Genomic DNA, 46,432 nt, shown 5'->3' with positions numbered 1-46,432 from the left:
TTTGAATCGTTTAATAATAACCAATTCAACCGCTTAACACCCGCTTGGCGGCTGGCCCTTCCGGCCTTGTCCCCCAAGCGAGATGCGCATTCTACAGACACCCACCTCAGTGTCAACGGGGTTTTGAAGAAAACCCGAAAATTCCTCAAAAGCGTTTAATTAGTGATCACAACCCGTGCAATCTTCTTCTTCCCGGCCTGCAGAACACACTCCTCCCCTGATCTGAACATTCTGTCAGAGGGCGCCTGCGCACCATTAATGAAGACCGCACCACGACCCAGGACATCTTTTGCTGCAGCACCGTTCTTGACCAGCCCCGCCAGTCGTAGCACCGAGGCGATCGGCAAGCTGTCGCTCCCCTCCAGCGAAACCTGTATTTCCGGGACATTCTCAGGAATGGCCCCGAGGGCCACCCGGTTACCAGCTGAGTTGTGCGCTGACAGCGCTGCCTCTTCATTATGGAAGCGGGTGATAATTTCTTCTGCAAGCACCTTCTTATAGTCCTGGGGATTTGCCCCACCCTCGACGGCTCGCTTGAACTCGGCAACCTCAGCCATTAGCTTCAGGCTCAACAACTCAAAATACCGCCACAACAACTGATCCGGCACTGATAGAAGCTTGGTGTACATTTCCCCGGGCGAATCATTGACTCCTATATAGTTGCCCAACGACTTCGACATTTTCTGAACGCCGTCGAGCCCTTCGAGGATCGGCATGGTCAAAATGGCCTGCGGTGTCTGGCCGTATGCTTTCTGAAGAATGCGACCCATAAGAAGATTGAACTTCTGGTCAGTGCCGCCCAACTCCACATCCGCCTCCAGAGCTACGGAATCGTAGCCCTGAACCAATGGGTACAAAAATTCGTGAATAGCTATCGGCTGCTCTGCACGATAGCGCTTGTCGAAATCATCACGCTCGAGCATACGCGCAACGGTGAACTGCCCGGCCAGGCGGATCATGTCGGCAGCGGTCAGCTTGCTCATCCACTCCGAGTTGAATACAACCCGCGTCCTGGCGGGATCCAGGATCTTGAACACCTGCTCTTTATACGTCTGAGCATTGATGGCTATCTGCTCATCGGTCAGCGGCGGTCGCGTAGCGCTCTTACCCGTCGGATCGCCAATCTTTCCGGTGAAATCTCCAATAAGGAAGATAACGTCATGCCCAAGATCCTGGAACTGTCGAAGCTTGTTAATGAGAACCGTATGCCCCAGATGAAGATCTGGCGCGGTAGGGTCGAAGCCGGCCTTGATCCTCAGCGGTCGGCCTTGTTTCAGCTTTTCAACCAACCCATCCTCAGGCAACAACTCATCTGCACCGCGCTTGATAATGGCGAGCGCCTCTTCAACTGATGACATGAACAACTATCTCCTGATCGGGGTAAGGGAGCGGATCGTTACACAGCTCAACAAAACAAAGCTGTGCGTTACTCCAAAGACTGGTACATTTTACACTGTTTAATAAACAAACAGCCCGGAAGCCGAAAGGCGTGCATTATAGCAAGTGCTTGACGAAATTCCGCGGTCTGTCGCGAAGTCCATACAGCTAAGAGCACTTTTTATACCTTACCGGTTGCTCTATACTTGAAACTGACTTTAATTAGGCTGTTCAACCTACAGACGTAACGACTAAAACAGGTTAGTAACGTGCTAAAAACTTTCCCCAAGACCCACCTCGCGGCCGCCATTGTTATCAGTGCGGTTGTCGGCACGACGATGATCTTCAGTCCCAGTGCAGACGTTGAGGCCAAACGCATGTCCGTTTCTCTGGACCTTGAATCCGGAGAAGTGATCAAAACGAATGTGTCGAATGGTGATACGCCCACACCGCCGACGCCGACTGCGCCGGAAGATAAAGGCGCTTCGGTGGCAGCTGATGTGACGCCCGAACAGGTGTCCCCGGCGTCCGTTGCTGAAGTCCCGGCCCCAGCTGACGAACCCGAACAGCCAGAACCCAGCTGGACCGAATATAAAATCGAAAGCGGTGACACGTTATCGGGCCTGTTCAAAAAAGCCGGATTCAACGACGGGCTAATGCTATCTGTAATACATGGCGAAGGGGAGGCCACCAAGCTTCAACGGCTCTATGCCGGTGAAAGCATTGCCTTCGCGACTGATCAGAGTGACGAACTGGTTGGCATCAAACTTCAGCGCTCCCGTCTGGAGTCGCTACAGATCGATAAAACTGATGAAGGTTTCATCGGCAAGAAAGTCATGAAGGAGCCTGAAGTTCGCACCCGCTACGCAGAGGGCGAAATTGCCAGTTCCCTGTTTGGCGCCGGGCAACAGGCCGGGCTGACTGACAAGCTCACTATGGAATTAGCTGGCATTTTCGGCTGGGACATCGATTTCGTCATGGACATCCGCAAAGGCGATCGCTTCAGTGTGGTCTACGAAGAGCTTTATCTGGATGGTGAGAAGATTGACGATGGCAAAATCCTGGCTGCCAACTTTTACAACCGTAGCCGGGAATTGGCAGCTGTTTTTTATACTGACAAGAATGGCGTAAGCGACTATTTCACGCCGGAGGGCCGCAGTATGCGGAAAGCCTTCCTTCGCACACCCGTCGATTTTGCCCGTATATCATCAAGCTTCAATCTGAATCGCCGGCACCCGGTATTGAATACCATTCGAGCCCATAAAGGTACGGACTATGGGGCCAGAACAGGAACACCGATTAAAGCTTCCGGCCAGGGCAAGGTGATTCACGCCGGACGTAAGGGCGGCTATGGCAATGCTGTTGTTCTTCAGCATGGAACCAACATCACGACGCTCTATGCGCATATGAACAGATTCGCGAAAGGTGTTCGTTCAGGAACTTACGTCAAACAGGGCCAGGTCATCGGCTACGTCGGCTCAACGGGACTTGCCACCGGCCCTCACCTGCATTATGAGTTTCGGGTCAATGGTACGCACCGAAACCCTGCCACGGTAAAGCTTCCGGACGCCGCGCCGATTGCCAAGGCGGAGCTCGACCGGTTCAAGATGTCAACTAATACACTTCTGGCTCAGCTTGAAACCTATCAGGAATCCGGACGGCTCACGCTCGCAAGGGGTGAGTGATATGGAGCGAGACGCCTATATCGGACTTATGTCGGGCACCAGCATGGACGGTATTGATGCCGCGCTGGTGTCTCTTTCGGACCAATCTGTAAATCTTCACGCCACTTGCACGCTTCCCTACCCCAATGAACTCCGCCAGCGCCTGGATCGTGTCAGCAAGAATCACGGTACTCCGGATGAGATAGGAGAGCTGGACCACTTGCTTGGCCGTCTATTCGGTGAGGCTGCAAAATGCGTTCTGGAAAAAGGTAATTTCGCCGCAGAGGATGTGGCGGCGATTGGAAGTCACGGCCAGACTGTACGTCACCAGCCTAAGAGTCAGGCGCCTTTTTCAATGCAGCTGGGCGACCCCAACCTGATCGTGGAGCGCACAGGTATCGCCACGGTTGCCGATTTCCGCCGGCGAGACATGGCAGCGGGTGGTCAGGGTGCGCCCCTGGTACCCGCATTCCATCGTGCCTTTTTTGGCAAAGCCGGGCGCGACCGCTGCATCGTCAACGTTGGCGGCATTGCGAATTTCAGCTGGCTGCCGGGGGATGCTCCCGATGAGGCAAGCGGGTTCGACACCGGTCCGGGTAATGCGCTGATGGATGCCTGGTGCCTCCACCACACGGGTCGACATTTTGACGAGAATGGTCGCTGGGCGGCGGAAGGCACGATTAACCAGGCGTTGCTGAGCGATATGTTGAGCGACGGCTACTTCTCACAACCCTCACCGAAAAGCACCGGTAAGGAGAAATTCAATCTGAAATGGGTTGAAACGGTACTGGCGAGGCACAAGGAGGTCTTACCGGCGGATGTCCAGCGTACGCTGCTGGAGTTAACCGTAATGACGATTGCGCAACAACTACCGCAGTCACCGGACATGCATATTTATTTGTGCGGCGGGGGAGTAAACAACACACAGTTATTCAATGAACTTGTCCGCGCGTGTGCCCCGAGGCCAGTACATTCCACGGAGGAACTCGGACTGGATCCTCAATGGGTGGAAGCCACGGCCTTTGCCTGGCTCGCCCGCCAGACTATGCTCAGGCAACCCGGCAATTTACCGAAAGTCACCGGAGCTGTCGGGAACAGAGTACTGGGGGCGGTTTACTGGCCATAATGGCGGGTTACTGAGCTGAAGTCAGATAGAAAAGGATGACCCGCAACCACACGTCGAACTCGCATTGGGGTTCTGCACCACAAACTGGGAACCTTGCAAACCTTCCTGGTATTCAATGGTCGCCCCCACGAGATACTGATAACTCATAGGGTCGACCAGCAACGCCACTCCGTTACGCTCGATCACGGTATCTTCTTCATCCTGACTGTCATCGAACGAAAAACCGTACTGGAACCCTGAACAGCCGCCCCCCGTGACAAACACGCGCAGCTTGAGTTCAGGATTTTCCTCTTCCTCAACCAGCTCCCTTACTTTTGCCGCCGCGCTTTCACTAAAGAAAAGCGGGGTTGGCATTTGTTCCTGAACAACACTCAATCTTGCCTCCAGACGTCAATATGGGATAACGAATCGATTATCGTATTCCCGACCAAAACATTCAACTATTCTCAGCTTACTCCTTTACTGCCAATTCCGCGTCAATTGCATCACTTCGTTCAGGTGTGAAGCTTTCTGCAGATGCCATTACCTTCTCAGTCGAGGGACTGGCCTGGGCCAAAAGACCTACAGGTTCTTTCTGGTGCACCAGGTTGCCATTCACAGAAGCCCCCATCGCCATTTCGATCAGGTTGTAATAGACGTTGCCGTGTATCGCGGCTTTGGCCGCGAGCTCAAGGTGTGAGCTGGCGTATACGTCCCCCCGCACCGTACCATTAATAATAACGTGAGGAGCAACAATATCGCCCTCGATCTCACCGGCCTCAGACAACCTGAGTACGGCCTCGCTGCCGTCTTCCGTCAGCACCTTGCCGCATATTCGACCATCCACATGAAGCCCGCCGGAAAAATGGAGATCTCCACTTACCGATGTTTTACCGGAAATCAAGGTATCAAAGTGGCCGGTAGGACGGCGGGGCTTCTGTTTTTTCTTGCCGAGCATTATTAGTTCTCCGTCAGTTTACGCCAGTCAAATGTACGTTCAGCCTGAGTCGATTTCGGCCCCTGCGCCTGAGCCACCACCTGTATTTCTACCGGCTCGAAATCGGAAGGCAAAATCATGCGCCCTTCCACATCCTGAAAATACCGGAACCGGAATTTTACCCCGAGGTCGTCAATATCTTCCGAGAGATCGCGCAAAGCCACCAATTCTCTTTCACCATTCCGGGTACCAATAACGTTAATCGCCACCATGCCGGATATATAATTTTTGTTGCCCCCGATCTGAGTCAGTACCAGTTTAAAACCAAAGGTGCGTTCTTCCCTTGCAGCCTGAAGATTAAAGCGATCGACCTGCAACCCCTTGCTGGTTTCAGACGGTGCCATAATATTCTTGTAGAACGTAAGGTCCGATTCCAACTCCGCAATTTTGGTTTCCAGAGCAGCGATGGTGCGTCGCGTCTGGTTCAGGGCCTGCTGATCAATCGTACGCCCACGCTGGAGGTTGATCAGTTTCTGCTGCATACCCGTCTGTCGTTCCCGCACACCCTCCAGTTCGCCGCGGAGATAATCCCGCGCCTCGGAGACATTGCTGAGCCGAAAACCATCTTTTGTCGTGCCAATGAGATACCCCCCCACTGCCGAAGCAACAGAGAACACCAGCAATATCAGAGTACGACGCAGGCGGTAACCCGGCTTGTGGCGTATAACGACGTATTCGCCGGCTTTTCTGTCATCACTCACGCCGGCGGCCTATGGCAAAAAAGCTGGGGCGTTAAGGCCGCAGGTTTCGTTCAGCCCGAACATGATATTCATGTTCTGTACTGCCTGACCGGCCGCACCTTTTACCAGGTTATCGATAACCGAGGTGACGATAACCATGGAGCTGTCTTCCTGTCGGTGAAGCGCCATGCGACACATGTTGGCCCCCCGCACACTGCGAGTCTCCGGATGGCTCCCAAAGGGCATCACATCAACGAACGGCTCATCCTGATAGCGCTGCTCGTACAACCCTTGCAGCCGGTCAAAATCTGATGGGTTTTTCAACTCCGCATACAGGGTCGCTTCGATCCCGCGAATCATCGGTACCAGGTGCGGTACGAATGTCACGCCTGCCGTTTCACTGCCTACTGCGGCCTGCAGGCCCTGGCGAATTTCAGGCAGATGCCTGTGGCCAGACGCGCCGTAAGCTTTAAAGCTTTCGCCAATTTCTCCATGCAGCATGCCAACGTTGGCCTGGCGTCCCGCACCACTGGCACCGGATTTCGCGTCGGCGATCAACCGCCGGGCATCTACCAGACCGGCTTCCAGCAACGGCAGAAAGCCAAGCTGAACAGCTGTCGGATAACAGCCGGGATTGGCCACAAGCGCTGCTTTCCTGATTTCCTCTCTGGCCACCTCCGGCAATCCATAAACCGCCCTGGCAGCCCATTCCGGGCACTCGTGGGGCATGCCATACCATTTCGCCCAGACATTCAGATCCTTTATTCTGAAATCTGCGGACAGGTCCACTACCCGGGTGCCCCGGGCTATCAAGTCAGGCACCAGGCGCATGGCTACGCCATGAGGCGTTGCAAAGAACACCAGGTCGCACCCGGCAAGGACCTCCGGATCAGGCTCACTGAAAGCAAGGTCAAAGTGTCCGCGCAGATTCGGGTACATTTCGGCAACGGACAAACCGGCCTCCGAGCGCGACGTAATACACCGGACTTCAACGTCAGGGTGAGTTGCAAGGATCCTCAATAACTCCACACCGGTGTACCCGGTGCCACCGACAATGCCTACTTTAATCACCGACCGCTCCATATTTGCAATGCTTATCAAGGCCAGACAAACCTGAGGCTGCCAGCCCTTTGATTGATTTAACCGTGTTTAACACAGAAGGCTAGTCTACCATGATAAACCAAGGACTTATTGCGGCCAGCCCCCCAACAGTTACAATGCGGTACGCTCGTAACCATTTAGAACAAAACCTAACTCCTTATCGTCAGGCCCCATGCGAAAATTCAGGCTCAAGCTCATCGATAACCTGATTCCCATGTTCCGGCGCCGGCTCTCGGATGTTGATGCCTTACCCCAACTGGCACTGCTCGGACTACTGTCCGGGTTATTTACCGGGGGTGTCATTCTGCTGTTTCGATTTGCTATCGAGTGGCCGCTCCAATACTTCCTGCCGGGCCACGACTCCGAAGCGTTCGAGAATCTTGGCTGGGTAACCCGGGGATTACTGCCGCTGCTGGGCGCCATTGCTCTCGGGCTGTTTCTGCATCGTCTGGCCGTTCCGGATCGAAAAGTGGGGGTCGTCCATGTCATGGAGCGCCTGAATTATCACCAGGGCTACATTTCGATTCGCAGCGCTATTGTTCAGTTTATCGTGGGAGTGGGCACCGTTGTCACCGGCCAATCCGCCGGTCGGGAAGGCCCGGCCGTGCACCTTGGCGCTGCGTTTTCCAGCCTGATGGGCCAATGGATGCGACTGCCCAACAACAGCATCCGCACTCTGGTAGCCTGCGGCTGCGCGGCGGCCATTTCAGCCTCTTTCAATACTCCGATCGCTGGCGTCATTTTTGCCATGGAAGTGGTAATGATGGAATACACCATTGCCGGCTTCACCCCCATCATCTTGTCATCCGTCAGTGCTGCGGTCGTTACTCAGGCCGCTTACGGGTCGGAGCCCTCTTTCAGCGTACCTGCTCTGACCATGAATTCGCTGATGGAAATCCCCTGGATTCTTGCCATCGCGATTGTCATCGGGGTGGCGGCTGCCGCCTTTATTCAGTTACTGGCGTTCTGCGGGCGCTATCACCACAAGCCTGTCCTTCTGAGGCTGATTGTTGCAGGCCTGTTGATGGTGCCCTTCGCCATTCTTGTTCCGGAGGTCATGGGCATCGGCTACGACACCGTCAACGGCACCATCAATAATGAGTTGCCATTCTGGTTGTTGCTCGGGGTTGGCGTGGCCAAGCTCGTCATTACTGCGGTCACCATTGGCCTGGGAATGCCCAGCGGCGTCATTGGCCCCACCCTGTTTATTGGCGCTACGCTTGGCGGCGCCATGGGGTTGATCGGGGCAAACTTCGCACCGGATCTCGCCTCATCAGTCGGGTTCTATGCCATGCTCGGCATGGGCGCGATGATGGGCGCAGTGCTGCAAGCCCCGCTAGCCGCCTTGATGGCGCTATTGGAGCTGACCCGAAACTCCCACATCATCCTCCCGGCCATGCTGATTATCACGACGTCGAGCCTGATCGCCAGCGAGGTATTCGGGCAAAAATCGGTCTTTCTCACGGTGCTCAAAAGCCAGGGGTTGAGCTACCAGAACTCGCCGATCATTCAGGCTCTGAGGCGCGTATCCGTTGGCGCCATTATGGAGCGCAGTATTCTCAGGACAGACCGGCGGCTATCCTATAAACAGGCCCGGGACATTCTGAAATCCGAGCCCAAATGGCTGGTTGTCGAAGGTAACCACGGCCCCACCTCCATATTGCCTTCGGTTGACCTGGCCCGCTATCTCGATGACTTCCCCACCCCTCAGGCGCCGGAAAGTGAGGACGAGGGCTCCACGGACACCCTGATCGATCTGATGGAGATACCGGCAAATCGAAAAGACGTTGCACCCGTACAATATCAGGCGACTCTTGAGGAAGCCTTGAATGAGTTTGACAGCACGCTGGCTGAAGCTCTGTATGTGCAGCGGCATGTGGCACCAACCATTCAGCGAGTCTACGGTGTGGTGCTAAAATCGGACATCGAAAATTACTACCAGTACCGAAAGAAATAGACCACTCAACACAGCAACAAACCGGGAATCACTATGCTTTGGGTAAAAGCCTTTCACGTCATTGCCATGGTGTGCTGGTTTGCTGGCCTTTTTTATCTGCCGCGGTTGTTCGTTTATCACGCCGCCTGCGAGGACCAACCAGGCCGGGAACGTTTCAAGATTATGGAGCGCAAGCTTTACCGCGGCATAACAACGCCCTCCATGATCGCAACGGTTATCCTGGGGATCTGGCTGATAAGCTATAACGTCCAGGGTTACTTCAGCCAGAGCTGGTTGCACGTCAAGCTGCTGCTGGTGCTGCTGCTCGTCGGGTATCATTGCTACTGTGGTTATCTGGTCCGGGTGTTCAAGAATGACCAGAACCGGAGGTCACACGTTTTCTATCGCTGGTTCAACGAAATGCCAGTGCTGGTGCTGGTTGCTGTAGTAATTCTGGCGACCGTAAAACCCTTTTGATCAGATCTATCCAATACCTCATATTCACACGGGAGTGCGCGCCATCAAACTGCATCAACGCCCTCAGGTCCTGATACTTTCCGGCCTCGACCCGTCTGGGGGGGCAGGCATACAGGCTGACATTCAAACAGTGACGGCACTCGGCGGTCATCCGCTACCCATAGTGACCTGCCTGACGGTGCAGGACACCCGTAATGTCTACAACGCGGCTCCGGTGGATGCCGGGTTAGTAGCGGACCAGCTGGCCTGCCTGGCCGCCGATGCCCCAATTCACGCCATTAAAACCGGAGCGCTCGGAAATTCTGCCATTGTTGATGTACTGCTGGAGTTCCTTGCGATCCACCCGGACATTCCGCTAATCGTTGACCCCGTCATCAAAGCGGCCGGGGGCGGTGACCTGGCCGATCAAGCCCTGATTACGGCGATGCGGGAAAAGCTCTTTCCCCATGCGGACGTAATAACCCCCAATGGCATTGAACTGGCTGCTCTCGGACACTCGCCAGACGCCGGCGCTGCGGCGTCAGAACTGCTGAAAAATGGGTGTAATGCCGTTCTGGCAACGGGAGGCCACGGCACGGGTCCTGACATTATCAATACGCTTTTTCGAGCCGACCGTGGGCCCGTTGAATGGACCATCGACCGGGTCGGCGCTGACTACGACGGCGAGTTTCACGGCACCGGCTGTACCCTGGCGGCTGCGATTGCCGCGGGGCGGGCTGCCGGCCTTGAGCTCGACAAGGCTATCGAGCAGGCACAAAAGTTTGTATCCGGTGCCATTAAGGATGCACTGAAAGTTGGCGAGGGCCAGCCCGTGCCTGACCGCATCTCCCGTTGGCAGCCGAAATGACGGTTTTCGTCAAGGGCATGGTGCCAGGGCTTTACGCCATAACCGACAGCACCCTGCTGCCAGGTGACAGCGTCGTCAGTGCCGTGGCCGCAGCGATCCGCGGCGGTGCTACGCTGGTGCAGTACCGCGACAAGATCAACTCCGGCTCTGAACAACGACGACTGGCCATGGAACTACAGAAAATATGTCAGGCTGCCGGGGTACCGCTGATCATCAACGACAGTCCACAGCTTGCCCTGGAGTGTCAGGCATCCGGCGTCCATCTCGGGTTGACAGACGACAACCTGAATGAAGCGAGAACCCGACTCGGTCAGAGCGCCCTGATCGGCGCGACCTGCCATGGTAAGCTGGAGCTCGCCAGCACAGCAGTGGCAGCGGGCGCAGATTATGTTGCCTTCGGCCGATTTTTTCAGTCCGCTACCAAACCGGGGGCGCCACCAGCAGCCATATCCGTGCTCACCAACGCCAAATCCCTGAATGTACCTGTAGTTGCCATTGGTGGTGTCACCCTTGAAAATGGCGCACAACTCATCAAAGCGGGCGCCGATTTCCTGGCTGTCGTCGGTGGCCTGTTTGAGGCCGACGACATCGAGCACCAGGCGCGTTCTTTTACGGAGCTTTTTCACCGCTGCCATCCTTACTTCCAGACGCCGGCATCCTGAGCGCCTGAAACCAGCCTATGAACGGGAGTCCCAAGTTATGACCCAGTCTGAAACCCTGTTTGAACAAGCCCAGAAATACATTCCCGGGGGTGTAAACTCCCCTGTCCGCGCCTTTCGAGGCGTGGGCGGCACACCCATTTTCTTCAAACATGCCAAAGGCGCCTACCTGTTTGACGAAGACGACCGTCGTTACATCGATTTTATTGGCTCCTGGGGGCCGATGATCCTCGGCCACGGCGACGAGCGCATCACCAGTGCCCTGCACGCGCAGATTGATCGGGGTATCGGCTACGGCGCCCCGACCGCAATCGAGACCACCATGGCGCAGAAAGTCTGCGAGCTGGTGCCCTCAATCGAGCTGGTCCGCATGGTGAACTCCGGTACCGAAGCGACCATGAGCACCATTCGTCTGGCCCGTGGGTACACCGGCCGGGACAAGATCGTCAAGTTCGAAGGCTGCTACCACGGCCATGTGGACTCCCTGCTGGTTAAAGCCGGCTCCGGAGCCCTGACTCTGGGCGTGCCCAATTCCCCCGGTGTCCCTGCCAGCCTGGCGGAACACACCCTGACGCTGGATTTCAATGATATTGAAGGCGTACGCAACACCTTTGCGGAAATGGGCGACCAGATTGCCGCCATTATCGTCGAGCCGATTGCTGGCAACATGAACTGCATTCCCCCGGTCCCTGGTTTTCTCGAGGGACTGCGGGAGGTCTGTGACGAGCACGGCACCGTGCTGATTTTTGATGAAGTCATGACCGGTTTCCGGGTGGCCCTTGGCGGGGCCCAGGGCCACTATGGCGTAACCCCGGACCTGACCGCACTGGGCAAGGTCATCGGTGGTGGATTGCCAGTGGGCGCCTTCGGTGGCAAACGCAAGATCATGGAACACATCGCGCCGCTGGGCCCGGTTTACCAGGCCGGCACCCTGTCCGGAAACCCGCTGGCCATGTGCGCAGGGCTGGCAACGCTGGAAGCCCTGACCGAACCCGGCTTCCATGAGAAGCTGGGCCAAAAAACGGCGGCGGTGCGTGACGGCTTCAAGGCAGCGGCAGACAAAGCCGGCATTCCCCTTGCTGTTCAGGGCGTTGGCGGCATGTTCGGATTTTTCTTTAGCAGTGAAGCCAGTGTGACCCGCTTCTCTCAGGTCATGGCCTGTGATATCGAGCGTTTCAAGCGGTTCTTCCAGGGCATGCTCAAGGAAGGTGTGTATCTGGCACCCTCAGCGTTCGAGGCTGGCTTTGCGTGCTCGGTGCTCACCGAAGACGACATCGCCCAGACCATCGAAGCGGCCGAAAGAGTGATGAAAACACTCTGATGTCAGGTAGAGCGGCAGACTAGGCGACTCCCCGGGCGGACCACCTGTCGCCCGGACCTGAGAAAGCCACCTGCCTTGGCCGGGAATGGACGCCTCAGAAACCGGCTTCAATACCTATCATTACTTCGAGACGGCTGTAACTGTACCGTTCTATGGTGCTGCGGTTTTCTGACAGACTCCATTCCGCCACTACCATCCATTGGTCAATCAAGCGATACTCCGCCAACAGGGTACCCCGCAGCCGATTATCTGTCCGGCGTTCGGAGACCACCTCGGAACCTAATGCCAGTTGATGATTATCCTTGTAGCGGGAATGACGGATGTCGCCCCTTGCAGCGAGAGAAAGCCGACCAGACACTGCGCTACGAGCCTCAGCCCATACCAGATTGCGAACAGGGGACAGGCTGAAGAATTCCTGTAGGGTGGTCAGATCTTTGCGGTCATTGAGCTCAAGCTGGTACTGGCCAGTTAACGTTAAGTTACCCACAGCTTTCTGGGCGCTGGCGCCCAACCGCAGCAAGTCTCCGTCATAGGCACTGAAACCGCTTCCACCCTCAATGGTGGAAACCGACCCGCTCACGCTGCAGTCGGACAGCAAGCCCTCGTTACCGAAAACGCAACGATCAGGACGATAAAGTGCTGCCAGCCGGACCTCGCGTTCGAGAGTATCTCCGTCAAACCAGGAAGCGGCCAAAGTTACGGTAGAGGTCAGTTCACCGGCACCAGTGTCTTCCAGCCAGGATGCGCCAGTACTGAGATAACGGTTGTCAAAGTCGGTGTTGGGGTGATACTGGCGGCTAAAGGCAACACTTTGCAGGCTGAGACCGCCCGCACCGATAAAAACCTTTCCGGCTGCGAATAAATCCACGAGAGCGCCGGCCTGATTGCTCGAGGCGTCATCCGGCGTTCCGGCGATGTTATTGTCATAACCTAATGTGGCCGCGAGATACCCCTCACCAGCGAATGCCTGGAATCCGGTCGCTATGGGCTCGTCAAGCTGACGAAGGGCTAACGCCCGCAACTTCTCCGGCGATTCCGGCCCGGCGGCCTGCTCGAACCATTGCCTGGCTGCCCAGTCCTGCCCCGACGCCCGCTTGACCAGCCCGAGGTTATACCGGGCGAGAGAGGCATCGGGCGTATCCAGCAATTCCAGGAAAACGGCTTCAGCTGAATCATGCTGCCCGAGACGGAAGTATACAACGCCCATATTATAAAGCAGCGAGGGGGTATTCAGGCAACCTGCCCTGGCCCGCTCGAAATAAGCCCGGGCCCTCGTCAGATCGCCCTCAATGAATGCCTCCACGCCGGCTTCAAAATTCCGGTTTCCAGCTGGCTCCCTCGCCATTGAAGCGGGTGCCAAGACCATCAGGGCGATGAAAAACGTGGCTAATCTTGAAAGCCGCAAGCCTTACTCCGGAGATACGGTATGATCCACTCTTCCTGCGAAAACAATCAGGCGAGCGAGCAAGAGCGGGAGTATAGCAAGGGACAAAGGGATTCGTCGCGCAGGGGAGAAACATTACGATCGGGATAGAGACGCGCGGGTCAGGGTGACTCGGGCCGCTCAGGGCGTTTAGATACATCAGGCCTCTCGGGGCGCCCGGAAACATCTGGTCGTTCCGGCAGCTCGGGGCGCCCGCGCTGCTCATTCCGTCCGCGAACTTCCCGGGCCTGCTCTGCTGCAACCCGGGCTGCTTCGCGAGCAGCATCTGCGCCTCGCGCCTCGCGGGGTGTATTAGCGGATTTGCTCGTCCGGCTCTGCCGGCGCTCAGAGGCAACCGGTTCGCGCAACTTAATCTCGCGGACAACGGATTCGGTCAGTTCGTCATCATCTCTGACCATTCGCATGGTCACATCCAGATCATCATTGGCGAAGACCATTGCGGGTGTTGACAGCAGCAACCCAAGACAGACCCTGACAGCAATGCGGTGCCAAACCCCGGCTGTCATGATGACGGCTCCTCATCGCCTTTCCCCACAGCGCCGTCAAGGCTGGTTCGGAAGGTCTTTGTTCTGCGACCGTCGTCCAGATGGGCAACGAGTTCGCCCTCGCCCGAGAACAAAATGTTAAGCGGCAGATTCACCACATTTTCGCCTTTATCCAGGTCCACTTCCCAGCTCAGTTTCTGATGCCCGGGGTAACTTGCCACCTCAACATGGGGAGGCAATTCCACCGTCAGGGTAACTCCTTCGAGCGCTTCCCCGGAGCTGAATGCAAGCCGGACATTACGGGCAACGGGCACGGCGACCAGACTCTTGTCACTGCCGATCTGCTGCGCGCCGGATACCAGGTCGGACCCCGAGTTCCAGCCAAAACCCAATGCGACACCCACAACCAGGGCAGCCGCGATGGCACCACCGGTCACCGGCGTACTCCAGCCATGGCTCGAAGAACCATTCCGGGACCGCCCGCCTTTGCCCGAGGCCGCACCCAGAACCCGCTCCTCGAATCCGAACGATGGCGCCGGCACCGTCTGGCTGTCGTGTAACGAGTCGAAGATTGCCTGTTCATTGTGGGCGGCGATGGCGCAATCCTCACAGAGGGCAATATGCTGCTCTATACGGCTTGCCTGCGCCGCAGAAAGTTTATTCCCGACCCAGGAACGCAAATTGTCTTTGCATTGATTACACAACATTTCCATCACCTCTTTGTTTCACACGCCGGGTCTGCTGGAAAAGTTCCGGTCTCTCAAGCAGTTTTTTCTTCAGCGATGCCCGGCAGCGATGAACCCTCGACTTCACCGTACCCACCGGTATTTCGAGCACTCGCGCGATATCCTCCTGGCTCCAGCCATCCACGTCATGCAGCAGCATCAGTGTGCGCTGGTCCGGCGAGAGCTCCTGAATAACAGAATCCATGATGGGTTTAAGGCGCTGGGCACTGATCTGTTCGGTCAGCTCCGGCACATCGGCGGCGTAGGAATCGAGAAAGCTGGCCTGCTGGTCGGGCCCGGCCACGTCGCTTACGGGCCGGTCCGCCTGACGGCTCCGACGCCGTAACTGGTCGACAAAATGCCGGTACAGCACCCGGTTAAGCCAGGGCCGGAGCTGTTCAATCCCCTCCAGTTCTTCAAGACGGGGGTAGAGCTTCACCACCACATCCTGCACCAGGTCCTCTGCATCGTGCTGCTGACCCGACAATCGGAAGGCAAAGCGGTACATGGCCTCCAGATGGGGCTGGACCAGCTTTTCAAATCTCGTGGGCCTTGCAGGCCGTCTGAAGGGTATCAATGCCAAAATGCTAACCCGCCGAGACTCGTTAAAACCAGCTCATACCAGAAAAAACACCGGCGCGCATAAGCCGCCTGCTGATACCAAATTTTCATCTGTACACTTTGTAACACGATAAACCGGAACCTCTTGCTGAACCCTGGCGTTTTATCCTCAGGCATCGGACTCCGCAAGAGAGTAAAGGAAGCTCGCCATGATACCAACAACGTTGAACAACAAGTCCATCGACCAGACAGTACCCGGAGATCAGTTATGAAAAATGCATTAATCAAAAGTTTTGGCATCACCGCACTCGCAGCCGCTGTTGCAGCCTGTGGTGGAAGTGGGGGCGGCGACGCTGGCTCTACCGGTACTGCTTCATTTGATCTTACAGATGCAGCCGTAGATGGCGTTCAGGCAGTAAATATCACGGTAGTCGCCGTTGAACTGAAGCCAGCCGACGGCCAGAGCATCAGCTTTGACGTAGAAAACCCCGAAAATCTTGATAACATCAACCTACTCGACCTCCAGAACGGCTCCGTTGAAGCTCTCTTGAGCAACCAAGAGCTTCCTGCGGGCGAATACGAGTGGATTCGCCTGAAACTGGGCGATGAGAGCACCTTTTCAGTCATCGATGATAACGGCGGCATCAATGATCTTTTTGTCCCATCAGGGGATACGCGCGGGCTCCAGACTTCTGGCTTCGTCGTGCCGGCTGGCGAGTCCGCGAGCTTCACTATCGACTTTGACGTTCGCAAGTCTCTGGTAAATCCCCCGGGGCAAGACAGTTACCTGCTCAAGCCGGTGCTGAGACTTGTAGACAACAGCGAAGTTGGAATCATTTCCGGATCAATTGACCCGACACTTTTGGCTAATGCCTGCTCCGAAGCTGGGTTCAATACCAGTGTATATGCGGGCGCAGTCTATGTTCATGCCGGCCACGAGGTAACTCCGGATGACCTCGGCAGCAGCAATGAGCCAGTGGTAGCTGCACCAGTGAATACCGAGACCTATGAATATCAGGCATCATTCATTTCAGCCGGAAATTATACTGTCAGCTATACCTGCGATATGGATGAGCGTCAGGATGCGGAGGGAAAATTCATTAATGAAGACCTGACCTTTATACCTGCTCAGGGCATAGAGAGTAAAGTAGTGGCGGGCGAAGTCACTGACGTGGCTATCAACTAGTAGTCGATAGCATCTACCCCTGACGACCATGCTCAAGCCCTCGCACGCGGGGGCTTTTTCGTCGTCAAACCAATCGGTTATAGAGCCGAAGCCCTAGACTCCGCCTGATCCGCCCCTGCCACGTTTCCCCTGGCACGCCGGATATCCGCCAGCAGCAACCAACCTGAGCGCTGCAAAGAAGAATCGCTGCCTGCCAGCGACAAGCCCTTCAGGGTAAACTGCTCCGCGGAACCCAACTGATCCAACGCTACGTAAGCTTCTGATAACTTGTAGTAAATCTCGGCGGAACGGGGAGAGATTCTCTGCGCCCTTTCGAGCTTGCTGACAGCCCCCCGAGGGTTTTCCAGGGCCAGCAAGGTGCTGGCTTCGCGCATTAACCCGGCGGCAGCCGGTGACAAGCTTTCGCCCTGTTGCTGATGTCGCGGTGACACCTGACGCTCAGGCTCGCTGGTCTCCGGTTGCTCGGACTTCCGTACAGTACGATCCGGGTTGCTGGTCCGGGGCGGCTCCGGTGCTTCCTCAATATCCGGGGATTGGCCAGAGGGCACGTAAATGGAGCCGCCCGGACTGGCGCAACCCGCAAGTGCAACGGTTGCAGCCAGGCCACTACTCAATATGATCCGCCTTAATATCATTGAAACAATCCTTCAAACCAGCCTTTAAGTCGCCGCGTGAGATCACCGGAACAGCTCACCGAGTCCTGGGGTTCGCTGCCTGTCACAAACGGCATGAAACGTGCGTTTTCACAGTGCTCATCAGTTAAGGTACCGGTCTCGGCATTGACCCAATGATACTGAACACCATCCGGGACGACCGGCGAGAAACCATGCTGCGGCACTTGGGCCATGAACCTGGCCCATACGGGCAACGCACCTGTGGCGCCGGTATAAGCGGTCGGGCCGTTATCATCCCGTCCCACCCAGGTTACCGCCAGCAAGTCACCGCTGAATCCGGCAAACCAGCTATCGCGCCCATCATCGGTGGTCCCGGTTTTACCCGCAAGCCCAAGCTCGTCCGGCACGAACCGATAGGCAGATCGTCCAGTCCCCTCTTGCAGGGTTTCCTGCATAGCGTACTGGACCAGGTGAACAGCGCCAGGGTCAACCACCTGATCCACTGCAAGACTGTATCGGGAAAGCGATTCACCTTGGGCCGTAGTGACATCCCTGATGGTACGCAGAGGAATATTAAAGCCTGACGTCGCCAGGCCCTGATAGAGTGACGCAACCGTCACCGGCGTCATCGAGACCGACCCCAACAGCATGGACGGATACTCCGATATGGGGTCGGTGACACCCAGTTTCTGCAGGGTTTCGACCACTGCCTCGATACCAACATCGAGGCCGACACGAACCGCTGCCAGGTTATAAGAGCGCGATAACGCCCGGTGCAGCGGCACTTCGCCGTGCTCTTCGCCATCGTAGTTGTTCGGCTCCCATCGGCGACCATCATCAAAGACCAGGGCAAATTTGCGGTCCTCGACCGGCGTAATCAGGGTGTAACGTTCGGGAGACTGCAACGCAGTCAGGTAGGTGAATGGCTTGATCAGTGAGCCAATAGGCCTCCGGGCATCCACTGCGCGATTGAATCCCGCGTACTTCGGGTCCCGCCCCCCGACCAGTGCCAGCACTTCGCCGCTGTCTCTCGATGTCACCACCATGGCCGCCTCCAGAAGCGGCTCGGAGCGGCTGCGCTCCATGTCTTTCAACGTATTGGCGACGGAGTACTCCGCTGCGTACTGAATCGCGGGATTCAAGGTGGTGAAAATCCTCAGCCCTTCACTCTGAAGATCTTCCTGCTTGTAGTCCCGGGCCAGGTGACGGCGCACCAGATCAATGTAGGCGGGATAGCGGTTCTCTGAATACGACGGCTTGGGCGTCACATCAAGCGGTTTGGCGCGGGCTTTCTGAGCGTCCACCTCCTCGATGACCCCATTGGCAAGCAGGGTATCAATCACCAGATTGCGGCGATTCAGCGCCCGCTCAGGATTACGGCGCGGATCATAGTAACTGGGGCCCTTCACCAGACCGACCAGCAGTGCCACCTGCTCCAGCTCAAGATCTTTCAGAGATTCACCGAAATAAAACTGGCTCGCCAGACCAAAGCCATGAATGCTTCGGGTGCCCGCCTGGCCAAGGTAAACCTCATTCAGATAGGTTTCGAGAATGTCCTGTTTCTCGTAATGCGCTTCAAGCAGCATCGACATCAAGGCTTCGTTGCCTTTGCGAATCAGGGTCTGGTCCCGGGTCAGGTAGAAGTTTTTTACCAACTGCTGGGTCAGCGTACTGCCGCCCTGCACTACCCGGCCGGCCTGAATGTTGACCCAGAGCGCACGGGCAATAGACAGCGGCGCAACACCGAAGTGATCGTAAAATTCACGGTCTTCAATCGTTAACAGGGCACTCTCCAACACCGGCGGCAGATCACTGAGCTTGACCAGCACCCGGTCTTCTTTGTGCGCCGGGTAAATACCACCAATGCGGGCGGGCTCCAGTCTCGCTATGGCGGTGTTTTCGCCGGACAGATTCCGGAAATTTTCGACACGGTCACCGCTGATGGACAGGGAAAGCCGGCGACGGGGCTCGCTGCCGTCCGCAAACCGGAATCCACGCGTGCTGATTACAAAGCGACTGCCGGATTGAGTGTAGGTACCGGCCTGGGTGCCATTGCCGGTCCGGTAGCCGGACATCTCAAGCTCTCGCTTCAGTGCCCCCACGCTGACACTTGCACCGTCGTATAGCTCCAGCGGGCGCGCGTAAACCCTGGAGGGCACTTCAAAACGCTGACCCTCGAATTTGGAGGTTACTACAGCGTCGAGGTAAACCACCCAGCCCGTCAGCACCACCAGCCCGACCAGGGAAACCCTGCCGACAAGGTGCCAGAAGCGACTTTTGCCCCGTGGGGAGGAACCAGGTGAACGTTTTTTCGGAGACTTTTTAGCGTTGGACGTCTTTTTCATGCGCAGGATTATAACGAATCCCCTCGCCGGGTGCGTCGCCCTTCTCTGTGTTATTTCTGTAATCTCACCGCTATGATGGTCCCAACCTAACATTCGGAATTAAAAATACATTCAAGGAGAGGCTTGTGAGTGAAGCAACAACCGGCGACCTGATTCTCGCCCTGCAGAATCCGGCGCTCTACGATTATCCGGTGACCGATTTCCAGGTTCATGAAACCCACATTTCCTGGGTCCTGCTTACCGGCCCCTACGCTTACAAGATTAAAAAACCGATGGATTTCGGATTTCTCGATTTCTCGACCCTGGATCGACGAAAGCGTTTCTGCGAGGAAGAGCTGCGCCTGAACAGCCGGTTGGCCAGCAAACTGTACCTGGATGTGATACCGATTACCGGGACACCGGCTCAACCGCAACTCAAGGGCACCGGCGAGCCCTTCGAATACGCTGTTCGCATGCGCCAGTTTGACCAGGCCGACCTGCTCGACCGGCAGCAGGAAGCCGGCAAGCTGACACCTGAGCTTCTGAACAGCCTGGCCAGACAGGTCGCCCAGAGCCACCAACAGCTGCCCAGGGTACCCGAGGACAAGCCTTTTGGTGAGCCAGAAGCGGTATTTGCTGCCATGCAGGAGAATTTTGACCAGATTCGTCCGTTATTGAGCGACGAGGCATTGCTGGCGCAGGTTGATAGCCTCGAAGCCTGGACCCAGACCACCATCGACCTCATGAAAGACCGCATCAGCCAACGGCGTGAGGATGGATTCGTCCGTGAATGTCATGGCGACCTTCACCTCGCCAATATTACCGTTTACGAGGACGAAGTGACGGTATTTGACTGCATCGAATTCAGTGAGCCATTCCGCTGGATCGACGTGATCAACGACTTCGCCTTTTTGCTGATGGACCTGGAAGCCCGACATGAGCAAGCACTGGCCAACCAGACCCTGAACACTTATCTGGAGTTCAGTGGTGATTTTGACGGGCTGCCGTTGCTGCCGCTCTACAAAGCTTACAGAGCCATGGTGCGGGCAAAAATTTCCCTGTTCATGCTGGGCAACCCCTCACTGAGTGAGGCCGAGAAGACCGGACTTACCCAACGGTATCAGGATTACGCCAACCTGGCAGAGAGTTACAGCAACATTCCCCATCGCTTCATGTTGGCGACCACCGGTCTATCCGGCAGCGGTAAATCGGTCATCAGCGGCGCCCTGTCAGCGCAACTCGGGCTGGTTCGGCTGCGCTCGGACGTGGAGCGTAAACGAATGTTCGGGCTCGGCCCCCTCGATAGCAGCAAATCCCGCCCCAAGGAAAACCTCTACACCGAAAAGGCCAATCGCGACACCTATGAGCTGCTTGCTCAGCGCTCGACCCAGCTTCTGGCCGCCGGGTTCTCGGTGATAGTGGATGCCGCCAACCTCAAGCATCATGAACGGGAGCAATTGAAGGCTGTAGCCGAAAACCAGGGAGTACCGTTCGCTCTTGTCGATTGCGAAGCGCCGGAAGCCTTACGCAGACAATGGGTAAGGTCTCGCAAGGGCGACGCATCAGAAGCCGACGAAGCCCTGCTGGAAGAGCAGAAGCATTGGCTTGAGCCCCTGAGTGCCCGGGAGAAAACCCATACCATCCACGTTCATACCGAGCAGGACCACGTGGCCGAAGCACTCGCCGATCGTATTCGTCAGCATTTCGGTTTGCCCGGTGCCTGACGGGGCCACTCTGACAAGCAGTCGGCCCAGATACCATGGGCCGGCGAGCATCGCACCCGAATGGGCTATAGCGTCGGCAACGAGCGTCAGTCAAGCGTGACGGGAACAGGCTGCACCAGAGCCAACGAACCGCTGGGCTCCCCGTCTGCGGCCAGATCCGCTTTCCAGGCCAGTACTTCCACTCCTGCGGCAACCGCCTCTTTGAGCAGGCGCCCGTAGACAGGATCTATATGGTCTGCCGATCTGACCGAGAGAATACCGGAGTGATTGACGCAGAATAGCAGCACCGCCCGCTCGCCAACCGCCACCCGGGAGATCAGCTCCCGCAGGTGCTTTTGGCCGCGAGTGGTGACCGCGTCGGGGAAGTAGCCCAACGCGCCCTCGCAGAGGGTGACGTTCTTCACCTCGACCCAGGCGTCCGGCAGGGCGCCATGGCCGGACAGATGCAGATCAATACGACTCTTCTCCTGGCCATAGCGGACTTCCGGACGAATCACTGTGTAGCCGGTCAGCTCGGGGATCCGACCGGCCTCGATAGCCTCCCGGGCCTGATGGTTCGGCCGTGCGGTATTGATACAGGCCATCACCCCCGGCGAGGTTTCGACCAGCTCCCAGGTGTAGGGGAGTTTTCGCTTGGGGTTGTCACTGGCACTCAACCACACCCGGGCAGACTCAGGCTGACAACCGAGCATGGAGCCGGTGTTGGGGCAGTGGGCGGTGACCTCCCGACCATCCTGCAATCGCACATCCGCAAGAAAGCGTTTGTAGCGTTTGATGAGCTGCCCGGGTATCAGGGGATTCGCGAACTGCATGTCAGGCTCCGGGGCTTTAGTCGCTGGGTTGGCCATCATACGCTCGCGCAGGGCCACACCAAAACAAAAGCCTGCAACACAGGGCTGGCGTGGCTTCGGTATATCTGCTATTTTCCGCAAATTCTGGGAAATCATCAGCGCGAAGTAGCGTCACCACGCGATGCAGCAAAAACCTGCTAAGCTCCTAAAAGACGCCCCAGCACGGTCAGAAGACTATACGTAGCCGGTTGTGGCTTATCACACCGGTTCCCGTTTCGGACGAGCGCATCCTGCCATTGATGGCACAAGCGCTCAGTTGCAGTTTAAGTAAAGAGGCCGGGTTCAATGGCAAAGACAGAGAGCAAACCACGCGAGAATTTCTCTAACTTCACCCCCTATGAAATGAAGAAGGGTGAAGACTATATGAGCGACGACATGCTCGAGCACTTCCGCGGGCTGCTTCTGAAATGGAAGCAGGAGCTGATGGAGGAAGTCGACCGTACCATGCATCATATGCAGGAAGACGCCGCCAACTACGCTGACCCGAGTGACCGCGCTACCCAGGAAGAAGAGTTCAGCCTTGAACTCAGAACCCGGGATCGCGAACGTAAGCTGATCAAGAAAATCGACCAGACCATAGATCGCATTGATAAAGACGATTACGGATTCTGTGATCAGTGCGGTGTCGAGATCGGTACCCGTCGCCTGGAAGCGCGCCCGACCGCAACTCTGTGCATTGACTGCAAGACACTGGCGGAAATTCGCGAGCGCCAGACTGGCATCTGAACCAGTCACCGGTTAAACCGATCACCGGTGGCACTCAAACGCCACCGGCCCGGGCTGAATGATGACCGCAAAAACCTATCGCGGGCGTTTTGCGCCTTCTCCTACCGGACCTCTGCACTTCGGATCGCTGGTTACTGCACTGGCAAGTTACCTCGAAGCCAAAACCCGGAACGGTCAGTGGCTGGTACGGATCGAAGACCTGGATCCCCTGCGGGAATCAACCACTGCGGTTGGGCAGATACTGCAAAGTCTGCAGGCTCACGGCCTGATTGCGGACGAAGAAGTCCGCTTTCAGTCCGACCGACGCCAAGCGTATTTCCAGGCGATAGCGACCCTTCAACTGGCAGGCCGGGCCTACTACTGCGGTTGCTCACGCAAACTTCTCAAGAACCATGGTGGCCGCCATCCTGGCCATTGCCGCCAGCGGGTACGTCACTCGACTGACGCAACTCCCCTGGCCATGCGCTTTGCGCTGGAGAACGCTGACGCCCGGTGGCACGATGAATTTCTCGGGCCCCAACAACAGTGGGTAAAAGCGGAAATCGATGACCCGGTAATTTTGCGCAAGGAAGGCTTCTTTGCCTATCAACTGGCGGTCGTGGTGGACGACATCGACCAGGGCATCACGGACGTTGTGCGGGGCTCCGACCTGCTGGACATGACGGCACAACAACGGCAGGTGTTTCAGGCGCTGAAGGCCGAACCGCCGCGCTGGCTGCACATTCCGGTTATTCTCAACAGTGAGGGACAAAAGCTCAGCAAGCAGAACCGCGCACCGGCGCTGGATGACCAGATCCCTGGCACGAATCTCTGGCAGGCGCTGCAGGTGCTGGGGCAATGCCCTCCACAGGAGCTTCGACAAGTGCCACCGGAGAAAATCCTGGGCTGGGCTTGCGGGCACTGGCGACGGGCGCTTATCCCACGACACTCTGTTACCGTTTAGACACTCGGTTACCGTTTAAGGGTACACTGACAGCCCGGTAACAGACGTGTTATAAACGCCACACATCAACACAGCGCGGGTGCGACATCCGATGTATATCTACCGCCTTGTCTTCCTGCTGGTTCTGGCCATCTACATATTCTCCCCCAACATCCTTGACTGGTGGATAGCTCCGGGCAATGCCTGGTACAGCCCCTATCTGATCTGGGCGGGTCTGATCGCCATGGGTTTCTGGCTGGAATGGCGACGGGACCCCAATGAATTTTAGCCTCCCCACCCTGTTATTGGTCAGCCTGCTTTATCTGACGCTGCTATTTGTCCTTGCTCATATGACCGAGCGGGGGCTTATTCCTCGTCAGTGGGTTCGACATCCAGTGGTCTATGTTCTCAGCCTTGGCGTCTACGCAGGTATCTGGGCTGTCTATGGCGCCCTCGGCATGGCGGCAGAGTCCGGGTTCGAATTTCTCGCCTATTACCTAGGAATCAGCGGTGCGTTCCTGCTGGCGCCGGTATTGCTGAACCCGATCATGCGAATCAGCCGTGCCTACCAGCTGACCTCTCTGGCGGATCTGTTCGCTTTCCGATATCGCAGCCAGTGGGCTGGAACTCTGGTCACGCTGTGTTCGGGAGCAGCCATTCTGTCGTTGTTGAGCATGCAGATCAAAGCCGTGTCGACCTCCGTGAGCCTGCTCTCCCCGGGCGCGTCGCAACCACTGATCAGCGTATTGTTCAGCCTGACGGTGGTTTTGTTTGCGATGTTGTTTGGAGCCCGCAGGCACCAGGGTTCGGAGAGTCATCAAGGGTTAGTAGTAGCGATTGCTTTCGACTCGCTGGTCAAACTTGTCGCCCTGTTGTCTCTCGGCGGCGTTATTCTTTTCACGGTGTTCGGCGGGCTCGGTGGGCTCAATGAATGGCTTGCCAGCCAGAACAACGACGTCAGCGCTCTGGAACGCAGTATTGATGATGGCAGCTGGCGGGCACTGATGCTGATGTCGTTCGCGGGCGCCCTGGTACTGCCTCACATGTACCATATGACTTTTAGCGAGAATCCGAGCCCCAGGGCGTTGTCGAGGGCCAGTTGGGGCTTGCCGTTGTATCTGCTGCTGCTCGGTCTGCCTGTCCCTGTCATCCTGTGGGGCGGCATTGAACTGGCCGCCACCACCGCACCCAGTTATTACGTCATCGGCACTGCCATGGCCCTGGACAGTCCCGCCCTGACCTTGCTGATGTACATTGCCGGCCTGTCTGCCGCCAGCGGCCTGATGATTGTCAGCACTCTGGCGCTGGCCGGCATGGTGCTTAATCACATGGTACTGCCATTACGGACCCCCCGCGACCAGGGCGATATCTACCGCTGGTTACGCTGGGTTAAACGCTTGCTGATAGCGATCATCATTCTGGCGGCCCTGCTGTTCCACGAAACCGTCGGCAAACAGCTGGATCTGTTCATCCTTGGAGCATTGTCGCTGTCCGGCGTATTGCAACTGCTCCCGGGGGCTCTTGGCATAATCTACTGGCCGGAGGGCAATCGCAAAGGTCTGATTGCCGGGCTCCTCACTGGCATGACGGTATGGGCCGTCACGCTGGTGCTGCCGTTTTCCGGTGCCGCGAATTTGCTCTCCATTCTCAACCTGCCGCTCATCCCGGACATCGCCAACTGGCATATTTTTACCTTCGCCAGCCTGACCCTGAATGTTTTTGTATTCGCGCTGGTGTCGGTGCTGAGCCAATCCAACAAAGATGAAACCAGCGCAGCTCAGGCCTGCTCACTGGGTGCGCTCTCACGACCCCAGCGCCGGGAACTGGTGGCCACCTCGTCGGAAGATTTTATCCAGCAACTGGCCGCCCCCCTGGGTTTCAACGTGGCCCGTCGTGAAGTTGAGCGCGCCCAGATCCAACTCAAACTACCTGCTATCGAATACCGCCCCTACCAGCTTCGCCGGCTTCGGGATCAGGTAGAAGTGAACCTCTCCGGCCTGCTGGGCCCCGCAGTGGCCAGAGACATGGTCAAACGTAACCTCGGCTTCAAACCGATGGCCAGCGGCAGCAATGCCCAGGACATACACTATGTTGAGCGGGCGCTGGGTGAATATCAGAGCCAATTGACCGGGCTCGCTGGCGAGCTCGACAATCTGCGACGCCATTACCGTCAAACCCTCCAGAACCTCCCTATTCCGGCCTGTTCGTTGGGTGACGACGGTGAAATCCTGATGTGGAACCACGCCATGGAAAAACTCACCGGCATCGCTGCCGATGATGTGGTCGGGGCCCGGCTGCTTGCGCTACCGGAACACTGGCATCTGCTGCTGGATGACTTTGTACAGGGCGCTGAACAACACCGCTACAAACACCGGCTTGATCTTAAGGGCCGGCCCCATTGGCTGAACCTGCACAAATCCAACCTGAGCGGCCCCGATCACTCCGAGGGCGGCAGTATCATTCTGGTGGAAGACCAGACCGAGATCCGCCTGCTGGAAGATGAACTGATGCACAGCGAGCGGCTCGCCTCGGTCGGGCGACTGGCAGCGGGTGTTGCCCATGAAGTCGGCAACCCGGTCACTGGCATCTCTTCGCTTGCACAAAACCTGAAGCTCGAAACCGATGATGCAAGCATTCTTGCGACCGCGGATCAGATACAACAACAGACTCGCCGGATATCAGCGATTCTGCAATCCCTGGTGAATTTTGCCCGCACCGGCAACCATGCCCAGGCAAACCGCTACGAACCGGCCGTTATCCGACGCTGCGTGGACGAGTCCATTAATCTGCTGTCGCTCAGCGACAAGAACCGCGGCATTGTTTATCAGAATGACTGCCCCGGCGATCTGATGGTGCTGGGGGATGAGCAACGGCTGGTCCAGGTTTTTGTAAATCTTCTGGCCAATGCCCGCGACGCCTCCCCCGAGGAGGGCCTTGTTCAGGTCAGTGGAAACCGCGAGGGATACTCCGCTATCATCGAGGTCGCCGACGAAGGGTCGGGCATACCCGCAGATCAGCTCGACCATATTTTTGAGCCGTTTTACACCACCAAGGGACCGAATCAGGGTACCGGCCTTGGTCTGTCGCTGGTGTACAGTATTATTGAAGAGCACTACGGCAATATTCAGGTAGAGAGTCCAGCTACCCCCGGCACCGGGGGTACCTGCGTCAGGTTGAGGCTGCCAGCCTACGAGCCCGACACGGCCAATGCTGGCCAGAACGAAAGGTCTTGAAATAAACATGCGTCGAATACTGATTGTAGAAGACGAAGAGATTATCCGCTCCGCCCTGCGCAAGCTGCTGGAGCACGCCGAATACGATGTGTCCGATGCGGGCTCAGTGGACGAGGCCGAGCGCAAGTTTGAGCTCGGACATTTCGATCTGATTATCTCGGACCTGCGCCTGCCCGGGGCGCCCGGAACAGAGCTGATCAACCGGGCTCCTGCCACGCCGGTACTGATCATGACCAGCTACGCGAGCCTGCGCTCGGCAGTCGACTCCATGAAACTCGGTGCGGTCGAATACATTGCCAAGCCTTTTGATCACGACGAAATGCTGGCGGCGGTCGAAAACATTCTGCGGCGCAAAGCCAGCAGCCTTTCAGCCATACCCAACACGTCCGGTGACATTGCAGAAGGCGATCAGACCGGTGACCCGGCAAGTCTGATGTACGGCCAATGCGATGCCATGCAGCAAGTATTCACGCTGATTCGCAAAGTCGCCCCCACTGAAACAACCGTGTTGGTACAGGGTGAATCCGGCACCGGGAAGGAGCTGGCGGCTCAGGCTTTACATCAACTCAGCCCAAGAGCTTCACACCCGTTAATATCGGTCAACTGTGCCGCCATTCCGGAAAGCCTGATTGAGTCAGAACTGTTTGGTCATGAAAAAGGCGCGTTCACTGGCGCAGTGTCAGCACGGACCGGCTTGATCGAAGCAGCTGACGGCGGCAGCCTGTTCCTTGATGAAATCGGGGAACTCCCGGCGGAGGCACAGGCCCGTCTGTTGCGCGTGTTGCAGGAGGGCGAAATACGGAAAGTGGGGTCGACCCAGAGCCGCAAGGTCAGTGTGCGTATGATCGCGGCCACCCACCGAAATCTCAAAGCCATGACCCGAACCGGTGGCTTCCGGGAGGACCTGTATTACCGCCTCAACGTGATGCAAATCCGGATTCCACCGCTCAGAGACAGGCCTGGTGACATCCTTGGGCTGGCACGTAAATTCCTTACCCGACAGGGCGAGCGCATGGGGAAACCGGGGTTGAACTTCAGCCCCGAAGCCATGGGGGTGCTGGAAAAGCATCGGTGGCCTGGCAACGTACGTGAGCTGGAAAACGCTATCGAGCGCTCCACTATCCTGTGTGACTCCGATGTCATCACGCCGGCGTTACTGGACCTGGATTCTGATGGTGGTGAGTTCGCGGTACCCCAGAGCCTGGTCGAAGGCAGTGACCAACCGGCCAGTATCCGTGAACCCGATGCCGCCAATGATCTCTCCCTTGAAGATTATTTTCAGCATTTTGTGCTGGAGAATCAGGACCGGATGAGTGAGACAGAACTGGCACAGAAACTGGGCATCAGTCGAAAATCCCTGTGGGAGCGCCGCCAGCGTCTGGGCATTCCCCGTAAGAAGACTACCGGCAATTAACCGTTTTGTTACCCTGAAATAACTGAACGAAGGTTCAAACGTTACCCGGTGTTACCTCAAGGAACACGTATCCCTCACAAATGAGGCACAGGTAACACTTTGGCCACAATCCCCGGACGCTTCGAGACCTTAAAATAACCAAGATACTGTTAAATATAGAATTTATAAAACTGGCACGTGTTCTGCACCCTTTATGGCGCACAACAACAAAAACAATGTGACAAAGCAGCGCCAAAACAAAAACAAATAGCTGCAGGAAAACGTTCATCAACAAAAATAAAATAGAGCGTAAGCGAACTGAGTGTTTTGGGTACTGAGCTTTTTAGGGGTGCCATGGTTTGTGCAAGTTGTAGATGTAGAGAAGAATCGTCTTCCAGGCGACGCTATGTTTACTAAGAGCTTCCGCAAGATCATTACCACTCTCTGTATTCAAAGCTTTCCGCTTGCATGATTTGCCTCAGATAGAGGCACGTGGGACATAAGGTCCCTGCAACAACAAAAACAATGCAGATTGTCTACTCTTCCGAGGCGGGTTCGTGAAAGCGACCCGCCTTTTGATTTTCTGAAGAACCAATTAATTGCCTGCCCAACACAAAGACTACCGTCACCGCGGATGGCCTTGTGTTTAGTCTGTCCAGTTGCAAGCCATGGGCAAACGGTCGCCAAACCGTTAGACTCTCGGTTTTGCTCACTGCAGATGCTGAATCAATGCTAAAAAAACTACTGTCATTTATACCGCGCAGCGGTAAGAAAAAAGTCCCCGCCTACTCCCGTCAGGTGATTCCGCGTGAACGGCACACTGTGTCCCGCTCTATTCTCAGTGAGCCGTCCAAAAAAGTACTGAATCGCCTGAACAATGCCGGATTTGAAGCCTATCTGGTGGGCGGCGGCGTGCGCGATATCCTGCTCGGCCAGCGCCCGAAGGATTTCGATATTGCCACCAATGCGACGCCGGAAGAGGTTCATGAACTGTTTCGGAACTCCCGGCTGATCGGGCGCCGCTTTCGCATTGTCCATGTGCTGTTTGGCCGAGAAGTCATCGAGGTGACAACCTTCCGGGGCAGTGCCGCCGATACCAACGACGAAGATGATGACGACCGCAAGACCAGTGAACACGGATTGCTGCTGCGGGACAACGTCTATGGCAACCAGGAAGAGGATGCCCTGCGGCGGGATTTTACAATCAACGCGCTGTATTATTGCGTCAAGGATTTCACGGTCGTTGATTTCGCCAACGGCATAAAAGATCTCGAAAACCGGCAGCTGAGACTGATCGGGGACCCGGAGACCCGTTACCGCGAGGACCCGGTGCGAATGCTACGCGCCGTAAGGTTTGCCGCCAAACTCGATTTTGAGATTGAGCCTGCAACCGAAGCACCCATCACCGAACTTGCCCCGTTGCTGACCCACATTCCTTCAGCTCGCCTGTTCGAGGAAGTTCTGAAGCTGTTTTCCGCCGGTTACGGTGAAGCCTCTTATTACAAGCTGCGGGAGTATGACCTGCTCGACGCTCTGTTCCCCGACACCGTTCGGGCGCTGGACGCTGGCGAGCCAGAGGCGCTGATCATCCAGGCCCTGCAGAATACCGACCGACGGATACAGCAGGGAAAATCGGTCACCCCGTATTTTCTCTACGCGGCAATGCTGTGGCCGGCGCTCCAGGTCGAATGGCGTAAGCGCCAGGACGACGGCGAGTCCATTCAGCCGGCCCTGCATCAAGCCATTGCCAAGGTGATTGGTCGGCAGGTCCAGGCCACGGCGATTCCCAAGCGATTCTCCGGGCCCATGAAAGAAATCTGGGAAATGCAGATGCGTCTGCCCCGCCGACAGGGTAAACGAGCCTTCGTCACTCTGGAGCACCCCCGGTTTCGGGCCGCCTATGACTTCTTGCTGGTTCGAGAAGACGCCGGTGAGATCGAGCCGGGCCTTGGCCAGTGGTGGACCGACTTCCAGGAACAGGACGAGCGTGGTCAGGAGAAAATGTTGTCGGAACTCGGTGCTGAGAGCCCGCGCAAGCGCAAGCGTCGTCGCAAACCGGAAAGCCGGGCCTGATTCGTGAACGGCGTCGAGGTCTATATCGGGCTTGGCAGTAATCTGGCGGATCCACTCCGACAGCTGGCCCGGGCGGTGGTCGAACTGGCGTCTTTACCGGACACCTCGCTGATTGCTCAGTCCGCTTTTTATAGCAGCCGTCCGGTTGGCCCCCAGGACCAGCCAGATTTCATCAATGGCGCGGTAAGACTGAATACTTCTCTGGCACCCCTGGCCCTGCTGGACCACCTCCAGCGGATCGAAAACACCCACGGGCGACTCCGTAACCAGCATTGGGGCCCACGGACGCTGGATCTCGATTTGCTGCTGTATGGCGACCGCCCGGTGCAGAACGAGCGCCTGATGGTGCCACACCCTGAACTGGCCAACCGCGATTTTGTCCTGCAGCCGCTGCTCGAGCTGAACCCGGAACTGGTGCTGCCAGACGGCCGGACTCTTGCTGTTTTGCGCCATCAATGCCCGAACAACGGCCTAAAGCGGCTTGAACCCGCCACCAACGCTTCACCACCCTAGCCTGCAATTCAGCTCGGCTTGCCTCAGACCGGTGGCAGCATTAACCTTAACCATTACCACGCCGGTCGTATTCGGCGCTGTCTTGACCCACCCCTTAACAAAGGCATGGACTCTATGGCTGTTACCATCAATACCCTGCGCGAATACAAGCGGAAGGGCGAAGCCTTCTCAGCGCTGACCGCTTACGACGCCACCTTTGCCCAGGTTGTCAGCGAAGCCGGGGTGGATGTCATCCTGATCGGTGATTCGCTGGGAATGGTGTTGCAAGGCCATGACAGCACCCTGCCCGTCACAATGGAGCACATGTGCTACCACGTGCGTTCCGTAGCCAAGGGCAATCGGGGCGCCCTGATCATGGCAGATATGCCGTTCATGAGTTATGGCACTGAAGCCGCGGCGCTGGAAAACGCTGCAGAGCTGATGAGGGCCGGCGCCCACATGGTGAAACTTGAAGGCACGGACTGGATGGCCGATACCATTCGGGCCCTGAGTGACCGGGGCGTACCCGTTTGCGCTCATCTCGGCCTGACACCGCAGTTTGTTAACAAGTTCGGCGGCTACAAAGTTCAGGGGCGAGATGAGAAACACGCCGAATTAATGATTGAGCATGCCTGTCAGCTCGAAGCAGCGGGAGCAGATGTCATTCTCCTCGAGTGTGTGCCCGCGGCACTCGCCGCCCGCATCACCCAGGCCGTAAAAGCGCCGGTTATTGGCATCGGCGCTGGCGCGGACACCGATGGCCAGGTACTGGTGCTCCATGACATGCTTGGGGTCACGCCGGGCAGACGTCCTAAGTTCGTCAAGGATTTCCTGAAAGAAGCGACTTCCATTCAGACCGCCATCACGGCTTATCATGACGCGGTCAGACAGCGCACCTTCCCCGGCGAGGAGCATACGTTCAAAGCATGAGAACCATTCACACACTGAAAGAGTTACGGGCCGTTCTCAGCGGCTATCGTGAGCAGGGCAAGCGTATTGGCCTGGTGCCAACGATGGGCAATCTCCATGAAGGCCATCTCTCTCTGGTCGAGCAGGCCCGGCAGGCCGCCGACGTAGTGGTGACCAGTATTTTCATCAACCCGATGCAGTTCGGAGCAAATGAGGATCTGCATAATTACCCGCGCACCCTGCAGGATGACCAGGACAGGCTTCAGGCCGCTGGCAATTCCCTGATATTCGCACCCTCACCAGAAGAAGTTTATCCCGAGGGACTCGCCCAACAGACCCAGGTGATCGTGCCCGAAGTCAGCGAAGGCCACTGTGGCGCCAGCCGGCCCGGGCACTTTGAGGGGGTCGCGACCGTCGTCACCATGCTGTTCAATATGGTACAGCCCGATGTCGCGGTCTTCGGCGAAAAGGACTTTCAGCAGCTGGCCGTTATCCGCAAGCTCACAAGAGATCTGTTTATTCCGGTGGAAATCATAGGTGCGCCGACGGTGCGCGACGAGGACGGTGTTGCCAAGAGCTCCCGCAACGGCTATCTCACAGCCCAGGAGCGAGCGGTTGCACCCGCCATTTTCAACACCATGAAGGCGATCACCACCGCCCTCACACAGGGGGCTACTGATTATAAAAAGCTTGAGGATCAAGCCAGGGCCGTGTTGTCAGACAACGGTTTTCGTCCTGATTACATTAACATCATCAACAGTCTGACACTAAAACCCGCCAAAGCGGATGACCAACATCTGACCGTTCTGGTAGCCGCTTTTCTGGGCACCACACGACTCATCGATAACCTGTCAATCAAACGCTAACCACATTCAACGCCAACCACATTCAACGAAAGGAATCCGCAATGTCCCAGGCAACCCCCTCGCTTACCAGCCGCCCGGAATGGCAGGCACTGAAAGACCACCAGGCCGCTATGCAGGATGTTCACATGCGGGACCTGTTCCAACAGGACCCGCAGCGCTTCAAACATTACGTCCTGGACGCCGCCGGTTTTACCCTGGATTACTCGAAAAACCTGATCACCGATGAGTCCCTCGAGCTCCTGTTCAGGCTGGCGCGAAGCTGCAATCTTCCGGAGCGCATGGAAGCCATGTTTCGGGGCGAGCACGTCAATGTCACCGAGGATCGCCCTGCCCTGCACACTGCCCTGCGCAGCCTGGCGAAGGACAGCATTGAGGTCGACGGCAAGGACATCATGCCCGAAGTCCGCAGCACTCTGACGCGGATGGAGGAGTTTGTCTGGCGGGTCCAAAGCACCCAATGGCGGGGCTTCACCAACAAACCGTTCACCGACGTGGTCAGCATCGGCATTGGCGGCTCCTTCCTCGGCCCCAAACTGATATCAGCGGCACTCAAGCCCTATTGGAGCGGGCACCTGAACTGCCACTACGTGGCTAATATAGATGGCACCCACATTTCTGAAGTGCTGCGGAAGCTTGACCCGGATACCACTCTGTTCCTGATCCAGTCGAAATCTTTCCGGACCCAGGAAACCCTGGAGAACACAGAGGTAGCGCGGCAATGGTTCCTGCAGAATGGCGGCTGCCAGGACACCATCAGCAAACACTTTGTGGCGGTTACCGCCAACACGCCGGCCGCTGTGAAGTTCGGCATCAAGGAGGAAAACATCTTCCCCATGTGGGACTGGGTGGGTGGGCGCTACTCACTTTGGTCTGCCATTGGCCTGCCGACTGCCCTCACCATCGGGATGGAAAATTTCCGGGCGTTGCTCGCCGGCGCTTACCGGATGGACCAGCACTTCCGCACCGCACCCCTGGAGCAGAATCTGCCCGTCATTCTCGGTCTGCTGGGAGTCTGGTATGGCAATTTCTGGGGGGCCGACGCCCACGCCATCCTGCCCTATGATCATTATCTCCGGGGCCTGCCAGCCCACCTCCAGCAACTGGACATGGAGAGCAATGGCAAATGCGTGACTCAGGCCGGTGAGCCGATTGCTTACCAGACCGGCCCAATCATTTGGGGTGGCGCCGGTGCCAATGGCCAGCACGCTTACCATCAGTTGCTGCACCAGGGCACCAAATTGTCGCCGGCGGATTTCATCATACCGTTGCAGACCCACAACCCGATTGGCAATCACCACGCCATCCTGTTTGCCAACTGCTTGAGCCAGAGCCAGGCCTTGATGCAGGGCAAGAACGAAGAGGAGGCGCGGGCCGAACTGCAGGCGGAAGGCAAGTCCCGAACGGAGATCGACCGCCTCGTCCGCCATAAGGTCATCCAGGGCAATAAGCCCAGCAATACGCTGGTATTGGAGCGAGCCACTCCGGAAAGCGTCGGGGCGCTGGTTGCGCTGTATGAGCACAGAACGTTCGTGCAGGGGGTGATCTGGGACGTGGACTCGTTCGATCAGTGGGGGGTGGAGCTGGGCAAGCAACTCGGCAAAGGCATTCTGGACCAGCTAATGGCGCCAACAGGGGAAGAAGGCAAGACCGACAGCTCGACGGCAGGGCTGATCCAACTGTTTCGAAACCGGCACGGGAGCAGTCAGTAAAGACCTCAGCCAGGTTTTGTTGATCAGCTCGCAGGGCGCGGTGAGATCCTCTGCCCCTGCCAAGTAAATGGCACCGGCCAAAGTTTCTGGTCACGATCGTAGGCTTGCCAAAGCTGGCTGTAGGTTTTGCCCACCACCGGATGCACCGCCTCGGGGGCAATTTCTGCCAGCGGCTTCAACACAAAGGCATTTTTGAGAATTTCACCCCGGGGTAGCTGGACCCCGTCCACGTCGCCGATGTGGTCGCCGTAGGTAAGAATATCCAGATCCAGGGTACGGGCGCTGAACTTGGGCTGGTCCCGTCGGCGTCCGTTATCCGCTTCGATTTTCTTGCACATCCGGGACAGCTCGGCAACAGAACCGGTAGCCTGAATGCCGACCACCAGATTCAGGAAATGCTCACCGTCAAAACCCACCGCTTCACTTTCATAAACAGTGGAAATGTCCAGGTCACCAAACTGTGACGCCAGCGCGTCCAGGGCTGCGGTTATGTGGTGTTCCCGCTCGATGTTGGTGCCAACGCTGATATAAACCGTAGCTGCCGCCTTCATTCGCGCTGCCCCCGCTCGATACTTACCCCCACAGACTGCGCCTGGGGGACTGCCCCGGGCTTGCGAATGACCACTTTTAGCCAGGCCACACCAAACCTGGCCTGCAGGTCCGCGGCCAAGGATTCGGCCGCGGTTTCCAGCAACTGAGGCTGCTGGTTACTGAAATACTCAATCACATGCTGGCTCACGGAGCCATAATCCAGCGCATCAGCGACCTTGTCAGAGGCGGCAGGCACCCGGACATCCCAGGCCAGCTCCAGGTCAATCAGCAAGCGCTGCTGAACATCCCGCTCCCAATCGTATACCCCTATGACGGTTTCAACCGCCAGGCCTTCGATCAGTACTGTATCCGTCACGTGTGCGGTACCCCGGGCCGGGCCATCATTATTGTCGGGTACCCGACTGATGGCTGATTGATTGCGACACGCCAACCCGATACTTTGGGAGCGTGCAAACCGCGCTTCGCGCGCGGGCCGATTTTCGCATAAACCACCGGTACAAGTCTTCGCCTATGGAACCCGTGTTTCTGGTCGTACTCTGCTTTGCTGCCTATGCCGCCGGGTCGGTATTGTTCGCCATGCCGGTTTGCCGGCTCTGGCACCTGCCCGATCCTCGCGCCCAAGGCTCGCGCAACCCCGGCGCCACTAACGTTTACCGCATCGGTGGCTGGCCACCTGCGGCTGTTACCCTTGCCCTCGACGCAGGAAAAGGCTGGCTACCTGTGTGGCTCGCCCAGCAATTCCAGAATTCCATCTACATTCAGGCTATTGTTGCCCTATGCGCCATCACCGGTCACATGGTGCCGGTGTTTTATCGGTTCCAGGGCGGCAAAGGCGTGGCGACAGCGTTAGGTGCCGGTCTGGCAATGGCACCCACCACCACACTGATTCTGGCCGGTGTGTGGGCGCTGGCCATGTGGCGATGGCGCATATCGGCTTTAGCCTCGGTACTTGCAGTGATCACCGGGCCCATCGTCAGCGCGATGATTGAACCGTCCACACTGCCACTGTTCGGTCTGCTGGCTATCCTGATCGTGGTGCGTCACCGTAATAACCTGATCAGGCTGGCCCAGAACCGGGAAACACCCCTGTGACGGATAGCGCCTCACAGACCCGTCAGTCCACCAGCCCGTTGAGCCTGGGTTGGTGGACCGGTGGCAAGGTATCCATCGGCCAACGCGGCACCGAAATAATGCGATCCCCGTCCCGCTGGCCCGCCAGCAAACGCTGACAACCCGCATAGGCAATCATGGCACCATTGTCGGTACAGAACTCATGGCGGGCATAGAAGACCCCGGCATGCAGTTTTACGGTCATGGTTTCAAGCGCAGCACGTAACCTTTTATTGGCACTGACCCCGCCAGCAATAACCAGACGCTTGCAGCCGGTCTGCTCGATAGCCCGACGACATTTGATGGTGAGCGTGTCCACCACCGCTGTTTCAAAAGCCAGGGCAATATCCGCCCGGGTCTGATCATCAAGACCACCCGACTTTTCAGCCCCAGTGATCGTATTGAGGGTGAACGTTTTCAACCCGCTGAAGCTGAACTCCAGGCCCGGGCGATCGGTCATCGGGCGCGGGAACCGGTAACGCCCCGGCGTGCCCTGCTCAGCCAGTGCTGCGACACGAGGCCCGCCCGGGTAATCCAGCCCCAACATCTTGGCGGCTTTGTCGAACGCTTCACCGGCGGCATCGTCCACGGATTCCCCCAATAGTGTGTACTCGCCAATGCCGTCCACCTTGACCAACTGCGTGTGTCCGCCGGAAACCAGCAATGCAATAAACGGGAAAGCCGGCGGATCAGGCTCCAACATGGGCGCCAGCAAGTGACCTTCCATATGATGAACCCCCAGCACCGGCACCCCCAGCGCAAAACCCAGGGCGTGAGCCACCGCACCACCAACCATAAGGGCACCGATCAGGCCCGGCCCGGCGGTGTAGGCGATGCCTTCGATGTCAGCGCGAACGGCGCCGGCCGCCGTCAGCACCTGGTCACACAGGGGCAGGAGTTTACGAACATGATCCCGGGAGGCCAACTCAGGCACCACGCCGCCGTAATCAGCGTGCATATCGACCTGGCTGAACAGGGCATGGGCAAGCAGGCCGCGACCGCTGTGGTACAGCGCCACACCGGTTTCGTCGCAGGAGGTTTCAATACCAAGAATCAGCATAAAGACCGCTTCATTTGAGTACATGGAACAAACAGGCGATCATTTTACCAGACAACGCCGCATTCTCTTGAGAATAATCCCCCAGACGTTGACCTTGACCAACCGTAGGCGCTATCATTGCCGCCCTTAATTCTGCACTGGTCCATTTTTATCCAATCGGGCCAGGCAAATAGCCGAAGAGACCGCAGCACAAGGCTGGCGAGCAATGAATCGCCGTGTGTCGCAACAGATACGGGTAGACCTGTCTGCACTCTTCCAACATAAAACTGAATCTATCAGGTAGGTGATTTTCGAATGCCAGCTGTTAAAGTGAAAGAGAATGAGCCATTTGACGTAGCCCTGCGCCGTTTCAAGCGTTCCTGCGAAAAAGCAGGCGTGCTTTCGGAAGTTCGTCGTCGTGAGCACTACGAGAAGCCGACATCCGTTCGTAAGCGCAAGGCCGCAGCAGCCGTCAAGCGTCATCTCAAGAAGCTTCAGCGGGAACAGCGTAAATTCGAGCGTTTGTACTAAGCGATTACGCCAGTACCTATTGCTCTTTGCTGTGCGCCAAACCGATTATCTCGCGCCCTGAACGGGCTTCGGGGTAAACCCAAAATGCCGCCGGGGCCTGGCTTCGGCGGCATTTTTGGCTATGGTAATTTTACGGGTAATTCCCGGCGTGTTCTCTGTCAGCGGAGATTCCATGAGCGGACTGATCCCTCAGCGATTTGTTGAAGATCTACTGGATCGCATTGATCTGGCAGAGCTGATCGGGTCTCGCATAACGCTCAAAAAAGCTGGCAGCAACTATAAAGCCCGCTGCCCTTTTCACGATGAAAAGACGCCATCCTTCAACGTTCGTCCGGATAAAGGCTTTTACCACTGCTTCGGTTGTGGTGCCCACGGTGACGCCATCAGCTTTGTTCGGGAATTTGACGGCCTGGGTTTTACCGATGCAGTAGAAGAACTCGCCCGACGGGCCGGGCTGGAAGTGCCTTACGATCAGAACGTGCGGCAGGAGATGCAGCAGGCCAGAACCCTGACGGACGCACTGGATTACGCCAGCCGGTTCTATCAGTCTGCGCTCAAGGGCCCGGACGCCGCTTTCGCCAGGGATTACCTGGCGCAACGGGGGCTTGATCAGCACATCATTGAGCTCTATCAGCTCGGGTACGCGCCGGGCACGGGTACAGCGCTGTTTGATTCGGCGGGCAAAGACATTCAGGGCCCGCTGATTGAAACCGGGAACGTGTCTGACCGCTACGGTCGGCCAAGGGACCTGTTCCGCAACCGGATCATGTTTCCGATTCGCAACACCCGGGGTAAAACCGTTGCCTTTGGCGGTCGCACTCTCGGCGATGACAAGGCCAAGTACATCAACTCTCCGGAGTCTGATGTCTTTCATAAAAGCCGGGAAATCTACGGCCTCCATGAGGCCCGGCAGGCCATTCGCCAGCTCGACCGGCTACTGGTGGTAGAGGGCTACATGGATGTGATTGCGCTGGCGCAACACGACATCCATTACGCTGTGGCCTGCATGGGCACAGCAACCAACCAGGATAGCCTGGCAGCTCTGCTCCGGCAGGTGCGCCATCTGGTGTTCTGTTTTGATGGCGACAACGCCGGTTACCGGGCAGCTGACCGCGCGATGGAGAATGCCCTGGAACTGCTCACCGACGGGCTGCATCTCCAGTTTCTGATGATGCCCGAGGGCGAAGACCCGGACACCCTGGTTCGCCAGGAAGGCTCGGAAGCCTTCCAGAAACGGGTGGATGGCGCTACGCCACTGTCGCGGTATCTGTTTAACCGCCAGAGCGAAGGGCTGGATCTGAATTTGCCGGAGCATCGCGGCGAGCTGCGGGCCAGGGTTGAGCCGATGCTCAACAAGATGCCCCGCTGTACGCTGCGGGACGCCATGTGGCACGAGATGCTAAGGCTGTGCGGCGGACGCAGGGATTGGCAAAGCAAAACCCAGAATGGAGGCAATAAAGGCTATGTCTATCGCAATGGCGAGCGCCAGACCCGCATCCAGGAAGCCCGGGTCGATGTGAAGCTAAGCCGGGACATCATGGTGTGCCAGGCACTGCTGGAGGCACCCGAAATGGCTTCAGAGCTACTGGAACTCTGCCGTGAAGACCGCCAGCTCCATCAGGCCAAAGGTTTTGCCGAATGGATTCTCACGCAGCAGCTTCGGGACAAGAAACGACTGATCACAGCCCTTGCCACGGATTCGGTAGCGCGGACCCGGTTTTTCAGGCTGTTTGACGGTATTGAACACTTGCCATCCCGGGAAAACGCCCTGGCTGGCGCCCGCGAAATGCTGACGCCGAATAAAGAAGCGACCCACAAGCAGCGGCTGACAGCCCTGCTTACGGAGAAACGCAGCATTAGTGATTTAACGGAAGCCGAGCGTCAGGAGCTGCAACAGCTGAGCCGGCGGAGAGAATAACAGGAGCAGGGCCAAAAGCCCCCCGGGCATGGAATACCCCCGGCTATTTCAAACGGCCACTTGAAACTTAACAGGTTGAACACCATCTAATCACTTGGTGGCAGACCTGAATAGCGACAGCTATAATGGCTGTTTAACTTTTTTCCACATACACGCAAGTTTACAGGGTGTCTATGTCAGGCAATTCGCAGAAATCACGTTTGAAAGACCTCATTGCCCGAGGCAAAGAACAAGGTTACCTGACTTACGCCGAGGTTAACGACCACCTCCCGGAAGACATAGCCGATCCGGATCAGGTTGAAGACATCATCCGGATGATCAACGACATGGGCATTCAGGTCTCCGAGGTTGCACCGGACGCCGATACCTTGTTGATGGCTGAAGGCGACTCGACGGCGGACGAAGCGGCGGCTGCAGAGGCTGCTGCTGCGCTGGCAGCGGTTGAATCTGATGCTGGCCGCACCACGGACCCGGTTCGCATGTACATGCGTGAAATGGGCACCGTAGAGCTGCTGACCAGGGAAGGCGAAATCGTTATTGCCAAGCGGATCGAAGAAGGCATCCGTGACGTTATGGCCGCCATCGCCCACTTCCCGGGCACCGCGGGCACAGTTATTCAGGCATATGAGCGCATCATCGAGAATGAAGGCCGTATCAGTGACATCGTGACGGGCTTTCTTGACCCCGATGACGCCGAGCCGTTCATGGAGGAAGTCCCTCCCAGCACTGACGATTCCAGCGACAACGACAGCGATGACGACAGTGACGAAGAGGAAGAAACCGAGAGCGGCCCGGATCCCGAAGAGACCCGCCTGCGCTTTGAGTTGCTGAACGAAAAACTTGCCGCTGCCAACAACGCACTGGAGAAACACGGCCGGAGCCACAAATCGACCCAACAGGCGCTGAATGAGCTGGGCCAGGTTTTTGCACCGTTCAAACTTGGCAATAAAGCCTTCGATGAACTGGTCAACGTAATCCGCTCCACCAATGAGCTGGTACGGGAAAACGAGCGCACCGTGATGCGTATCTGTGTGCGCGAGTGCAAGATGCCCCGCAAGGACTTCATCAAATCCTTCCCGGGCAATGAGACCAACCTTGACTGGGCGGTCAAGCTCAGCAAGAGCAAGAAGCCCTATGCTGCGCCCATGAGTGAGCGCCTGGACGAGATTGTCCGGATGCAGAAGCGTATTGCCAATGTCAAGAACGAAGTCGACCTGGACATTCCGGACATCAAGGAAATCAACCGTCGCGTCTCCATCGGCGAAGCCAAGGCCCGCCGTGCCAAGAAAGAAATGGTTGAGGCCAACCTGCGTCTGGTTATTTCCATCGCGAAGAAGTACACCAACCGCGGCCTGCAGTTTCTGGATCTGATTCAGGAAGGCAACATCGGCCTGATGAAGGCCGTCGACAAGTTCGAATACCGCCGCGGCTACAAGTTCTCCACTTACGCTACCTGGTGGATTCGTCAGGCCATTACCCGGTCCATCGCGGACCAGGCGCGCACCATCCGTATTCCGGTGCACATGATCGAAACGATCAACAAGCTCAACCGCATCTCCCGTCAGATGCTTCAGGAGATGGGCCGAGAGCCAACACCGGAAGAGCTCGGCGAACGCATGGAAATGCCGGAAGACAAGATCCGCAAGGTGCTGAAAATCGCCAAAGAGCCGATCTCCATGGAAACCCCGATCGGTGATGACGAAGACAGCCACCTGGGCGACTTCATTGAAGACATCCAGGCGCTGTCGCCGGTGGATTCGGCAACCGCAGAAGGCCTTCGCGAAGCCACCCGCTCCGTGCTGGCAGGTCTGACGGCCCGCGAATCCAAGGTGTTGCGCATGCGGTTCGGTATAGAAATGAACACCGACCACACTCTGGAAGAAGTCGGCAAACAGTTCGATGTAACCCGTGAGCGCATCCGCCAGATCGAAGCCAAGGCCTTGCGCAAACTGCGCCATCCGTCACGTTCCGACCACCTGCGCGGCTTCATTGACGATCAGGGTTAACAACACCAGTGGCGGGCGCCTACCCTCATGGGTATAATGGCGCCCGCTGCCCATCCCCGCAGTGAAATTTTTGCTTTCAGGGCCTATAGCTCAGTTGGTTAGAGCAGAGGACTCATAATCCTTTGGTCGCAAGTTCGAGTCTTGCTGGGCCCACCATTTCTGCTTTCCCCGTTCATGACCGCCTGAAACGACCTTTCGACTTTGTCGAATACCGACAATTCGTCACAACTTCCGCAATCGAACTGCCGTACGTCCAATTAACTTACACATTAAAATGATACACGTTATCTGGTTATTGATTTAAAAGCTTTTTTTATTGCTGGAACAGTAATTGCAAAATTCTTAGACGACTTGGAGGTAACAGCCAACACCAGTCTCAGCGCCAGAACTTTGGGGGCTCATCGCTCGGCTGCACAGGATGGAGATTACACACTATGGAACTCAGCAAGGTACTGAAAACAGTTTTTGTTGCTACTGCTCTTATGATGGCCTCAGCGGCGTCACATGCCTTGCTGTTGCAACCTGGCAATGCGGATTATGATGGCAATGATGGAGCAGGCTCGTACGGGCCCGGCAATTGTGAACCCGGTTGTATCAACGACTTGTTCGGAACGTCCTTCGCCAACAACGACGACGGATTGCTCTACAAAGCTGAATTTGACGGTGGCCTGGAAGAAGGTGGCTTTACTGGCTCGTATGAAATGACCTGGGCCCTTGATGCTACAGGAGGAACGTTGTCGTGGCTGGAGGGAACCCCTTTTATCGTTTGCGGTGAATGCTACGTAGCAGTGAAGGACGGAAATAACGACCCCCGGTATTACTTCTTCGATCTGAGTTTTGGAAGTGAGCTGGAGTGGGACGGGAAGGAAGACCTTGAGTTCAGCAACTTCTGGGCAAATACGCAGGGGTCCATTTCCCACATCTCGATCTGGGGTGACAATACCCCGGTAGAAGTTCCAGAGCCAAGCACGCTGGGACTTCTTGGCCTGGGACTGATGGGCTTAGTCTATTCCCGGAAAAGGAAGGCGAACAGATAGCTCGCACTCTGTCAGAAAATTTTACGCTTCTAAAAGCCCTTCTTTGAGGGGTTTTTTATTGGGTACTCGAAACCCGCAACATTGACCTGCCCCAATCACTGAACCACCCATGCCAATCTACAATTTGACTCGCTCTTTAAAGGCAGAAGCAGAGCCAACAGTTCGCAGAAAAATGTCGCCATGCCAAGCATTGATTCAGCTCTCAAATCCATGAATGTCCGGGCCATTATCAGGCATCAAACCGTGGCCAGTTTTTGCTGCCAGGACCAATGACACTCTGAAATGACAATTCGACTTTGTCGAATGGCGAAAATTCGTATACAAATAGGGGGTGGTTCCCAACAACAATTCAAGGAAACGCCATGCCCTTCTCCCCTGACCAAATTGAAGAACTCAATCTGCTCACGCTGTTCAACCTTACCTCCGCTCAGGAGGGCATAAAAGTTCACCGGCACTCCGCAGCACCGGAATCGGTCACTGCGGCAGAGCGGCTCTTCAAAAAAGGCTTGATCACGCAGGTTGACGGTGGATATCTGACTCCGCTCGGCAGCGAGACAGCAGAGCATACCCAGAAGCTACTGACGATTCTGTCAAGCGACTGACTGGCATTCGGTTGAACTCTGGCCACTGTCGGCTTTGGGTTCGCCGGTCTTTGAGGTGGTACGTACTCCCGGGCGCCAGTAGAGCGTCGGCTTAGGTCCGCCGAGCTCAGTGCTGCCCGACGTGAACGGTTGTATGTGTATAAAGATTGCGGATTTTTCACAGGTCCTGTGGGAAACTGGCTGACTACCGAATTTAGCTTTTTTGGTGACGCCCGATGTATCAGTTACGTGTTGTTCTGATTGTGGCCACATTGCTTTCAGGCTGTGAAAGCCTGCAACGGGAAAGATTTCTTGAAGCGTCCAATGAGTTATGGGGCAGAGCCGGGGCAGCATTCAACGGCACAGGACAGCCAACGCCAGCACCTCAGAATGATCACAGCTCGGAGCTGGACCTCCTCTTCGAACAACCCTACATTGATCCCCTGACGCGCTACCTCATTCGTTATGAGGGTGATAAATCTCGGTCTGATGTGTTGGCAACGGTGCGCCAGGAACGGGACAGGCGGTGCTCTGTGATCGCCAATCAATACGCGTCAAAACCAATCTCTCAGGAGGCCTCCGACCTTTATCGTGTTGGTTATCTTTTCTCCTGCCCGCAGGAGGTAAACGCTTACGCTCAGCGGCTTGATCAATTACCGGCCCAAGCCAGCGCAACAGATTCCGCAACGTCGACGTCTGGTGGCGCAGCAGCTGGTGAAGTGTCCGAGCTCCCTCCGTCCCAGCAGCTCAGTGACTGTTATCTGCTCACCACCATCCGCAACTTCAGCGGCGCTTCGAAAGCCTGCCGGCAACCGGCGGAGGCGGGTGACGTGCAGGCGCAAACCAATATGGCGCTGATGGCTTATTCATTGAGAGATTACGCCACGGCCCATCACTGGGCGCTTCGTGCAGCCCCGAAGTCCGGGGTCGCCTCCTATCTGCTGGGCCAAATGTACAAGGCAGGCAGCGGCGTCGAGCAAGACAGAAAACAAGCACATTACTGGTATGCCATATCTGCTGAGCAGGGACATGCAGAGGCAAAGGCCGCCCTTGAAGACCCGGATGGGCTTTCTGATGGAAAGGCTGTTCACTAACCCGGAAAGGAGAGGTTACCTGTCCATGCAGTCATGGTTACGCCAGCGCTCCCGGTCCTGGAAAGCCCACACCTCCATGCAACCCCTTATGGGGTTGCTGGCATTTCTGATCGGCCTTTTTTTCACCGGCATGTTGCTGCTTTCTCACCTCAATCTCAACTACTCCCAGCAGGCCATGTCCGACTTGCGACGTGATCAGATAAGGGATGTCTTCTTCGCCAGTGTTGCTCGCATCGATGCCCGTCAGATCGCGCTTCAGCGCCACACCTCTTCCCTGGCCATCATCGGTGAAACCTTTTATCGCCTGGCCCGGGAGCGCCGGAATGACACTTCGAATACCAATGCTTTAAGAGCGCAACTGGAAACGTCCCTTAAAGACCACTTGAGCGAGTTTGACGGAGCATCCGGTGCCGGTATCTGGTTTGAACCCGAGATCCTGGCTGGCACCAATCAAAGCTACTCTGCCCACTTCACCAAAAGCGACGCCGAATCGGAACCCACCCTGATCAGAAATTCCGGCGGTTACCGCTCCGCTCGCTGGTTCGAACGTACACTGGACGAAAGCTGGTCCCTCGACCAACATGTTCCCGGCCAGGTTTACTGGTCTGCGGTTTATTTTGATTTTGCCACCAAACGCGCGGTACTGACGCTGGCAAGCCCGATGTTCAATGCGGACAAGGAACTGATTGGCATGGCCACAACAGGTTGGGCATCGGATCAGATCATTGATTTGGTGAGTCGTGTTGAGGTCACCGAAAACAGCTTCTCGTTCCTCAATGACCGCAACAATCGCAATCTGTCGAGCCTCAGTCTGGACAACGACACTTTTCTTGAACAAAAGCTTATTGATGCCATTCTGGCCCTGCAACTCTCCGCAAGGCTACCCGATGGCCCGGGCCTGATCACTCCGTCGACGGTACAACCGGAACGGCTGCAAACCCGAGCAATCGAGATCAGTGGCCGGGTCTATGAGCTCTACTACGCGGCGACTCCGGCTGGCATGGTCTACGGCGCCGGAGTTCCGCGGGATGAGATTGATCGGGTGCTCGTCCCCATGCGCGATATCAATTACCGGATACTGGTCACTACCGGCTCGGTACTGTTGATATTGAGCATTTACCTGTTGTATCGAATCGTTCAGCTGATTCGGGAACTGCAAGCATCATACACCGACCCACTCACGGGCTTGCCCAATCGGGCCCGGCTATTGAAAGACCTTGCTGTGCGCAGTGAAGCCTGCCTGATTATCGTCAACCTCGACCGTTTTCAGGAGATCAACAGCCTGTTTGGCACTGCGTGCGGCGACCAGGTCCTGCTCACTCTTTCAGAACAACTCCAGTTGTTCGTAAAAAATCACATCAAGGATGAGCGGGCCCGAGTGTATCGCTTGACCGGGGATGAATTTGCCCTGCTGGGACCGGTCATAGCGGAAGCCAAGCTCAGGCAACTGGCCAACAAGCTCAGCGATTTCCTGCACCACCAGCGGATTTCCTGGCAGCAACAGGTACTCAGTGTGGACGCCACTACTGGCATCGCCTTCCGGCCCCTTGAACAGAGCGCTGCGTCCCGGGATCAGTTGCTGAGCCAGGCGGCAATTGCGTTGCGGCTTGCCCGGGAGCAAAGGCGCAATTACCTGATTTATGACTCCCAGGAGCAGATTGAAAAGCACTACGAGCAAAATCTCTACTGGGCACAGCGACTCAAGGACGCCCTGGCGCAGGGCCGGGTCATCCCCCACTTCCAGCCCATTTACGATAACCGGCAGCGGCGTATCAGCAAATACGAGTGCCTTGTAAGAATGATCGATGAAGAGCATGGCGTCATCGCCGCCGGACAGTTTCTCGGCATCGTCAACAAGCTTCGCCTGGACCGGGAGATCACCCGGATCATGATCGATAAATCCCTGGCGGAGTTCAGACACCAGCCTTATGAATTTTCAATCAACATGTCCTATGCCGACCTTGTGGAACCGGAGATTCTCGAACTGATTCTCGGCCATCTCCGGGCAAGCAACATCGGCAAGCGGTTGATCTTTGAAATCCTTGAATCCGATGGCATCGAGAACTACAACGAAGCGCTGCATTTCATTGAGCAGGTTAAACCCTTCGGGTGCCAGATCGCCATAGACGACTTTGGCACCGGCTATTCCAACTTCGAGCAACT

At 56.7% G+C, this 46,432-nt stretch carries 42 protein-coding genes and 1 tRNA gene (1 of these 43 running past the window's edge); 28 read left to right on the top strand and 15 right to left on the bottom strand.

Annotation, left to right across the window (positions count from 1 at the left end):
* Positions 1-155 precede the first annotated feature (155 nt).
* Positions 156-1,358: a tyrosine--tRNA ligase gene (gene tyrS, locus F6Y09_RS19485; RefSeq protein ID WP_152208611.1), complete on the bottom strand. Its 1,203-nt coding sequence runs from the start codon at positions 1,356-1,358 to the stop codon at positions 156-158.
* Between the two features lie 288 nt (positions 1,359-1,646).
* On the opposite strand from tyrS, the gene F6Y09_RS19480 reads away from it, so the two are divergent.
* Positions 1,647-3,062 (top strand): OapA family protein, encoded by a 1,416-nt coding sequence (locus F6Y09_RS19480; RefSeq protein WP_152208610.1) that lies wholly within the window; start codon positions 1,647-1,649, stop codon positions 3,060-3,062.
* A gap of 1 nt (position 3,063) precedes the next feature.
* Positions 3,064-4,167 carry an anhydro-N-acetylmuramic acid kinase gene (locus F6Y09_RS19475; protein ID WP_152208609.1) on the top strand — a complete coding sequence of 368 codons (1,104 nt, stop codon included), beginning with the start codon at positions 3,064-3,066 and terminating at the stop codon, positions 4,165-4,167.
* Between the two features lie 21 nt (positions 4,168-4,188).
* On the opposite strand, the gene erpA is transcribed toward F6Y09_RS19475, so the two are convergent.
* From erpA to argC, 4 genes are all read right to left on the bottom strand, one after another.
* Complete coding sequence (gene erpA, locus F6Y09_RS19470) at positions 4,189-4,521, bottom strand: iron-sulfur cluster insertion protein ErpA (RefSeq protein WP_218944208.1); 333 nt, start codon at positions 4,519-4,521, stop codon at positions 4,189-4,191.
* A gap of 97 nt (positions 4,522-4,618) precedes the next feature.
* Positions 4,619-5,104 carry a bactofilin family protein gene (locus tag F6Y09_RS19465; RefSeq protein WP_152208607.1) on the bottom strand — a complete coding sequence of 162 codons (486 nt, stop codon included), beginning with the start codon at positions 5,102-5,104 and terminating at the stop codon, positions 4,619-4,621.
* 2 nt (positions 5,105-5,106) lie between these two features.
* Positions 5,107-5,844: a DUF6776 family protein gene (locus F6Y09_RS19460; protein ID WP_152208606.1), complete on the bottom strand. Its 738-nt coding sequence runs from the start codon at positions 5,842-5,844 to the stop codon at positions 5,107-5,109.
* Between the two features lie 9 nt (positions 5,845-5,853).
* Complete coding sequence (gene argC / locus F6Y09_RS19455; protein WP_152208605.1) at positions 5,854-6,894, bottom strand: N-acetyl-gamma-glutamyl-phosphate reductase; 1,041 nt, start codon at positions 6,892-6,894, stop codon at positions 5,854-5,856.
* A 202-nt stretch (positions 6,895-7,096) separates the two neighbouring features.
* On the opposite strand from argC, the gene F6Y09_RS19450 reads away from it, so the two are divergent.
* From F6Y09_RS19450 to hemL, 5 genes are all read left to right on the top strand, one after another.
* Positions 7,097-8,881, top strand: a complete 1,785-nt coding sequence (locus F6Y09_RS19450; protein WP_152208604.1) for a chloride channel protein — start codon at positions 7,097-7,099, stop codon at positions 8,879-8,881.
* Between the two features lie 27 nt (positions 8,882-8,908).
* On the top strand, positions 8,909-9,337 hold the full coding sequence (gene hemJ / locus F6Y09_RS19445) for a protoporphyrinogen oxidase HemJ (RefSeq protein WP_246180610.1): 429 nt from the start codon (positions 8,909-8,911) through the stop codon (positions 9,335-9,337).
* 70 nt (positions 9,338-9,407) lie between these two features.
* Positions 9,408-10,184 carry a bifunctional hydroxymethylpyrimidine kinase/phosphomethylpyrimidine kinase gene (gene thiD, locus F6Y09_RS19440; RefSeq protein WP_152208628.1) on the top strand — a complete coding sequence of 259 codons (777 nt, stop codon included), beginning with the start codon at positions 9,408-9,410 and terminating at the stop codon, positions 10,182-10,184.
* Entirely contained in the window at positions 10,181-10,846 is a 666-nt protein-coding gene (gene thiE, locus F6Y09_RS19435; protein WP_152208602.1) for a thiamine phosphate synthase, read from the top strand. Before thiD ends, thiE begins: the two co-directional genes overlap by 4 nt.
* Before the next feature lie 37 nt (positions 10,847-10,883).
* Positions 10,884-12,164 (top strand): glutamate-1-semialdehyde 2,1-aminomutase, encoded by a 1,281-nt coding sequence (gene hemL, locus F6Y09_RS19430; RefSeq protein WP_152208601.1) that lies wholly within the window; start codon positions 10,884-10,886, stop codon positions 12,162-12,164.
* Between the two features lie 94 nt (positions 12,165-12,258).
* On the opposite strand, the gene F6Y09_RS19425 is transcribed toward hemL, so the two are convergent.
* The 4 genes from F6Y09_RS19425 to F6Y09_RS19410 form a co-directional block, all read right to left on the bottom strand.
* Positions 12,259-13,569, bottom strand: a complete 1,311-nt coding sequence (locus tag F6Y09_RS19425; RefSeq protein WP_152208600.1) for a tetratricopeptide repeat protein — start codon at positions 13,567-13,569, stop codon at positions 12,259-12,261.
* Positions 13,570-13,709: 140 nt separating this feature from the next.
* A complete protein-coding gene (locus F6Y09_RS19420; protein ID WP_246180606.1) occupies positions 13,710-14,114 on the bottom strand; it encodes a hypothetical protein in 405 nt (134 codons plus the stop codon).
* Complete coding sequence (locus F6Y09_RS19415; RefSeq protein WP_179959475.1) at positions 14,111-14,800, bottom strand: anti-sigma factor family protein; 690 nt, start codon at positions 14,798-14,800, stop codon at positions 14,111-14,113. Before F6Y09_RS19415 ends, F6Y09_RS19420 begins: the two co-directional genes overlap by 4 nt.
* The gene (locus F6Y09_RS19410; protein ID WP_152208598.1) at positions 14,790-15,401 is read right to left on the bottom strand and encodes an RNA polymerase sigma factor; all 612 of its coding nucleotides are present in this window, start codon (positions 15,399-15,401) and stop codon (positions 14,790-14,792) included. Before F6Y09_RS19410 ends, F6Y09_RS19415 begins: the two co-directional genes overlap by 11 nt.
* A 246-nt stretch (positions 15,402-15,647) precedes the next feature.
* Between F6Y09_RS19410 and F6Y09_RS19405 the strand changes: the two genes are divergently transcribed.
* Entirely contained in the window at positions 15,648-16,565 is a 918-nt protein-coding gene (locus F6Y09_RS19405) for a DUF4382 domain-containing protein (RefSeq protein ID WP_152208597.1), read from the top strand.
* Positions 16,566-16,642: 77 nt separating this feature from the next.
* On the opposite strand, the gene F6Y09_RS19400 is transcribed toward F6Y09_RS19405, so the two are convergent.
* Together F6Y09_RS19400 and mrcB are read right to left on the bottom strand one after the other, a co-directional pair.
* A complete protein-coding gene (locus F6Y09_RS19400; protein WP_152208596.1) occupies positions 16,643-17,200 on the bottom strand; it encodes a tetratricopeptide repeat protein in 558 nt (185 codons plus the stop codon).
* Positions 17,197-19,524, bottom strand: a complete 2,328-nt coding sequence (gene mrcB / locus F6Y09_RS19395) for a penicillin-binding protein 1B (RefSeq protein ID WP_152208595.1) — start codon at positions 19,522-19,524, stop codon at positions 17,197-17,199. The genes F6Y09_RS19400 and mrcB overlap by 4 nt, the downstream gene beginning before the upstream one ends.
* A 125-nt stretch (positions 19,525-19,649) precedes the next feature.
* Between mrcB and F6Y09_RS19390 the strand changes: the two genes are divergently transcribed.
* A complete protein-coding gene (locus tag F6Y09_RS19390) occupies positions 19,650-21,227 on the top strand; it encodes a bifunctional aminoglycoside phosphotransferase/ATP-binding protein (RefSeq protein WP_152208594.1) in 1,578 nt (525 codons plus the stop codon).
* Between the two features lie 86 nt (positions 21,228-21,313).
* Here the strand turns inward: F6Y09_RS19390 and sfsA are convergent, their stop codons facing one another.
* On the bottom strand, positions 21,314-22,039 hold the full coding sequence (gene sfsA / locus F6Y09_RS19385) for a DNA/RNA nuclease SfsA (RefSeq protein ID WP_152208593.1): 726 nt from the start codon (positions 22,037-22,039) through the stop codon (positions 21,314-21,316).
* A 324-nt stretch (positions 22,040-22,363) separates the two neighbouring features.
* Between sfsA and dksA the strand changes: the two genes are divergently transcribed.
* The 10 genes from dksA (at position 22,364) to pgi (ending at position 34,401) form a co-directional block, all read left to right on the top strand.
* A complete protein-coding gene (gene dksA, locus F6Y09_RS19380) occupies positions 22,364-22,804 on the top strand; it encodes an RNA polymerase-binding protein DksA (protein ID WP_152208592.1) in 441 nt (146 codons plus the stop codon).
* Between the two features lie 61 nt (positions 22,805-22,865).
* Positions 22,866-23,747, top strand: coding sequence for a tRNA glutamyl-Q(34) synthetase GluQRS (gene gluQRS / locus F6Y09_RS19375; RefSeq protein WP_152208626.1), 882 nt, complete (start codon positions 22,866-22,868; stop codon positions 23,745-23,747).
* Positions 23,748-23,838: 91 nt separating this feature from the next.
* A complete protein-coding gene (locus tag F6Y09_RS20220; protein ID WP_179959474.1) occupies positions 23,839-24,015 on the top strand; it encodes a hypothetical protein in 177 nt (58 codons plus the stop codon).
* Entirely contained in the window at positions 24,005-26,959 is a 2,955-nt protein-coding gene (locus tag F6Y09_RS19370; protein ID WP_152208591.1) for an ATP-binding protein, read from the top strand. Before F6Y09_RS20220 ends, F6Y09_RS19370 begins: the two co-directional genes overlap by 11 nt.
* A 7-nt stretch (positions 26,960-26,966) precedes the next feature.
* Positions 26,967-28,373, top strand: coding sequence for a sigma-54-dependent transcriptional regulator (locus F6Y09_RS19365; RefSeq protein ID WP_152208590.1), 1,407 nt, complete (start codon positions 26,967-26,969; stop codon positions 28,371-28,373).
* A 708-nt stretch (positions 28,374-29,081) separates the two neighbouring features.
* Entirely contained in the window at positions 29,082-30,425 is a 1,344-nt protein-coding gene (gene pcnB, locus F6Y09_RS19360; protein ID WP_152208589.1) for a polynucleotide adenylyltransferase PcnB, read from the top strand.
* A 3-nt stretch (positions 30,426-30,428) separates the two neighbouring features.
* A complete protein-coding gene (folK, locus tag F6Y09_RS19355) occupies positions 30,429-30,938 on the top strand; it encodes a 2-amino-4-hydroxy-6-hydroxymethyldihydropteridine diphosphokinase (RefSeq protein ID WP_152208588.1) in 510 nt (169 codons plus the stop codon).
* 114 nt (positions 30,939-31,052) lie between these two features.
* On the top strand, positions 31,053-31,847 hold the full coding sequence (gene panB / locus F6Y09_RS19350; protein ID WP_152208587.1) for a 3-methyl-2-oxobutanoate hydroxymethyltransferase: 795 nt from the start codon (positions 31,053-31,055) through the stop codon (positions 31,845-31,847).
* A complete protein-coding gene (gene panC / locus F6Y09_RS19345) occupies positions 31,844-32,692 on the top strand; it encodes a pantoate--beta-alanine ligase (RefSeq protein WP_152208586.1) in 849 nt (282 codons plus the stop codon). The genes panB and panC overlap by 4 nt, the downstream gene beginning before the upstream one ends.
* Positions 32,693-32,733: 41 nt before the next feature.
* Positions 32,734-34,401 carry a glucose-6-phosphate isomerase gene (gene pgi, locus F6Y09_RS19340; protein WP_152208585.1) on the top strand — a complete coding sequence of 556 codons (1,668 nt, stop codon included), beginning with the start codon at positions 32,734-32,736 and terminating at the stop codon, positions 34,399-34,401.
* A gap of 23 nt (positions 34,402-34,424) precedes the next feature.
* Here pgi and folK (F6Y09_RS19335) read toward each other — a convergent pair whose 3' ends face one another.
* Both folK (F6Y09_RS19335) and folB read right to left on the bottom strand, forming a co-directional pair.
* Entirely contained in the window at positions 34,425-34,952 is a 528-nt protein-coding gene (gene folK, locus F6Y09_RS19335) for a 2-amino-4-hydroxy-6-hydroxymethyldihydropteridine diphosphokinase (RefSeq protein WP_152208584.1), read from the bottom strand.
* Positions 34,949-35,308, bottom strand: coding sequence for a dihydroneopterin aldolase (gene folB, locus F6Y09_RS19330; RefSeq protein ID WP_152208583.1), 360 nt, complete (start codon positions 35,306-35,308; stop codon positions 34,949-34,951). The genes folK (F6Y09_RS19335) and folB overlap by 4 nt, the downstream gene beginning before the upstream one ends.
* Positions 35,309-35,463: 155 nt before the next feature.
* On the opposite strand from folB, the gene plsY reads away from it, so the two are divergent.
* Positions 35,464-36,045, top strand: a complete 582-nt coding sequence (gene plsY, locus F6Y09_RS19325) for a glycerol-3-phosphate 1-O-acyltransferase PlsY (RefSeq protein ID WP_152208582.1) — start codon at positions 35,464-35,466, stop codon at positions 36,043-36,045.
* A 22-nt stretch (positions 36,046-36,067) separates the two neighbouring features.
* Here the strand turns inward: plsY and tsaD are convergent, their stop codons facing one another.
* The gene (tsaD, locus tag F6Y09_RS19320) at positions 36,068-37,123 is read right to left on the bottom strand and encodes a tRNA (adenosine(37)-N6)-threonylcarbamoyltransferase complex transferase subunit TsaD (RefSeq protein ID WP_152208625.1); all 1,056 of its coding nucleotides are present in this window, start codon (positions 37,121-37,123) and stop codon (positions 36,068-36,070) included.
* 294 nt (positions 37,124-37,417) lie between these two features.
* Here tsaD and rpsU point away from each other — a divergent pair, with 294 nt between their 5' ends.
* The 8 genes from rpsU to F6Y09_RS19280 form a co-directional block, all read left to right on the top strand.
* Positions 37,418-37,633 (top strand): 30S ribosomal protein S21, encoded by a 216-nt coding sequence (rpsU, locus tag F6Y09_RS19315; protein WP_072794797.1) that lies wholly within the window; start codon positions 37,418-37,420, stop codon positions 37,631-37,633.
* 172 nt (positions 37,634-37,805) lie between these two features.
* Positions 37,806-39,551 (top strand): DNA primase, encoded by a 1,746-nt coding sequence (gene dnaG, locus F6Y09_RS19310; RefSeq protein WP_152208581.1) that lies wholly within the window; start codon positions 37,806-37,808, stop codon positions 39,549-39,551.
* A gap of 173 nt (positions 39,552-39,724) precedes the next feature.
* The gene (rpoD, locus tag F6Y09_RS19305; protein WP_152208580.1) at positions 39,725-41,557 is read left to right on the top strand and encodes an RNA polymerase sigma factor RpoD; all 1,833 of its coding nucleotides are present in this window, start codon (positions 39,725-39,727) and stop codon (positions 41,555-41,557) included.
* Between the two features lie 79 nt (positions 41,558-41,636).
* Positions 41,637-41,713 (top strand) — tRNA-Ile (locus F6Y09_RS19300).
* Positions 41,714-41,991: 278 nt separating this feature from the next.
* Positions 41,992-42,594, top strand: a complete 603-nt coding sequence (locus F6Y09_RS19295; RefSeq protein WP_152208579.1) for a PEP-CTERM sorting domain-containing protein — start codon at positions 41,992-41,994, stop codon at positions 42,592-42,594.
* Positions 42,595-42,956: 362 nt separating this feature from the next.
* Complete coding sequence (locus F6Y09_RS19290; protein ID WP_152208578.1) at positions 42,957-43,196, top strand: TIGR02647 family protein; 240 nt, start codon at positions 42,957-42,959, stop codon at positions 43,194-43,196.
* Positions 43,197-43,411: 215 nt separating this feature from the next.
* Positions 43,412-44,269, top strand: a complete 858-nt coding sequence (locus tag F6Y09_RS19285) for a tetratricopeptide repeat protein (protein WP_152208577.1) — start codon at positions 43,412-43,414, stop codon at positions 44,267-44,269.
* A gap of 25 nt (positions 44,270-44,294) precedes the next feature.
* On the top strand, positions 44,295-46,432 hold the 5' portion of the coding sequence (locus tag F6Y09_RS19280; RefSeq protein ID WP_152208576.1) for a bifunctional diguanylate cyclase/phosphodiesterase. Its footprint extends 280 nt past the window's final position; the window shows 2,138 of its 2,418 coding nt (coding positions 1-2,138); its start codon is at positions 44,295-44,297; the stop codon falls past the right edge of the window.

It is taken from the genome of Marinobacter changyiensis (assembly GCF_009193265.1).
GTDB lineage: Bacteria > Pseudomonadota > Gammaproteobacteria > Pseudomonadales > Oleiphilaceae > Marinobacter > Marinobacter changyiensis.
The sequence above is the reverse complement of the archived record's forward strand: the minus strand, read 5'-3'. Positions and strand labels throughout refer to the sequence as shown.

What these genes read in the sequence shown, in the direction of transcription:
- tyrS (WP_152208611.1), bottom strand. Translation starts at nt 1,358, where the DNA reads ATGTCATCAGTTGAAGAGGCGCTCGCCATTATCAAGCGCGGTGCAGAT.
- F6Y09_RS19475 (WP_152208609.1), top strand. Translation starts at nt 3,064, where the DNA reads ATGGAGCGAGACGCCTATATCGGACTTATGTCGGGCACCAGCATGGAC.
- erpA (WP_218944208.1), bottom strand. Translation starts at nt 4,521, where the DNA reads ATGCCAACCCCGCTTTTCTTTAGTGAAAGCGCGGCGGCAAAAGTAAGG.
- F6Y09_RS19465 (WP_152208607.1), bottom strand. Translation starts at nt 5,104, where the DNA reads ATGCTCGGCAAGAAAAAACAGAAGCCCCGCCGTCCTACCGGCCACTTT.
- F6Y09_RS19450 (WP_152208604.1), top strand. Translation starts at nt 7,097, where the DNA reads ATGCGAAAATTCAGGCTCAAGCTCATCGATAACCTGATTCCCATGTTC.
- thiE (WP_152208602.1), top strand. Translation starts at nt 10,181, where the DNA reads ATGACGGTTTTCGTCAAGGGCATGGTGCCAGGGCTTTACGCCATAACC.
- hemL (WP_152208601.1), top strand. Translation starts at nt 10,884, where the DNA reads ATGACCCAGTCTGAAACCCTGTTTGAACAAGCCCAGAAATACATTCCC.
- F6Y09_RS19420 (WP_246180606.1), bottom strand. Translation starts at nt 14,114, where the DNA reads ATGACAGCCGGGGTTTGGCACCGCATTGCTGTCAGGGTCTGTCTTGGG.
- F6Y09_RS19415 (WP_179959475.1), bottom strand. Translation starts at nt 14,800, where the DNA reads ATGTTGTGTAATCAATGCAAAGACAATTTGCGTTCCTGGGTCGGGAAT.
- F6Y09_RS19405 (WP_152208597.1), top strand. Translation starts at nt 15,648, where the DNA reads ATGAAAAATGCATTAATCAAAAGTTTTGGCATCACCGCACTCGCAGCC.
- F6Y09_RS19400 (WP_152208596.1), bottom strand. Translation starts at nt 17,200, where the DNA reads ATGATATTAAGGCGGATCATATTGAGTAGTGGCCTGGCTGCAACCGTT.
- mrcB (WP_152208595.1), bottom strand. Translation starts at nt 19,524, where the DNA reads ATGAAAAAGACGTCCAACGCTAAAAAGTCTCCGAAAAAACGTTCACCT.
- sfsA (WP_152208593.1), bottom strand. Translation starts at nt 22,039, where the DNA reads ATGCAGTTCGCGAATCCCCTGATACCCGGGCAGCTCATCAAACGCTAC.
- dksA (WP_152208592.1), top strand. Translation starts at nt 22,364, where the DNA reads ATGGCAAAGACAGAGAGCAAACCACGCGAGAATTTCTCTAACTTCACC.
- gluQRS (WP_152208626.1), top strand. Translation starts at nt 22,866, where the DNA reads ATGACCGCAAAAACCTATCGCGGGCGTTTTGCGCCTTCTCCTACCGGA.
- F6Y09_RS20220 (WP_179959474.1), top strand. Translation starts at nt 23,839, where the DNA reads ATGTATATCTACCGCCTTGTCTTCCTGCTGGTTCTGGCCATCTACATA.
- F6Y09_RS19370 (WP_152208591.1), top strand. Translation starts at nt 24,005, where the DNA reads ATGAATTTTAGCCTCCCCACCCTGTTATTGGTCAGCCTGCTTTATCTG.
- F6Y09_RS19365 (WP_152208590.1), top strand. Translation starts at nt 26,967, where the DNA reads ATGCGTCGAATACTGATTGTAGAAGACGAAGAGATTATCCGCTCCGCC.
- pcnB (WP_152208589.1), top strand. Translation starts at nt 29,082, where the DNA reads ATGCTAAAAAAACTACTGTCATTTATACCGCGCAGCGGTAAGAAAAAA.
- panB (WP_152208587.1), top strand. Translation starts at nt 31,053, where the DNA reads ATGGCTGTTACCATCAATACCCTGCGCGAATACAAGCGGAAGGGCGAA.
- panC (WP_152208586.1), top strand. Translation starts at nt 31,844, where the DNA reads ATGAGAACCATTCACACACTGAAAGAGTTACGGGCCGTTCTCAGCGGC.
- pgi (WP_152208585.1), top strand. Translation starts at nt 32,734, where the DNA reads ATGTCCCAGGCAACCCCCTCGCTTACCAGCCGCCCGGAATGGCAGGCA.
- folK (WP_152208584.1), bottom strand. Translation starts at nt 34,952, where the DNA reads ATGAAGGCGGCAGCTACGGTTTATATCAGCGTTGGCACCAACATCGAG.
- plsY (WP_152208582.1), top strand. Translation starts at nt 35,464, where the DNA reads ATGGAACCCGTGTTTCTGGTCGTACTCTGCTTTGCTGCCTATGCCGCC.
- tsaD (WP_152208625.1), bottom strand. Translation starts at nt 37,123, where the DNA reads ATGCTGATTCTTGGTATTGAAACCTCCTGCGACGAAACCGGTGTGGCG.
- rpsU (WP_072794797.1), top strand. Translation starts at nt 37,418, where the DNA reads ATGCCAGCTGTTAAAGTGAAAGAGAATGAGCCATTTGACGTAGCCCTG.
- dnaG (WP_152208581.1), top strand. Translation starts at nt 37,806, where the DNA reads ATGAGCGGACTGATCCCTCAGCGATTTGTTGAAGATCTACTGGATCGC.
- rpoD (WP_152208580.1), top strand. Translation starts at nt 39,725, where the DNA reads ATGTCAGGCAATTCGCAGAAATCACGTTTGAAAGACCTCATTGCCCGA.
- F6Y09_RS19295 (WP_152208579.1), top strand. Translation starts at nt 41,992, where the DNA reads ATGGAACTCAGCAAGGTACTGAAAACAGTTTTTGTTGCTACTGCTCTT.
- F6Y09_RS19290 (WP_152208578.1), top strand. Translation starts at nt 42,957, where the DNA reads ATGCCCTTCTCCCCTGACCAAATTGAAGAACTCAATCTGCTCACGCTG.
- F6Y09_RS19285 (WP_152208577.1), top strand. Translation starts at nt 43,412, where the DNA reads ATGTATCAGTTACGTGTTGTTCTGATTGTGGCCACATTGCTTTCAGGC.